Raw genomic sequence first — 57671 nt, 5'->3', positions numbered from 1 at the left:
TACAGGAAATCGATCTTTTTTAAAATTCAGGTCGAACTCGAAAATGTTTTTACTGTATTGATGAGCTTTTACAAAATCGTTAATTTTTTTATTAAAACCATCAAGGTGAGCATAAACAGAGGTGTAACCATTTGGATGATCGATGTAAATGGCTTTTCCATAGCCACCTGCAGAAATTTTAATTCTGCTTACAAAACCATCAGCAATGGCATATACTTTTTTGCCTGTTGTAAAAGTTCTAATATCAATGCCTGAATGGAAATGATTGTTTCTAAGTTCAGCAAAATTACCAGATAAGGTAATGGTAAAATCAACAGGTGATCTAAAGTAATTTTTAGGATGATTTTTTTGCTGAGCCGAAAGTGAAATTGGAGAAAGAAAGAATAAGATTGATAAAAAGGTGATTATGTTTGTTTTAATGTGCTTCATTTTCTTGTTGTGTTACTCTTGTATTGTTCGTCAAAACTACAAAAAAAGCTTTTTTTTCGGAAGCTAAAGCCAAAATACAAACCAATAAATTTGATAATCTTCTCAGCAATGTTAATTTTGTAAAAGAAATTTAGAATGATGGATCAAGAATCTAACGAAATAATAATAAGTTTAAGACAACGCATTGACGAACTTATTTCGTTGTACAAGAAATCTAAGGAAGAAAAAGAGACTTTAATTCATGAGAAAATGGAGCTTATGGAAAAAGTAGAAACTCTTTCGAGGGAAAAAAGTGAACTTGAACATCATTACGATACATTAAAGTTGGCCAAAACTTTATCTTCCAATAGTGAAGATTCTCATGAGGCCAAACTTAAGATAAACCGAATTGTGCGGGAGATTGATAAATGTATTGCTCTTTTGAACAGATAGAATTTGTTTATGGATAATAAACTTTCAATTAAAGTTAATGTTGCGGATAGAACCTATCCCTTGAATATTGATCGCAAACAAGAAGAGGTGATCAGAAAGGCCGCAAAAATGATTAACGAGAAAGTTATGCAATACAAACAAAGATATAAAGATAAAGATACTCAGGATTTTCTGGCGATGGCTTCTTTGCAATATGTAATTAAAGTGATTGAATTGGAAAATAAAACAGATGTGGCACCAGTGTATAATGAATTAAAGGCAATGGAGCGTGAGCTGAGTGAATTTTTAGAAAAAGAGTAAGAAAACGTTCTTTAAATAGTAAAAGTAATAACCCGCATTATTTCTTGAACTTGTAACTTGTTGATATTACGTGATTCTCTTTAGAGTTGTGAGTCGTTTAATACCATAAGTTTATTGGTTTGAGTGATGGTGCGGGTTATTTTTGTATAATAAACTAGTATTGACTTAATATTCTATAATATGATTGAAATAATAATAGGAATTCTGGCCTTTGTTGTAGGTGGGATACTTGCATATTTTATATTGCAAAAAGCTCTCAAATCGAAGAGCGAAAAAATAATACAGGAAGCTCAGACAGAGGCTGAAGTGATTAAGAAGGACAAAATTCTTCAGGCAAAGGAGAAGTTTTTCCAATTGAAGACTGAGCATGAGAAGCAAATTAACTCTAAAAACAACAAGCTTTTAGCTGCTGAAAATAAAATCAAACAAAAGGAAAATACATTAAACCAAAGAATTGATGATTTTCAGCGTAAGAAGAAAGAAACTGATGCCATTCGTGAGAATTTGAATCATCAGATTGATTTGGTTGAGAAAAAATCTGCAGAACTTGAAAAAGCTAAAAAACAGCAAATAGAGCAACTGGAAGAGATTTCAGGAATGTCTGCTGATGAAGCTAAAAACCAATTGATTGGTTCTTTGAAAGAGGAGGCAAAAACTGAAGCTATGTCTTATGTGAATGAGATTATGGAAGAAGCGAAAATGTCTGCCAATATGGAAGCTAAAAAAGTTGTTGTAAAAACGATCCAAAGGGTAGCTACAGAAACTGCAATTGAAAATTCAGTAACTATTTTCCATATTGAATCGGACGAAATCAAAGGTAGAATTATTGGTCGTGAAGGTCGTAATATTCGTGCTCTTGAAGCTGCTACAGGTATTGAGATTATTGTAGATGATACTCCTGAAGCAATCGTTCTTTCTGGTTTCGATCCTGTTCGTAGAGAAATTGCAAGGCTTGCATTGCACCAATTGGTTACCGATGGTCGTATTCACCCTGCAAGAATTGAGGAAGTTGTTAATAAAGTACGCAAACAAATCGAAGAAGAGATTATTGAGACTGGTAAGCGTACTGCAATTGACCTGGGAATTCACGGTTTACACCCGGAATTGATTCGTTTGGTTGGTAAAATGAAATATCGTTCATCTTACGGTCAGAACTTGTTGCAGCATGCCAGAGAAACTGCAAACTTGTGTGCGATAATGGCTACAGAACTTGGATTAAATGCTAAACGTGCCAAAAGAGCTGGTTTGCTTCACGATATAGGTAAGGTGCCAGATGATGAACCAGAATTGCCACACGCAATTTTAGGTATGAAGTTGGCTGAGAAGTATAAAGAAAAACCAGATGTGTGTAATGCGATCGGTGCTCACCATGATGAAATTGAGATGACATCAATGATTTCACCTATTATTCAGGCTTGTGATGCTATTTCAGGAGCTCGTCCAGGAGCTCGTCGTGAGATTGTTGAATCTTATATCAAGCGATTGAAAGATCTTGAAAACTTAGCTTTGTCGCACCCTGGAGTACTTAAAACGTATGCTATTCAAGCAGGTCGTGAGTTAAGAGTTATTGTTGGTAGTGATAAAGTTTCCGATAAAGAAGCTGAAACATTATCATTGGATATTGCACAAAAAATTCAGGATGAAATGACTTATCCTGGTCAGGTTAAGATTACGGTAATTCGTGAAACTCGTGCAATCAATTACGCTAAGTAATAAAGCAACTATATAGAAAAAGAAACCCGCTTCAATTTGGAGCGGGTTTTTTATTTATATAGACTTATACAATTCTTTAAAATTTGGTACGTGACTGGTTAATTTGAGTTTTTTGTACACACTGATATTGTGTTTTACCAGCCGTTTTATCAGACTTGAGTTATTGGTCGCTTTATAATACTTGGGACGATTTACAATTTTTTTAGATTCGATTACAAATTGCAATTCTGATCTACCAAAAACTTTACCTCTGTCAATTGGGTTGATGTAGAAAAGAATCTCGTCTTTATTAGAGGCGTTTTTATCGATATAGCATAGAAGTACGCTATCAGTTAGGTTTATTCCATAAACTGGTATTCCTAACTCCTGTGCGATACCTGCATAAATTATGGATATAATAATGTAATTGCCTTGTTTTTGTGACAATACCGTACCAATATCGCCATCCCAATTTGTTGGTTGATTTGGCGACAATGCCTGATAATTGTAAATATTGTAGAAAAAATGATTGAGAATTTTGATTTTCTCCAGTGCAGTGAGTTGATCATTCAATTCTAGCCACACATCCTTTTTAATTTTTTCGATTTCCTTCCTAATTGGATCGGTAATTAAGTTTGGATTGTAGCTTTTGTTGACCAGAATAGCACCTTCAATCAAATCCTGTGAATCAGTTTTGCCCCAGGAGATTAACTCGTTTTTTACATGAGTAAATTGAATTTTATTGATGACTTGTTCAAGTCTTTCCTGAAGTAATGTGCTTTTGGAATCTAACCAATAATCTTCGAGTTGAGGAATAGTAGAAACTGGCAAGTTAATCAACTCATTTTCGATTCTTTTATAGATTTCCGGAGTTGGATCATCCAGTAAAGATAATAGAGCGGTGAGTTTATTCTCGTTCATAACTTAAGGTTTTGGCCCGATTAAATATAAGAAAACCCGTAAGTAAAAACAATCTTACGGGTTATTTATTTGAAAATTAGGTCAAAACCAACTTAGCTCAGTCTGTCAAGAACAGTATTAATTAAGCGTTTTACGGTTGGTTTGTAATCTTTGCTGGCATTCTTGGTGATGCGATTGGCAATAATGGCACAAACCGCAGCAGCATTGTGTCCTAGCATTTTCGACAATCCAAAAATAGCCGAACTTTCCATTTCATAATTGGTGATTTTTTCACCTTTAAAATCGAACTTTTCAATCTTATCATTTAGATCAGGATCTAGAGTTTGTAAGCGTAAAACTCTACCTTGTGGTCCATAAAATCCGTTTGCGGAGATGGTAACACCTTGAATCATATCGTCCCCGTCAAGTTGGTCGATTAATTTTTCTGATGCAGGAACCACATATGGAGAAGCCAATTTAGCATCCCAATTGACAAACTCTTTAAAAGATTTTTCAAAATCAAGATCCGAAACCTCGTCACGATCAGCATAAAAATTTAGCATGCCGTCGAATCCAATTGATTTATTGGATAACAAGAATGAATCTACTGGTATGTTACCTTGAAGAGCTCCTGATGTTCCAATTCTTATCAAATTAAGACTTTTGTGTTCTGCTTTAGGTGTTCTGGTTTCTAAGTCAATATTAACCAAAGCATCTAACTCATTTACTACGATATCGATGTTATCGGTTCCAATACCAGTCGATAGTGCAGAGAATCTTTTTCCCTTATAAGTCCCGGTTGTAGTAACAAATTCACGATTAGAAATTGTGCATTCCACTTCGTCAAAGAAACTGGCAACCAATTCTACTCTTCCTGGGTCTCCAACTAAAATAACCGTATCGGCTAAATGTTCAGGACGAAGGTGTAAATGAAATACACTTCCGTCAGGATTAATAATTAGTTCTGATGATTTAATTTTTTCCATATTCAAAAAATTTGATAGCAAGGAGCCGAAACTATAGAAAATTTTTTAATCTACAAACTAACAAAATGTAATCTTTCGATTTCTTTGTTGTAATTAGCATGAACAGGTGCTTAAAATCGATTTTTATTATATTATTGTGCTATATTTAAATGAAAATAGAATCATAAATAAAAATTATAAATACAAAGATCATGAAGAAGCAACCCTATTTTTTAATTGTATTGGCATTTTTTGCTGTTATCCTAATTTTATCAGGATCAAGTATGTTTTTAACTTTACAACCTGGTGAGAGAGGTGTAATATTTAGAAAATTCTCTGGTGGATTGGATAAGGATAATGTTTACATGCCAGGATTCCAGGTTATTGCTCCATGGAATGAAATGCATGTTTACGATGTAAGAGAACAAAAAAGTGAAGAAACAATGGATGTTTTGGATAAAAATGGTTTGTCTGTAAACATTGATGTTTCGGTTCGTTTTAATCCAGTTTATAATAAAATTGGGTATTTGCACGAGATCTTTGGTAAAGATTACATTAGCCAGCTGGTAATTCCTGAGGTTCGTTCTTCGGTTCGACAGGTTGCAGGTAGATATACAGCCGAGGAGATTTATTCAACCAAAAGAAAAGAAGTTGAAGAAGCTATTATTACAGAAACCTCTCAGGTGTTGAAGAATAACAACATTCAAATGAGAGCTCTTTTGATTCGTTCGATCAATTTACCAGAAAAAATTAAGGTAGCGATTGAGAGCAAGCTGCAGCAAGAGCAGGAAGCTTTGGCTTACCAGTTTAAATTGGAAAAAGAAAAGAGTGAGGCGGAAAGAAAGAGAATTGCTGCTGAAGGGGAAGCTAGAGCAAATAAAATTATCAATAGCAGTTTAACTCCATCACTTTTGAAAATGAGAGGAATTGAAGCAACCATTAAGTTGTCGGAATCTCCAAATTCGAAGGTTATTGTTATTGGAAGTGGAAAAGATGGAATGCCGTTGATTTTAGGAAATAATTAATAGTTATAATTGAATAACGCTAAGCCGCTTGATATATCAAGCGGCTTTTTTGTGTTCATTATCGAACAAGGCAGTACCGAATTCGTTCAGTTACAGTAATTGATGTTTTGGGTAATTGTTCTGGTAGTCAGTAGATAAGTCTTATTGGCATGCTGTGTGTTTAAAAGAGGGCAGACAGCCAAATTAGAATACCAATAAAACCATTATTACCTAAAATCAACCATGTATAAATTATCCCTGTTTATAGTTCTATTATTAATTATGGCATTGCCTGGATACAGTGTAAATCTTGAAAAGAAGGAAATTCGAGCCGTTCGTGTTGCGAAGAAACCCGTTATCGATGGAAATCTCGATGATGCAATTTGGAAAGGTGTGCCTGTAGCTACTGATTTTATTCAGAATGAGCCTAATAATGGAAGTCCATCTAATTATAAAACCGAAGTAAAGTTTGTTTATACTGATGATGCCCTTATTGTAGGAGTGATGATGTATGATTCGGATTCCAAAAACATTTATAGTGAGCTAAGCAAAAGAGATGAGATGAAGAACACTGATTTCTTATTGCTGCTGATAGATCCGTTCAACAACGGTTTGGATGCATTCGAATTTGCAGTAACCCCTGCTGGTGTGCAATGGGATGCCAAAGTGGTGAATAATCGTGAAGATTCAAGTTGGGATGGGGTTTGGAATAGTGCCACCGAAATAAATGGTGTTGGATGGAGTGCCGAGCTGGAAATTCCCTATTCTGCATTGCGTTTTCCTAAAAAAGAAGTACAGCTTTGGGGTGTGAATATTATAAGAAATGTACAAAAGGTACGGGAGAAGGTAACCTGGAATTTTGTAGATAAGGAAGAAGATGGATGGATCAATCAAAGTGGTGTTTTAAAAGGAATTAAGGATGTGAATCCTCCGGTTCGTTTGTCATTTACACCTTATTTTTCAACGTATTTGGATAAATCTTCCGACAATTCTAAATGGGAGAATAACTATCGTGGAGGGATGGATTTGAAATATGGAATCAACGAAAGTTATACACTGGATATGATGCTGATTCCTGATTTTGGCCAGGTGCAATCGGATGATGAGGTTTTGAACCTTTCTCCTTATGAAACCAAATTTGACGAAAAAAGACAGTTTTTTACTGAAGCCAAGGAACTTTTTAATCGCGGAGATATTTTTTACTCTCGTAGAATTGGTGGCAGACCCATGAATAAATCAGCAGCCTGGGATGATGTGAGAGATCATGAGACTGTAAGTGAAAACCCGATTGAATCCAAGATCATTAATGCAACAAAAGTTTCAGGTAGAAATGCAAAAGGTTTGGGAATTGGTGTTTTGAATGCAATGACAAAAAATACTTATGCGACAATTACGGATACCATAAGCGGGAATAGCAGAAAGTTTAAAACTCAACCATTTTCCAATTATAATATGCTGGTTGTAGATAAAAGCTTAAAGAATGAGTCTTACGTGAGTTTATTTAATACCAATAGGTATGTACCCGAAATAAATTATATGGCTAATGTAGCCGGAACCGAGTTTGTGTTCAAAAATGCAAAAAGATCCCATAGGTTGAAGGCAAAGGGAATTATTTCCAAAAGAATGATTGATGATGATTCCGATCAGAATGGTCATTATCATGAAGTGTCGTTTGGAAAAATTAGTGGAAAATTTAATTGGAACTTTTATCATCGAATGATATCTGATGATTATAATCCCAATGATATGGGCTTCTTGTTTCGCAACAACCAAATCAATAATAACCTGAATTTTTTCTATGCCAATCATGAGCCTAAGGGGAACTTGTTGACACGATCTGCAAATATTCGTTTTCATCACGAAACCAGGTATGAACCTAAACGATTTGCTCGTTTTACCATATTTTACAATACTCGTCTAAAGTTTAAGGATCATACTGCAATAGGGGTTTATGGTAATTTCAGACCTCTTCATCAATATGATTATAATGAACCAAGAGTGGAAGGAATGAAGCTTAGAAAAGGCTCTTCTGCATTTATTGGCGCATGGGTGTCGTCGGATTATAGAAAGGCATTTGCTATTGATATTAGGGGGGATTTTGGCAAACGACTTTCCACCGACAATTTAAAAACCTTTTCGCTGGAAATTGAACCAAGATATCGCTTTAGCGATAGATTTACCATGAATTATAAGCTGGAGTGGAACAGACAGCTAAATGAACAGGGGTATGCAAGTAGTGAGGAAAACAATGACTTAACTACCGTATATATTGGTGAAAGAAATACTTCCTATTTGGAAAACAGGTTAAATGCCAATTTTATTTTCAATAAAAAAAGTTCCTTAAGTTTCAGAGCAAGACATTATTGGGCCAAGGCTGAGTATGAGAACTTTTATACACTTAAGGATAATGGTAGACTTGCCGAATCCAATTATAACGAAAATCACGATATCAACTTCAATAGTTTTAATATTGATATGGTTTACTCGTGGAGGTTTGCTCCGGGTAGTGAATTGGCAGTGGTTTGGAAAAATTCAATTTTTGATAGTGGCGATCAGGTAGCACATCGCTTTGTGAATAATTTAAAAGAGACATTTGATGCGACTCAGTTTAATAGTTTGTCGCTGAAAGTAATATATTATATCGACTACATGTCGTTAAAGAGAAAAGGTTAATGGTAAACCTACTTAAATTTTACGGGCCTTAACTTACCGTGAAAGCTTAAGAGTTTAGTTTTGAAGAGTTTTAGGGGAACTCTTTCAAAAGCAATTTTTAAGTGTGATTAGTTAGTAAAAACCTGAGTTTGGTTTAAAATATGTACACAGTTTCAACTATTTTTTTGCAGAAATTGTTACAGATTTTTGAAGTACTATCGGGATAATTCAAGAAAATATGGAGCGATTTATGTAAAAAATAGTGAAATCTAAAGAAAAGTTATCTTTACACAATTTTTGCATTAAAAATTCTTCATAATACAACCTGTATTATTTCATAATTTTCAATACAAATCTTGAATAAATCTGAACTTTCTGTGAAAATATTTTAAAACAAACACAGGTTTAAAGTAATGATGGTTAAAAGCAGCAAATGAAAGTTTGCTGCTTTTTAATTTAAAATTAAATTTGTACAAAAATTAATAACTATGATACAAAGAATACAATCTTTATACTTGTTGGGAAGCTTTATTTTAATTGGGATCATGTTCTTTTTCCCATTGGCTGAACTTATTGATACTGCAGGTCAAACTTATGAGTTTTTGTACAGGGGAATTCCTGCAATTGCAGAAGGTGCTCCTGCAATATTTATTGCATATCCAGTAGCAATTTTACTATCGGTTATTGCACTGGTTAGTTTAATTACCATTTTCTTGTTTAAAAAGCGAATGATTCAAATTCGCCTAACCATTTTTAATATGGTTTGTATGTTGGGTGCAATGGGATTAATTTATTACAGCATCAACAGTCAGGCAGGTGAATTGAATGCAATTGCCAATTATAGTATTATCAATGCATTTCCATTGGTAGCTTTAATCCTAAGTTACTTGGCATTAAGAAGCATTGGAAAAGATGAAGCAATGATTCGCTCAATGGATAGAATCAGATAATTCGAAACGATATAAACTGAAAATACCGGCTCGAAAGGCCGGTATTTTTTGTATATCATGTTTATAGATCATTATGCTGTTGGACTAGCATAATACTCCGGGGGAGATTAAAAGAATAATTAAAACATAGATCCATGGCATAGCCTCGGATTTTACAACTTGTAATTGTTGTAGAGACAGCATTAATGTTGTCTTTACAAGATATAGATAAAATAAAAATCTGTATTTTATACTTTCCCCTTAGGCCTTTCTGGCCTTTCCCTTTTTGCCTTTTATTTCTCTGGTTTTCTTTTTCATTACCGAGTGTCCGAATTGTCCAATCAGTTTACCCAGCTCGAAGTAATAACCATGCGAGTAGGCAATAGGACGAGCTTTGCTAAGCAAGAACTTTCCGGTTTTCTCGTTTATGTATTTTTCATCGGCCTGCACATTTACTACCTCGGCAATAAACATATCGTGTGAACCCAATTCTACAATGTTTTTCACTTTACACTCAATGCTCAATGGCGATTCTTCAATAATAGGTGCTGATATTTCTTTCGATGGAGCAGGAGTAAGATTCATTTCTTCAAACTTATTGAAATCCTTTCCCGATTTAACTCCACACCAATCGGTAGCATAGGCCAGGTTTTTGGTTGTTAAATTGATTACAAATTCTCCCGATTCTTTAATGATATCGTAAGAGTGTCTGTTCTTACGCACCGAAATGTAACACATTGCAGGATCGCTGCAAATGGTTCCTGTCCAGGCAATTGTTATGATATTGTAATCTTCAGGTTTCGATCCGCAACTAACCATTACAGCTGGTATGGGATAAACCATGGTTCCCGGTTTCCAATGTTGTTTTGCCATTATTATTTTGCTTGATTTATTTCAATGTACAAACTTACAAAATAGACTCGATAGTACAATTTATGGAAATGGAGATCTTATGAATTCAATGAGAGTTTGGGTCGGAATGCATCGAGACTAAATCAACAGATGGTAAGTTTTATTCAGAACACTGCGAGGATGATTCAGTGAAGGCGTTGGCCTTTTCGGTAGACTGAAAGAATCGTTCAATGCACACAGTGGATGCTTAAGTAAGCACTGAGTTTGGTTCAATAGGGCTTGTGATTGGTTCATTGCTATGAGAATTTCATTTATAAGGAGCTGATTTCCTTTCAGTGGACTGTGATTTTAATTCAATAGGCATTGAGGGCGTTTCAGTAGAGTGTGTGTCTGATTCAATAGGTGTTGAGGGGGATTAAACGCACTGTGAGATCCATTCAATGGCCTTTGATCATTATTCAATAGATGTTGAGAAGGTTTCGGTAGCCTTAAAATATGATTCAGTAGATGCTAATATCAATTCAATGCATTTTAGAGATTGAAGAACATACTGTGATGTTTAATAAACTACACATACTTCTTGCTACATGCTTTGATTGGTAAAGGCTAATGCTTACATTTGCTCAAAATTAAATAAGAGATTTTATCCATTAGGTAAAGGATTACAACATGAGTAAGGAAGTGGAAAAATTAATGGTGGAAGCTGCAGATTTGGCTAAAGCAGAAAAGATTGAAGCAGCAATAGAAAAATACAAATCTGTATTGGAGTTTGACGCTAAGAATATTGAGGCTCAGTTTCAAATTGGTGAATTGTACCATCAAATGGGGAACCTACCTGAAGCCTTAAGTGCATACCTACACACTACCGACTTGGATTCCGAACACCAAAAAGCCAATGTTAAAATCGAGATGATCAAATCGATCCTGGATTTCTTTAATCCTGATTTGTATAATCCTTGATTCCTGCTAATCAGTAAACGAAAAATTTAAAAGGGTTTAATAGTTGTTGTCTATAGCTTTAAGAATCTGTTATCCATCACAGGTTGATGTTATTTCTATGGATTCTCTAAGAAATTAATTTTCACGACCTATGATTTCCTTTGGTTTTGGAATGCCATTGTGAGATTCATTATGCTTTAGCAATACATCTATCTTTTTTTCCAAATTGTCAATTTTCATCTCTAGCTCGTCGTTATTATCGCTCACCATGGCATCTACAAAAATCGAGTTTACCAAAGACAGACCAAATATACCTCCTGTAAGAAGAATAAAAATAAAGTAGAAATAAGTGAAAAAGGCTGCCGTAGGAGAGTAGCCTTGGGTTATTTCTTCGGGTATTTCAAACCATCCTTCTACAGTAAAAATCTTAAATATAGAGTAAAGGGAAATCAGTGGGTTCTTAAAGTATTGTGGAGCGCTTGATTCAAATAGGTAAAAGGAAAACACGCCAATAATGAAAATGTAAATGGCAAATCCTATTAGTACAATAACAGAGGCCTTTAAGGCTCGCTTGATGTCTTTGAATAACTGTTCAACTCCTGGAATAAACTTTAAAAATCGGAATGATTTAAAAACCCTCATTAATCGAAATACAAGCAGGAAGCTAATGTCGGAATCATGTGCATGAAAAATAAAGGTAACAAATGCGGGTATTGAGAGAACCACCAATACAAAATCCAATTTGTTCCAATTGGAAGAAAAATAACCTCTTAATCCATATTCGTTAAGTTTTGTACCCAATTCAAACAAAAACAATCCTGTAATGATATTGTCCAGGGTATGGATAAAAAATGTATGAAACTCAGAAAGGGTAAAACCGCTTATAAATAGAAGGATAGCATTAAAAAGAATTAGGCTGAGAATTATTTTGTCGTTTAGGAACAGTTTTTTTATCATGGGATGCTTAATAGGTTTTCAATTGGGTTTATGGGCGAAAAGAGTAAAATTTAAGTAGTTTATTGGTGACAGATCAAATTTACAAAGCTTATGCTAATATTCAAACTTTTGTTAAATTAGAATTTGGATGAAGAACTGTTGCTTTGATAGAAATTGTGCTGCAATAAAATGGGGTACCTAATTTTAGACACCCTCATCGTATTCGTTACAAACGATTATTTGAATTAATGTAACAACTCTTGCTTTGCGATCTGCAGATTTTTTAATTCTGTAATATCATCGATTATGGCAACAATATAATTTTCATCTCGATATTTGAATAAACGAGTAGAGAACTGAAGATGTTTGTCTTCTTTGTTTCCTTCAAAGTCTACAAAAGATTTAATAAGATTTTCGTTGTGTATGGGTTTGTTTTCAACATACGATAGCAAAGCTGATATTCTTATTTCACAATTATTGCATTTAGAGGTGGAACCGCAAGGGCTATCTTCTTCTATTTGATATGTACAACCTAATACCTCGCCACATTTGCGATAAAGAAGCTCCTGATTTTTCTTGTTGGAAAAAATAGTAGTTAATGGATCGTTAAAAGCTCTAAGTCTAAGTTCATTGTCTAAAAGCATAACACATGAACTGATATTATTCAAAATGATATTTAAAAAATCACTTGAATTACTTAAAACGCTAAACCTTTCGTTGGTGTGTGTTAAATCATTATTCATATTTCATACGCTTTAAAATTCGATAACAAGTTAAGGGATATACAATTTACGGTATTTTATTGATCATGTCAATAAATTTATTGTATAGTTTTTGTCTGGGCTTGTAGGTTTGGAGTGTAAGTGATTATGTTTTTATTTATGCCTGTTTTATGGTTTAGGTGATTATTAAGGTAAAATATTGTTGTTTTATTAACTAATGAAAAAATGGATTCAATGAATGGTATTTGTCGATTATTAGCTCTTGAATGATTGATTTTTAACTCAAATCTATAATGTTTTTTTTTGTTTATACTCATTCTTAATATTCTATTGTTTCATAGGGAACTCGCATTCTATTGGCTGAAAAAGAAACAAAATTAGACTGTGTGCGTAAATCGGTACTGATAGTTTACACTTTTAGTGTGAATGCCCAAAGACTATACTATTTGAATCGATTATTGCTCTGTGACATGAGCGCATTAAGTTTATTTATGAAAAAAATACTAGTTGTAGACGACAAACCTTCGATGAGCCAACTAATGGTTCGCTTCTTACAAAATTCATTCGAGGTAACCACTAAAAATGATGGGTTACAGGCTATATCATGGTTGCAGTCTGGTAATATTCCTGATATTATTTTAACCGATCTTCAGATGCCCAATATGGATGGTATCGAATTAATCAAGCGTATTAAAGAGAGTGGGTATTTTAATGACATCCCAATTATTGTTCTTAGTAGTCAGGAGAGTAGCAATGTTCGTGTTGAGTGTTTAAAGCTGGGGGCAGAAGATTACATCATGAAGCCTTTTAATCCTGAAGAGTTAATGATAAGAATTGAACGCTTGATTAAATAACATTACCATGAATGCAGCAAATCGACAAATGAAACTGATGTACATTGGTTCCGACGAGTATGTTTTGTCCAGTTTTAAGGAATTGAATGGAAAGGTTAAGCTAATACATCATGCGAATCCATTGCAAGCATCCGAGTGGATTGAAAAAAACAAAACAGTAGATGGCGTGATCAGTGAATTTGAATTGCCAGGTAGAAATGGTTTGGATTTTCATACGGTGTTTGTTGAGAAGTATGATGAACAAAGATCCATACCTTACTTGTTGCTTGTAGCAGAGAAACAGCCTGAGATCATAAAGCGTGCAATCAAGCAAAAAATAAGCGATGTTTATGCGAAACCGGTTGATGCAGAAACAATTTTAAATCGTGTGAATTTTCTCAAGGTGCTACAGGTGCACATGAAGTTTAATAAGATTCAAGAGAATAAAGATGTAAAAGTTTACACAACACCATTCTTTAAAAGGTGTTTTGATATTGTTTTTGCAAGCTTGGCATTAATAGCACTTTCGCCATTGTTGCTTGTGTTTGTTGCTGCTATTCGTTTAGAATCTAAAGGAAAGGTTTATTACATATCTAAAAGAGTAGGTACTGGTTATCGAATATTTAATTTCCTAAAGCTACGTTCGATGTATCCTGATGCAGATAAGCGATTAAAGGAGTTGGAGCATTTAAATCAGTATCAATCTGAGGAGACTGAACCTGAACTGGCAGAAGTTATAGAAGAAAACAGTGCTGCTCAGGGATCAACCATTTTGTTTGGTGATGAAGAGGAGGTAGAAGAGAATACTCACATCCAGCGGCAAAAACAAAAACAAGACAAAGCTTTTGTGAAATTCGAAAATGACCCTAGAATTACCAAAGTGGGGCATATCATTAGAAAATTAAGTATTGATGAATTGCCACAGTTAATCAATGTGATTCGTGGTGACATGTCGATTGTAGGTAACCGACCTTTGCCTTTGTACGAAGCAGAAATGTTAACAACTGACGAATGGACGGATCGATTTAACGGTCCTGCAGGAATTACAGGTTTGTGGCAGGTTGAAGCTCGTGGTAAGACTTCAAAGATGTCACCTGAAGAGAGAAAAGGTTTGGATAATAAATATGTTGAAATTGCTAACAGTAAATATTCTTTCTGGAAGGATATGTGGATCATTCTAAGAACCATTCCTGCAGTATTTCAGAAAGAGAATGTCTAAAATTTATCTTAATGAGAGGATATATTACAAGAATATCATTTTCCCTTTTGATTATGAGTTTATCGATTATTAGTAATGCTCAGGTTTCTGAGGTAATTGATAAAGAATTGAACTTGCATAATTTAAAAACTAAGATTATTCCATTAGGTCAATTGCTTGATTCAGCAGTAATACATTCTCCATTACTCAAAATGATAGATGCTGATATTTTAATTCAGGATTTGAAAATAAAATCAGAAAAGAAAGATTGGCTGTCTTACTTTAGTGTTACAGGTTCTGCTAAATATGGGATGTTTGATAATCTCATAATTAATGAATCATTGGGAGATGAATCTACAGGAACTACCAATGCAAAACAACAGAGGTACAGTGTTGGATTATCTTTAAAAATACCTTTCAGCTCAATTTTTGATAATGTTGATCGTGAGGTTGCCATAAGTGAGAAGATGAAGCTGCAGTATCAGAAAGATAAAGTAGTCTCTGAACTTAGAAAATTGGTAGTTACACAATATGGGAATTTGCTGAGAGCGCATGCCAAATTGATTATTAAAACATCAGAGTTGGAAACAATGAAGATGCAGATGGCAGATGCTGAAATCAATTATAAAAATGGAAAAATTCCATTGGCTGATTATTCAAAACAGAAAAGTCAGTTGTTAAATCTACGTTTGGAATGCGAGGAAATAAGAATAGAATTTACTGTAGCCATTCACCTGTTGCAAGAAACCATTGGTATTAAATTGAATTTAAATTAGATATTTTGAACATTATATACTTCATACGACTGCTGTTAAAACATTACTTGATTCTAATTTTAGGTCCGGTAATGTTATTTGCTTTGATATTTCATTTAACAAAGGATGAGCCTAAGGTTTATACATCTCGTACCAAAATATATACAGGAATAGCAACAGGTGCAAATTTAACCTCGTTGGAAAGCTCAAAAGTAGACAGGCAATCTACAATAACAGCTTTCGATAACCTTATAAATGTCATCAATTCAAGGGGAACTGCAGAAGAAGTTGGTCTTCGCTTGTTTGTACATCACATGCTTCTTGATAAACCAACAAAGGAAATTATATCCAGAGAATCGTATAAGAAAATTAAACGAATTGTTCCTGACGAAGTGTCTCAATTGGTGGTTGAAGGAAATTATGAAGAAACCTACAAGAATTTTTTGAATTATAAGAATAAAGATTTTGAGAATTTTATTTACGAATTATCTTATTTGAATCATCCAGTGTATAGTTTTGAGAAAATTCTTTCGAAACTAAAGGTAAGACGCCTCTACTCAAGTGACATGATTGAGATAAGTTACAAATCCAATGATCCTGGAATTTGTAAACAAACATTACAGATTTTTAATGAAGTATTTGTCGAAAAATATTCTTCAATCAAACTTGTTCAATCGGATGCAATATTAAAATATTTCCAAAACCAATTGGATGATGCGCAGTTGAAGTTGGATAATGCTGAAGATCAACTGCTAAAATTTAATAAGCAGAATAATATTATCAACTACTACGAACAATCTGAGCACATTACCATTCAGAAAGAGCGATTTGCAGCCTATTATAATGAGTTAAAAATGGAGTTGAAGGCTTCAGAGGCTGTTTTGAAAGTGCTGGAAGACAAATTAACGGTACAACAAAAGAAAGAGTTGAATAATACTGAAATCATCAAGCTTCGTAATCAAATAGCTGAGCTGAATATCGAAATTTCTGTAAAGGATTATCAGGCTGAGTTTGATACCATATCGGATACCCACTATCAGGATGAAATTGCTGTAATGAGAGCAAAGTCGTTTGAGCTTCAGGAAAAATTAAGAAATTCAATCAATCAGGCATACTTTATAGATCATTCAGTTGATGGAATTAATTCCACATCAGTTCTGAATCAATGGTTGGTTAATGTGGTGGCTTATGAATCGACTCGTGCAAAAATGTTGGTGGGCGATGAAAAAAACAAGGAATTTGAAAGATTGGTGAAGGAATATGCTCCCAAAGGAGCAACAATGAAAAGACTGGAACGAAAAATTGATATTGCTGAGAAAGAGTACCTTTCCATTTTGCATAGTTTGAATGTTGCAAAATTGAAACAACAGAATTTGGAGTTGAACACCAACTTAAAGGTTTCTGAAGAACCAAACTTTCCATTAAAATCGGAACCGAGCAAACGAAAAATACTATTGTTGATAGGTATGATGATTGGATTTTTCATTCCTGCTTTTGTGATAATAGCGCTTGACTTTTTAAATCCTAATATTCGCAATGTTGCCAATGCACAGAAGTTAACCAAGCTTAGTGTAATTTCTACTTTTCCTAATATGCTTAAGAAAGCCCGTAGACGTGATTATGCAGAATTAAAGCGATTGTCAGTAAACAAACTTTTCCAGGGAATTTTTAATCTGGTAAACGGTATTGAAACTAAGGGGCCAATAAAAGCAATTATTTATAGTACTCAAGATGGTGAAGGGAAGACCTGTTTAGGTAATTTTTTATTGGAACACATGAAAACGAAAGGGTTCAAGTGTTTGTTGATAAATCATAAGGAAAATAACGAAGATTCTAACTTAGAGCAGCTTGTTTTTGATGCCGATGGTGAAACTTTAAAATGTACTTCGGTAAATAATCTTGTAGAAAATAAAAATGTGGAATTGTCTGCATACGATTTTGTATTGGTTGAAATTCCATCAATAAATTTAAATAACTATCCAGTAAAATTATTCTCGGACGCAGACCTTGCATTGCTTACCCTTAGAGCTAATCGCAGTTGGAGTAATGCTGATAAAAATGCATTGGCAAAACTAGAAAAGCAAACAGAACACTTAAAACAAGGAGTAATTCTGAATGGAGCGGACTTGGATGAGATGGAGAAAATGATAGGTGAAATTCCAGGAAAAAGAACTGTTATTAGAAGGTTCATAAAGAAAGTAATCTCTTTTCAGATTTATTCTAAAAAATTAAAATAATTAGGCTATGCAAATAAATCAGTTAAAAGCAGGAGCACTACTTTCCTATGGAATACTTGGTTTGAGTAACCTGGTTGCATTGTTCTACACTCCATACATGTTACGCATGATGGGGCAGAGTGAGTATGGTTTGTATGCAATTGTGGCTTCAATAATGGCTTATTTAACTGTGTTGGATTTTGGTTTGGGAAATACCATTGTAAGGTATACTGCCAAATTCAGAGCTGAAGGAAAACTTAAGGAGTTAAATTCCATGTATGGAATGTTTGTTTTGGTTTATTCAGCAATTGGTTTACTGGTTGTTGCATTAGGCATTGCATTGTATTTTAACATCGATTTTTTTTACGGAGATAGCTTAAGTTCGGAAGAGTTATACAAGGTTGAGGTAATGATTTTGCTGATGACCTTTAATTTGGGAATTACTTTTCCGTTAACCATTTTTAATTCAATTATTACTGCATACGAAAAATTTGTTTTTCAACGACTTTTACGAATAGGATACATTGTTTTTAATACATCAATAATGATATTGTTATTGATGATGGGCTATAGAGCAATTGGTATGGTTGCTTTGATGACAGTCTTAAATGTGATTATACAGGTTTCCAATTTCTGCTACTGTAGATATGGAATTAAAATTAAGGTGCGCTTTAAAGGCTTTCAAAAAGATTTGTTTAAAGAAATTGCCGGGTATTCATTTTTTATTTTCCTGGGTGTAATTGTAGATCGCTTGTATTGGAGCTCAGGGCAATTGATTTTGGGGGCCAAAGTAGGTACGGCAGCAGTTGCAGTTTTCGCCGTAGCCATTCAATTACAGCAAATGTATCGTAATTTCTCAACTGCTATTCCTGGAGTATTCTTGCCTAAGGTAACAGCTATGGCTACCAAGCAATCATCCGAAAAGGAAATATCCGATTTGTTCATTCGTACTGGTCGTATTCAATTTATAATATTGTCCTTAATTCTGTGTGGGTTTATTCTATTTGGTCAGCAGTTTGTGATTATTTGGGCCGGTGCCGATTATGCTCAAACCTATATTATTGCTTTGCTATTAATTGTTCCATTAACTGTTCCTTTAATCCAAAATATTGGAATTACCATTCTGTTGGCACGCAACAAAGTAAAATTTCGATCACTTTTTTATTTGGGATTAGCTTCTTTTAGTGTGGTGTTGCAATTGATTCTTGTTGATAAGTTTCAGGGAATTGGTAGTGCCGTTGCCATTGCTATAGGTATGATATTAGGTCAATGGATTGGCATGAACATCTATTACTATAAAAAGGAAAAAATCGATATTCCACGTTTTTGGAAAGAGATTGGTAGAATGGCTCTTGCTCCCTTTGTGCTTAGTTTGCTTGTCTTTATAACGTTAAGATGGATCGAGTTAGATTCATTACTAAAACTTGCGCTTGGAATAGTGTGTTTTGTAGCTGTTTATCTACCTGTTTTTTGGAAAATGTCGATGAATGAATACGAAAAGAATTTGATTTATAGTCCGGTACAAAAGGTGTTGGCAAAACTGAAAGGTAAAATGCCTGCTAAATTGGTTTAGACTGATAAAAATAAAGAATATAATTAATCAATAATAATATGAAGATAGGAATCGTAACATTACCATTTAATTCCAATTATGGAGGTATTTTGCAAGCCTACGCATTGCAATCTGTCTTGAAGAAAATGGGGCACAAGGTGCTTACGGTAAATAGAACCTCGAAAGGAGAATCCTGGATGTTTAAAACCCTATCATTTGGAAAAAGGTTTGTACAGAGATATTGTTTTGGGAAGAAGGTTGTTGTGAGAACCTGGCCAACCAAGAAGGAGGCAATCCTTATTGCGCAACATACCCGTAAATTTATTGATGAGCACATTGAACTAACCAATTGTTTAAATTCAGAGAAGGATTTTAAGACTTTGCAAGAACAGAAGTTTGATGCATGGGTAGTTGGAAGTGATCAGGTGTGGAGACCAAAGTATTCCCCGGACATAGCAAATCATTATTTAGGATTTTTACCCAAAAATGAAGGTTCCAAGAAAATCTCTTATGCTGCTTCATTTGGAGTTGATTCCTGGGAATATTCAAATAAAGAAACAGCAGCCTGTAAAAAATTAATTGAACAATTTGATGCTGTTGGGGTTCGTGAATTATCTGGTATTGATTTGTGCGAAAAGTACTTTAATATCAAAGCTGATCAATTTCTGGATCCAACCATGCTGGTTGAAAAAGAGGAATATATACAATTGGTTGAAAACGATAAGTTACCAGTACATAATAAAAAGCTTCTTACCTACATCCTCGATAGAAATCCAAGGGTTCTAAAAATGGTTGAAATGGTTGAAAAACAATTGGGACTTGAGGCTTTTTCTACCATGCCAAAGAATTTCTTTAGAAATGTTGGTAGAAAGAAACTGGATCAATGTATTTGTCCAAAAGTAACACATTGGATAAAAGGTTTTATGGATGCTGAATTTGTGATCACAGATTCGTTTCATGGTACTGTATTTTGTATCATTTTCAACAAACCATTCTTTGCCTTGGGGAACAAGAAAAGAGGAATGTCGCGCTTTACTACATTGCTTAAGATTTTTGGTTTGGAGGATCGATTGATTACGGAGATTGATGATTCAATAGAACTGAAACTACAGGAAAAAATAGATTTTGATAGAGTTAATAAAGTACTCGATGCAGAAAAGAAAAGATCGATTGACTATTTAAGATCTTCTTTGAATTCTTAATGAGATAATATTCTATGAGTAAATTAATGAAATATCACCCATTTATGGAGGAAAAAGGGGCTGGTTTATTGGCTAAGCCGATTCCTTTTTTCCTGATGATAATTTCATTGTTAGGAATGGGATATCTGGCAAGCGGAGGTATTGTAAACGGAATGGGTATTATTGCAATGCCACTGGTTTTAACTTATATCTATTTCATCTGCTTAAACCCCAAAATAGCACTTATTGGGATGTTTATTCTCAATTATTTCATTCTTGGATTTGCTCGTTACGTAAAAGGAATTCCTTATGGAATGGTAATTGATTTTCATTTGTTTCTTGCTTTACTTGTGCTCTTTTTTCAATCCTTTTTCAAGGATGTTCATTGGGAAAAAGCAAAGAACCCATTGTTTGCTTTAGCCATTATTTGGTTTGGCTGGATTGTTTTTCAGTTGTTTAATCCAATGGCAACAGCTCGTCCACTTTGGTTTCAATCCATGCGTGGAATAGGTCTTTATATGTTTTTAATTATTCCATTGGTTTTTATCCTGTTTGATAAAATTAAAGACTTGGATCGATTTTTTAAGATTTGGGCGGTATTGGCCATTTTTGCCTCCATTAAAGGAATAGTGCAAAAGCACGTTGGTCTTGATCCCTGGGAACAGGCTTGGTTAAATGGACCGGGAAGTGATACCCATCTTTTATTTGGCAAGCTGCGGGTATTCTCCTTTTTTACAGATGCTGGTCAGTTTGGAGGATCGCAAGGACATGCTGGAGTGATCTTCTCAATTTTGGCATTAAATGAAAAAAAATCTAAGAAAACCAGGTTGTTGTATGCTATAGCAGGAGGTTTGGCTTTGTTTGGAATGATGATTTCCGGAACCAGAGGAGCGATTGCAGTACCAATTATGGGATTCGGCCTTTATACTGTTTTGCGAAAAAATGTAAAAGTGATGATCGCAGGTGCTATCCTGGGAATTTCGGTTTTGGTGTTTTTTAAGTATACAACAATTGGGAATGGAAATTATACCATAAACCGCATGCGAACGGCTTTTAATCCGGAAGATAAATCATTGCAGGTGCGTTTGGAAAATCAACGTAAATTAAAAAATTACATGGCTTCTCGTCCTATTGGTACAGGGCTTGGTTCCACAACCGGAGCAGCAAAAAGATATGCTCCGGGTTCATTGGCTGCTCAAGTTCCGACTGATAGCTGGTACGTTATGATATGGGTGGAACAAGGAATTGTAGGTTTGTTTTTGCACCTGTTTATTCTCCTGTTTATTGTGTTGAAAAGCTCATATGTCATTTTCTTTAGGCTAAAAGACCCTTGGGTCAAGGCTCAGATGAGTGCTTTGGTTGCAGGAATTTGGGGAATTATGGTAGCCTCGTATGGAAATGCAGTACTGGGGCAATTGCCAACAGGACCAATTGTGTATGCGTCAATGGCCTTTTTATATATGGCTGAAAAATTTGATAAGGAAGTAGAGAAATCACCTGAAATTCAGCAGTTATGAAAGAATATCCAAAAGTTTCGATTATCACCGTAAATTATAATCAGGCACAAGTTACCTGTGAGTTTTTACAAAGCCTAAAGAAGGTGACTTATCCAAATTACGAAGTAATTGTTGTGGATAATGCTTCGCCTACAGAAGATCCTGCACCCATTGTGAACAATTATCCAGAGATCATTTTTATTAAATCAGAAAAAAACCTTGGTTTTGCGGGAGGTAATAATTTAGGAGTTAGAAAATCAACAGGAGAGTATTTGTTGTTTATTAATAATGATACCGAGGTGGAGCCAGACTTTTTAGAACCCATGATTGAAAAATTTCAGAATGATGAAAATATTGGGATGATGAGCCCTAAAATTCGATTTCATCATACGCCAGATACCATTCAATATGCCGGTTATACTCCTATGAATCCATTTACAATGCGCCAACATTTAATTGGTTTTAGAAAGGTTGATAATGGACAGTTTGATGATCCGGGATTTACCTACAGCATTCATGGAGCTGCAATGATGGTACCTAGAAAAGTGATTGAGGAAGTTGGCATGATGACAGAGGTGTTTTTTCTTTATTATGAAGAACATGATTGGTGTGCCAGGGTAAAAAAAGCAGGATATAAAGTTTACTATCAGCCAAAATCATTGGTGTTTCATAAGGAATCGATATCTACAGGAAAAGATAGTCCTTTAAAGATTTACTATATCTCCAGAAATAGAATTGTTTATGCACGAAGAAATTCAAAAGGGTGGATTTTACTTTTCAATTTAATCTATCTGACTTTAATTACTGTTCCCAAGAATACTTTAAAGTATCTCCTTGCCATTCGATTTGATTTGTTGAGGTCATTTTACAAAGCCATGTTTTGGAATATCTATCATTATAAAGGAATACATGATAATCCTGCACTATAATGTTTCTTAAACTACGAACTTAAAAATATTACTTATATGACTATACTTACTGATATTATACACATCCTTGAATATACTATTTTAATCTATTTTGGATTTGGGGCAATTTATATTCTAATTTTTGCACTTGCTTCAATGATAAAATACAAACCAATTGGGAAAAAAGATATCAGGCAAAGAAAAACAGCGGTTTTGATTCCCGGATATAAAGAAGATGCTGTTATTGTAGATGTGGCAAAACAGGCAATGATTCAGTCCTACAGTAAAGAACAATTCGATGTTGTTGTAATTGCCGATTCGTTTCAATCTGAAACTTTACAGAAGCTAAATGGCTTACCAATAAAAGTGATTGAGGTGAGTTTTGTAAAAAGTACAAAATCAAAGGCATTGAACAAGGCTATGGAAATATTGGGTGACAATTATGAAATAGCTTGTGTTTTAGATGCAGATAATATCATGGCGGAAGATGTTTTGGAAAGAATCAATGAGGCTTTCGAAAATGGATACAAAGTGGTGCAAGGCCATAGAGTTGCCAAAAATTTTAATACTTCCTTTGCCATATTAGATGCAGTTAGCGAAGAGCTAAATAATAATATTTTCCGCAAGGGACATCGTGTACTTGGCTTGTCATCAGCTTTAATCGGGTCGGGAATGGCTTTCGATTATGCTTTTTTTAAGAGTACTATGAAGCAGGTGAATGCTGTAGGAGGTTTTGATAAAGAGTTAGAGTTACGTTTGCTTAAGGACAAACAAAAGATAGAGTACTTGCCGGATGCCATCGTTTATGATGAAAAAATCCAGAAATCAGATGCTTTTGCCAATCAAAGAAAAAGATGGCTTTCCGCACAGTTCGTTTATTTCCGCAGATATGCTCTTTCAGGTTTGTTTCATTTGATTTTTAAAGGAAATATTGACTTTTTCGATAAAGTTTACCAAATGATTTCTCCTCCACGCATTCTACTTTTGGGCCTGGTAGGAATCATGACAATTGCGTATTGGATGATTGAATTGCTTGTTCCAAATGCGATTCAGCTTGCGGTAACTCCATTATACTGGACGATTGTTTGTGGAATTACCATTGTGGCATTCGCTTTTGGTATACCACGTAAATTCTACAATAAAGAAACTCTAATGGCGATACTTTCACTGCCTAAGGCTTTCCTTATCATGTTTGCTTCCCTTTTTAAGTTGAAAGGAGCAAATAAAAAGTTTATACATACCCAACATGGGCAACAAGCTTAATGATTAAAAACTGACTACTAACATAAGTTGCGTATGAAAATTGCGATAGAAGGACAAAGACTATTTCGAACCAAGAAGCACGGTATGGATATGGTGGCTTTGGAGTTGATTCGAAACCTGCAGAAAATAGATAAGAAAAATGAGTACATCGTATTTGTAAAACCCGATGAGGACAAATGTCTGCAGGATACAGAAAATTTTAAGATTGTAGAGTTAAAAGGAGGACCTTATCCGGTTTGGGAGCAATGGGCTTTACCGCGGGCTGTAGAAAAGTATGGTTGTGATGTATTGCATTGCACAAGTAACACAGCGCCTATGTTTGGCAAAACTCCTTTGGTAGTTATTTTGCATGATATTATTTACCTGGAGAGTGTAAGTATCCTAAAAAAAGCAGGATCCTGGTATCAAAAGTTTGGTAACATGTATCGTCGATGGGTTGTACCTCATGTTGTAAAAAGAAGCAAAAAAGTAGTTACGGTATCCAATTATGAGAAAGAAAGGATAGCGAAGTTCTTTGGTTTTGGTAAGGAAAAATTAACTGCGATATACAATGGAGTAGGAGAGCATTTTAAGAAAGTTACCGATGAGGCATATCTAAAATCCATAAAGGAGAAATACAATTTGCCTGATGATTTTTTCTTTTTCCTTGGAAATACGGATCCTAAGAAGAATACAAAGGGCGTTTTGGAGGCTTTTGCTGATTTTAATACACAATCATCAAAAACTTACAAGCTGGTAATGTTGGATTACGATAAGGCGGAATTAAAACGCTTGCTTGACGAAATTGGGCATCCGGAGCAATTTGAAAATATATTTTTAACAGGATATGTTCCCAATATTGAAATGCCGGCAATTATTAATCAATGCAAATTGTTTTTGTATCCATCCTTACGTGAAAGTTTTGGTATTCCAATTTTGGAAGGAATGGCTTGTGGAGTTCCTGTAATTACATCTAATACATCATCGATGCCTGAAGTGGCAGGAGATGCGGCTTGTATTGTTGATCCTCATAAACCTGAGGAGATAACACGAGCCATGCAACGAATTCTTATTGACGACGATTATCGCAATGAGCTTTGCAAAAAAGGCATGGAGCGAGCGAGTCATTTTTCTTGGAAGCGAATGGCTGAGGAGAATCTTAAACTGTATAAGGAATTAACCTTAAAAGAGGATATTTATGCTTAAAGGAGAAAACATTGTTTGTATTTCCAATACCACATGGTATGGCGAATATACTAAATCTACCGTGCAATTGATGAGTCTTTTAGCTAAGGATAACAATGTACTCTTTGTTGAATACCCTTTTACCTGGAAAGATATTATAAATACATGGCGTAAAAAGCAGAAGGCTCCAGTAATGAGAATGCTGGGTTTAAAACCCACATGTGAACAGATATCTACTAATGGCAACGGAAATGTATACCATTTGGTTTCGCCGCCGGTTCTGCCTGTTGACTTTATAAAGATTGATGGTATTTTCAAGATTTTTTTTGGCTTTAATACTTTCCTTTATCGCAAAAGGTTAAAAAGAAAATTGAAGCAATTGGGCTTAAAGGATCCAATTGTAGTAACTGCTTATAATCCTTTTTACGGATTATCTATGGTGGGTAAACTTGATGAGAAGCTTAATGTTTACTACTGTTATGATGGAATGGGTACTCGTCGTCATGGAAAAAGAATTTTCCCGATGGATCGCAAGTTTTCGACAGTTGTTGACGGAATCGTTGTTACATCTGATTATTTAAAAGAAGATAAAAAGGAATTTAACTCCAATAGTTATGTGGTTAAAAATGGAGTAGACTTTTCTCTTTTCAATCAATTTGCCAAAAAGGCAGTCAAGGATAAGGAGCGTAAAATTGTGGGATATATCGGAAGTATGGATCATCGATTTGATATTGACACGGTGGAATATGCAGTTCAAAATCTAAAGGATTTTGATTTCGAATTTACTGGTAATCTGAGAAATAAAGAGATAAAGGAAAGATTAGGAAAATATCAGAATGTGAAGTTTTTTCCTGCGGTTCAGCCGGGTGAAGTTCCAGCATTGCTAGCAAAATCGGATGTGGGAATTATTCCATATTTGATGAATGATATCAACAAAAATATTTACCCTCTGAAAATCAATGAATATCTGTCGGTAGGAGTGCCAGTTGTGATGAATGCATTTGCTCATTTACCAGAGTTTGATACGCAAGTCTCTGTTGCAAAAAATAAGGAAGAATTTGTGAAGAGTTTGTTATCGGAGGTTAATAATGATAGCGATGAACGAATTCAAAATCGCATACAGGTGGCCTCTCAAAACTCTTGGCAAGCAAAGGCTGTTGAATTTGCCGATGTTGTAGAAACTTTGATGAATAAGAAGCTATGATTGAAAAGATAAAAAGTAATCCCAGGCTCAAAGCATTTGTTCTTTGGAGCATTGCACCCAAACGAAATCCAAAGCCTCGCTTGTGGGTGAAATGGTTTGTAAATCCTTTTATTCATAAAAAAGGGAAGGGAGCTACTATCAGAAGGCGTAGCCGAATTGATGTATTTCCATGGAATCGATTTGAAATAGGAAAATTAACAACCATAGAAGATTTTTGTACGGTAAACAATGGTTCTGGACATGTGTTGTTGGGGGATCGGGTTAGAGTTGGAATAGGTTCAGTAATTATTGGACCAGTTACTATGGGAAGTGGATCAGGATTGGGACAGCATGTTTTTGTGGCAGGATTTAATCATGGATATAGCGATGGAGGTAAAAACTCTAGTCAACAGCCTTTAGATATTAAGCCAACAGTTATTGAAGAAGAAGCACATATAGGTGCAAATTCGGTTGTTGTTGCAGGGGTAACCATTGGTAAAAGAAGCCAGGTTGGAGCTGGCAGCGTGGTAACAAAAGATATCCCGCCATTTTGTGTTGCTGTGGGTAATCCCGCCAAGGTTGTGAAACGATTCAATCATGAGAAAGAAATTTGGGAAAGAGTTAGCGAAAATTAAAGACTTATGACTACTACTTTAAAAAAAGATACTTCGATTGAAACCTTAAGAGGTTTGGCCATCATTTTGGTGGTAATCGGTCATGTGATTGGTTCTGATTCTGATGGAGGTATGAAGGTGGCAGATGACTCATTTTTAAGACATTTCTATTTTACTTTTGAATATCTGCGAATGCCACTTTTTACTGTAATTTCAGGTTGGGTTTATGCTCTTCGGCCAGCAAATTCGGGTAATCTTTTAGGTTTTAACGTAAAGAAAATTAGACGTTTGTTTTTACCACTTATTTTTGTAGGTGGAACTTATTACATATTACAAGCAATTATACCAGGAACCAATTTTTCCTATGATCTTGCTGATATTTGGAGAATATTGATTTTTCCATATACATTCTATTGGTACTTGCAGGCTTTGTTTATCGTATTTTTGGTAATGTCGATGATAGACTCTTTTAAACTGGCAGACTCAGTCAAATCCTGGCTGGTTTTGTTACTGTTTAGCATTGCCGCCTTATACGTAAGAAATAGCTTTATTCCGGAAACATTGCCTAATTATTTTGGCTTTAAAGGAGGATTGTATTTAATGCCATTTTTTGTTTTAGGAGTTGGTATTCAAAGGTTCAAGAATATTTTTGAGAATAAATTATTTAATTGGCTATGTGCTATATTATTGATAGCAGGATTGGTATTTCAACAATTCGTATGGTACGGCATTATTGATTACGAATTAAAGGCAAGCAGTGGAATAGCATTGCTAATTGGCTTAATTGGAGTAATTGTTTGTTTGAGAATTCACTTTACATTTAAATGGCTGGTTTGGATAGGAAGTTATGCTTATACCATTTATTTGTTCCACTCATTTGGTACATCAGGTACAAGAATATTACTTCATAAAATAGGCATTTACCACACTGTTCCGGTCTTTTTATTTTCCCTTTTGGTTGGGATATTCTTACCTGTTATTGTTGAAGAAATTTGCGATAGATTTTCTTTGAGTCGCTTATTGTTTCTCGGGCGAAGTTTAAAAAATCCGAAATCAACACCATTAAAATTAAAAACCACTTCAAACTAAATACTATGAAAACAATAGAGATATTATTTTGGCTGGCCTTATTTATTATTTTTTATTCCTATTTGGGATATGGAATTTTATTGTTTCTGATTATTAAATTAAGAAGGCTGTTTGGCTTAAAGAAAAAATTCACAGGAAACGAAGATTATGAGCCTGAGGTTACTTTGTTTGTAGCAGCATATAACGAAAGGGATTATGTGGATGACAAAGTGAAGAATTCTTTTGGTTTGAATTATCCTAAAGAGAAAGTAAAGCACGTTTGGGTAACCGATGGGTCGGATGATGGAACGCCCGATTTACTTAGAAAATATGATGGAGTTGAGGTGTATCATGAAGATGCCAGAGGGGGTAAAATAGGAGCAATGAACCGTGGGATGCAGTTTGTGAAAACACCAATTGTTATTTTTTCTGATGGAAATACCAATCTGGGAGAAGATTCCATTCAGGAAATTGTAAACTTGTTTAAAGATCCTAAAGTAGGTTGTGTTTCTGGTGAGAAGCGTATTTACCAAAAAGGTGCAGATGCGGCAGCAGGTGCAGGAGAAGGTTTGTATTGGAAATATGAATCGACCCTGAAAAAATGGGATGCCGAGTGGTATTCTGTAGTTGGAGCAGCGGGTGAATTGTTTGCAATCAGAACCGAGCTTTGGCAAGAGGTTGAGAAAGATACTTTGTTGGATGATTTTATCATTTCATTGCGTGTTGCCATGTCGGGGTATACCATCCAGTATAATCCAAATGCTTATGCCATTGAAACAGCATCGGCAAATGTAAAGGAGGAATTAAAAAGAAAAGTTAGAATTTCAGCAGGTGGAATTCAATCAGTTGTTCGATTGGCTCCATTATTAAATCCGTTTAAATATGGAACTTTATCATTCCAATATATTTCGCATAGAGTTTTAAGATGGACATTGACACCCTTGCTGCTTTTGTTTATTCTTCCTATAAATTTTGCATTGGCTTACAATTCGGGAATGAATCCGGAAAATATTTATACACTGTTATTCTTTGGGCAAGTAACATTTTACTCAGCAGCCCTAATTGGTTGGTTTCTGGAAAACAGAAAAATAAAGGTCAAAGCACTATTCGTTCCATATTACTTCTTTATTATGAATTTGTCAGTATACCTTGGATTCAGAAGATATATGAAAGGCAATCAAACGGTAAAATGGGAACGAGCAAAAAGAGGTTAAATTTATATGTGTTGAAACTAACACAATTTCGATACAGGGCAGCTGAAAAGTTTGTCCTGTTTTTTTATTTCAATTTGTTGAATTAGAAAGGTATTTTAAGCTTGTTGAGTAAGAAATGCAATTGATTTAAAAAAAAATCAAAAAAAATAACTCTTGTTGTCACCCAATATTCAATTGTAACTGTTATAGGTATAATTCAAGAGAAAAATTGTTTATCCAGTTAGGCCACAGGCCTGTTTTTTCATAGATAAAAAGCCCCGGGATGTAGTTCGGGGCTTTTTGATATTTGTCAGATTTTAATTTTCGCTCACAGGCAATTGTAAAATTACCTTACTTCCCTCACCAGGTTTACTGTCAATTAGTAATTTCCCATTCATTTTTGTTGCAAAGCAATTGGCTACCTTTAACCCAAGGCCACTGCCAGCTTCACCATTTGTACCATATGTGGATAAATGTTCTTTTTCATCAAATAGTTTCGCAATGTCTTCTGTTGGAATACCAACTCCATTGTCGCTGACAGATATTTTGATATCGCCATTAACAGATTCGGCACTAATATTTATATTTCCACCTTCATGAGTAAATTTAATGGCATTCGACATTACATTCTTAATTATCATTTTAAGCATGTAAGAATCAGTATTAATCTTTAGGTTGTCTTGTACCTTTGGCTCAAAGCTAATGTTTTTGTGTGTCAGGTTTCCTTTAAACATGAAATAAGTACTTTCGAGTAAGCTATCCATTGAAATTTCCTCAGGATGATACTTTAAAATACCACTTTGGGATTTAGCCCAGCCCAATAGGTTTTCAAGTAGTTCTGAAACTTCATCGCTAGATTGAACAAGAGTTGACATGGTTTCCTTGTAATCATTGCTGTTATATTCAAATAACCCTTTTGATAATAAATCCAGAGTCATTTTAATATTGCCCAGAGGCCCTCTTAAATCATGGCCAATTACGGAAAACATACGATCTTTAAGTTCATTTAAATCACTTAGGTGATTTGTTGTGGTTTGCAATTCATCTCTGGTAAACTTAAGTTCCAGGTGAGTCTTAATTCGTATGATTAATTCTTCCTTATTAAAAGGTTTTGTTATGTAATCTACGCCACCCAATTCAAATCCTTTTACGATTTTCGATTTTTCTCCAACAGCGGTTAAAAATATAATTGGGAGGTTTTTATTTTTTTCTTTGGATTTTAGGATTTCACAGACTTCGAAACCATCCATTTCGGGCATCATTACATCCAGTAATATTAAGTCAGGATTGGTTCGTTCAACCAGGTTTAATGCATCTTTTCCATTGGTGGCGATAACAATTTTAAAGTTTAATTCACGCAAAGTTAGCGCAACAATTTTAAGGTTATTTGGGTTGTCATCAACAACCAAAATTGTCGGGGTTTTTCCCGGAATATTGAATTCCATAGGCTTATAAGTAAATTTTTAGTTTTCAGTAGTAATTAAGTGTTTCTTAAATTAAGACAACATCCTTTATTACGATGTTTTTTTGTATAAGGTTTAATTTAATCTAGCTTTTTTTCATTAAAAACAAGCATATATTATAACCATGTTTATGTTCTTACGTATCATTTTTATTACTACTAAAAAGTAGATTTTTTGGTAATACATTTAACTACTTAAATTTATTAACTGCATATGAAAGGATTAGTTTTTTGTGAGTTTTTGGAAATGGTAGAAAAACAGTTTGGATATGAAACTGTCGATCAAATAATAGAAAATACCAACTTGCCTAGTAATGGCATTTATACATCGGTTGGAACTTATTCTCATGAAGAAATGTTTGCTTTGGTAGGTCAGCTAAGTGCAAAAACCCAACTTCCTGTTTCAAAACTATTTTATGCTTATGGGGTTTATGTTTTTGGGATTTTTGGCAAGAAATATAAAGATTTAATAAAAGATCATAATAATGCATTTGATTTTTTGTGTAGAGTAGAGGATACGATTCATGTGCAGGTTTTGAAACTATACCCTGAAGCAGAGTTGCCTAAAATAGAAGTTAGAGGTAGATCTAAGGATTGCTTGGAATTGATTTATACATCTCAACGTAAAATGTCGGATTTTGCAGAAGGATTGATTCAGGGATGTTTGGATCATTTTAAAGAAAAAGCCAGTATAAATACTCAATTGTTGGCTGAAGATAGAAGTGAAGTATTATTTACTATTCAGAAAGAAGCATGAGCAAGGAAACTGATCTTTTGATAAGGAAAATTGAACGGGAGAAACAAGCCAGAAAACAAGCAGAGAAATTGTTGGAAGAGAAGTCTCTCGAGCTCTATAAATCAAATCAACAATTAAAGAAACTCAATAATAAGCTGGAGCATTTAGTTGAGGAGAGGACTCGGAAATTGCAAGAAACAGAGCAAGAGTACTACACTTTAGTTGAAAGTATAACTGATATCATTTGTAAGGTCAATTTAAGAGGAGAGGTAGTTTTTGTAAATCAGATTGCCAGTACCATAATGGGGCAATCAAAAGAAGAACTTATTGGACAGAATGTTTTAAGTTTTATTCCAAGTGAATATAGATCTAAAGTATTTAAATATTTTGCCAGGCAATTTTTTCAAAATAAGTGTATTAGTTACTATGATTTGCCAATTAGAACAAGGAAAAATAATGTTCTTTGGGTTAGAGTAAATGTGCAGTTTACCGAAGATAAGTGTCAGGAATGTGATTTAAAGAGATGCTTTCTTGCAGGTTTAACCGAAGAAGTTGTTTCAAGAAACAATTGTCATTTTAATGAAATAATTGTAGTCGCACATAACATAACTGAACGTCGAAATAATGAGTTGGAAATTGCCAGAAATCTGAGACAACAGGAAATTCTGACAGAAATATCAGTAAATTATAATTCTTTTGCCGATTTTGAATCGAATACGAAGGAAGCTGTCAGGATAATTGGTCAGCATACAGGTGTGAGTCGAGTGTATCTGTTTGAAGACAGTACTGATGGATTATTTACCAGCAATACTTACGAATGGTGTAATGATGGTATAGTACCTCAAATTAAGGATCTTCAGAATATTCCATATGAAATGATTCCTTCTTGGAAAAGAATATTAAATGAAGAAGGGATCGTATTTTCAGAAAAAATTGAAGAATTACCAGAGGATATTCGCGCTATTTTGGAGCCACAAGCAATAAAGTCAATAATTGTTTTGCCATTGATAGAAGCTGGAAATATATTTGGCTTTATCGGTTTTGACGAGTGTGATTCTAATCATAAATGGTCAAAATCAGAATTGGAATTGTTGAGAACGGTGAGTAGTACCATATCAACCGCTTTTCTTCGAAATAGAATCCAAACCGATTTGGTGTTAAGCGAAAGGGAAAACCGAGGAATTATTGATTCGATTCCAGATGAAATTTTAAGGCTGAATAGAGAAGGACAGGTAATATCTTTTAAGTCCAGATGTGAGGATAGTATTTTTGCCAAATTGGATAGATCTGATGTAAATTCAATAGTTGATGTCTTATCGGATGATTTGAGTAACTCGTTTATTTCTTCCATAGAAGAGTGTATCGTAAAAGGCGATTTTGAATTTAATTTTAGTAGCTTCCATCATCATGAAATGCAGTATTTTGAAGCTCGATTTGTGAAGCTTAAATCATCTGAAGTTCTTGTTATTGTAAGAAATGTGACTGAGCTAAAAGCAAAGGAAAAGCAATTGAATATTGCTAAAAATAAGGCAGAGCAGGCTTCAAAGGCAAAATCGGAATTCCTTGCCAATGTATCTCATGAAATTCGTACCCCAATGAATGCCATTTTGGGATTTAGTGAATGGCTACATACCAATGTAGAGAATCAACAACATAAGAATTATCTGCATACCATAATGACGAGTGGTAGAAATCTTTTGGCTCTTATCAATGATATTCTTGATTTATCGAAAATCGAATCGGGAAAGATGAATATTGAGTTGGAACCTATGCAGTGCAAGCTTGTAATAAACCAAATAAAGCAGGTGTTTAAGCAAAAGTTGGAAGCAAACAATTTGGCATTCAATATAAGTGTAGATCATTCCGTTCCACATTACATTTACATGGATGAGGTGAGATTTTATCAGATCCTATTTAACTTGGTAGGCAATGCCATCAAATTTACTTCAAAAGGATACATACATGTTTCTGCTTCTGCTGTAAAGACATCAGACCCAAATTCAATTAATCTAATTTTAAATGTAGAAGATACAGGAATTGGGATAAAAGAAGATCAACAAGAGAATGTATTTAAAGCTTTTACTCAACAAAGTGGTCAAAGTAACAGGTATTATGAGGGGACGGGTTTAGGCTTAACAATAGTAGGTGGTCTTTTAAAGAAATTAAATGGAAAAATTAGCTTAAAAAGTGAGGTAGGAAGAGGATCAAAATTTACCATTAAATTTAAGGATGTAAAAATTGCTGAGGTTTCTGCGGATGAAGATCAAAAAGCAAAAGAGCTTAACGATTTTGTTCTTGAACCATGTAAGATATTGATTGTGGATGATTTGAAATTCAATGTTTTGGTTATGAAGAGAATCATTGAATTTGATAATGTGACATTTTTGGAGGCAGAAAGTGGTGAACAAGCTATTGAGATCATGGAAATGGAACAACCTGATATTGTTTTTATGGATATCAGGATGCCAGGTATGAATGGTTATGATGCTACTGAAGTAATACGTAATAATCCAGACTGGAATCATATCCCTGTGGTAGCATTTACGGCTTCAATCATGAATGATGAGTTAGAACGTATTTACAAACTCTTTGATGAATATTTGCAAAAACCTGTATTCAGAAAAGATGTTTTTGCGGTATTGAAGAAATTTTTAAAAATTAAGTATCTTAATGTTGAAGATAATCAGGTGATTGAAGATGAGGTAAAACTATCAGGAGAATGCATTGCCATCTTGCCTGAAATAATTGATGGATTAGAGAATGGATTTCTTGATGATTGGAAGAAGATCAAAAACGATTTGATAATTTATGAAATTGAAGATTTTAGTAAAAAATTATCAGATTTTGCCTTTAAAAAATCGTGTGTTATACTCGATAATTATTGTAAAGAACTTGATTTGGCAATTCAATCATTCGATATAGAATTAATTGAAAAGCATATCGGGGAATTTGAAACTGTTATTGCTAAGCTGAAAGTATATTTGGAATAAGAAATAAAATAATAGATTTTGTCTGATGCGGATGGATTCGAAAGAGATTCTATCCGCATTTTTGTATCTTAGAATGGAAGATGTTAAAAATGGCTTAATTGTTGGCAGAATGACCTTATTATCTTTTGCAGATGTTTAAAAAGAACTACATTAGTAGTTTGAAAATCGGGGAAAAATTTAAATATTATGAAGCTGGATCGGTTAAAGCTTAGCATTGAAGAAGTTCCATTTAAGAAATCACTTAGTTTTGTTCCATTAATTAATAAGTTAAAGGAACAAAAAAAAATAAATGGTAGCCTTGATATCCAAGGTGAGTCTATTCTAAAACTAGTAGAGGAGAAGCCTGAGTTAGCAAGTGCAGATTTTGATGTAAATGATGTAGACAGATTTAAAGATGAAATCCACATTTTGATGGGGTATTTCTTTACTCCTGTTCAGTATCGTAAAGAAATTGGAGTGGCTGCTACACCTTTTGATGACCAGAACTTTTATTTTACCCCCAAATACCTGGAATTATACGGAAATGAAAATTTAGTGGTTGAAATGGTTGAGCAAAAAGAGCAGGATAAGTGTTTTAAGACATTTAGTATGCTGTTTTATGCTTATTCAATGATTCTGAAGAGATATTATAATTTTGAGTTAGGCATTGGATATCTTTTTATGTATAAAGTGACAGATAAGCTTAACGAATTGGTAAAGTATTATAAACTTGAAGTTGAGAAGTCATGCATTGATATAACCTATACTGGTAATTTGCCTGAGCTAAGTGAAGATCAGTTGCATAAGATGGTAAATAATCCTTTAAATATGGATTTTTGGCTGGAAACTTTACCGATTGATAAGTTCAAATTTTCTGGATTTTTGTCATTTAGATATGTTGATGTGAGTCAAATAGAGGTGATTTCCTCACTTAAATCTCAATTGTTGGAAAAATCTTCAATCATCAAAAGGAATAATTTTAATCAATTAGAACAAAATATCAGATCTCTTCTTGAATTGCCCAACCTAAAATTAGGGATAATTGCATTTGGAATGAACGAGGGGAATGTTGAAAATCCATCAGACTTTTGGCATGGATTTTTAAGTGCAGACCATTTTAGTTGCGAAGATTATAGGGGAACCATTTATGAAGAAGTTGGAATACAAGGTATGCCAGTTTTAATTAATGATCTTTCAAAAAGAGAAAATCCAAATCAAGTAGAGAAGGCCTTGCTTGATGAAGGGATTAGAAATATAGCTGTTGTACCACTTTATAATGAAGATGAATTGGTGGGGGTAATGGAATTAGGATCGAATAAAGCCTATGATATTACATTTTCAAACCTGCGTGTTATTAAAGATATTATTCCTGTCTTTTCTATCGCTATTCAAAGAACAAGTGAAGAACTTCAAAATAAAATAGAGGCTATAATTAAAGAAGAATGTACAGCTATTCACCCAAGTGTTGAGTGGCGTTTTGCTAGGGCAGCATCTAATTTATTGTTGAAAAAAGAAAGTGGTGAACCATCTCAGATGGAGGAAATTGTATTCCCAAATGTTTACCCTTTGTATGGCGCAATTGATGTACGACATTCATCGGTTATCAGAAATCAAACCATTCAGGATGATTTATTAGAGCAGTTGGATTTGGTTCGTAATGTAGTGTTAAGTGTTAACGAAGTTAAGGCAATGCCAATTTATGATCAGTTAATTTATAAAATTGATTATTTCAAGGATGGAATTAAGAAAGGACTATCTTCAGGAGATGAAATGAATGTGCTTAATTTTATTCGACACGATATAGAACCTCTTTTTCCGCATTTCGAGGAAAATGGGCAAATGGTGAAAATAGCTATCCAAAATTATAAGAACAATATAGATCCTGATTTAAACATTGTATATAAAAGAAGAAAGGATTTCGAGGATAGTTTGGGTATTATTAACGATTGTGTTACAACTTACCTTGAAAAGGAAGAGGAAAAAGCTCAAACAATGTTTCCTCACTATTTTGAAAAATATAGAACCGATGGGGTTGAGCACAATATTTATATTGGTGAAAGCATAGCTAATAATTTAAATTTTGATAGAATTTATCTTAAAAACTTGAGGTTGTGGCAACTTATCGTAAGTGCTGAACTGGCCAGAAAAGCTGAAAATTTAAAGAAGTCTCTGCCAATACCAATGGATACTACGGGATTGATCCTGGTTCATAGTCAACCTTTGGCAATTCGATTCCGTCAGGATGAGAAAAAGTTTGATGTAGATGGAGCCTACAATATTCGTTATGAAATCGTAAAGAAGAGAATTGATAAGGCCAAAATTAAAGGAAGCAATGAGCGATTAACTCAACCTGGAATGTTGGCTATAATCTTTAGTCAGGAAAAAGAAATGGCTGAATACCAGAGGTATTTGGAGTATTTAATATCTGCAGGCTATTTTGAAGACCAAATTGAGTATCATACCCTGGAAGATTTACAAGGGGTATATGGTTTAAGAGCGATTCGAGTTAAAGTGAAAGATGGGAAAGAGAAGGATGTATTGAAGCTTGCAGAAGATTTAAAAATTGAAAATTAAATTGACAAAAATATCAGAATGAAACATTCATTACTACTAATTCTTCTTATTTCTCTGAGTTTTATATCATCAGCTAAACTAAAATCTGATACTCTTAAAAATCAAAAAAGACCAAAAATAGGTTTGGTTCTAAGTGGTGGAGGTGCCAAAGGATTTGCTCATGTTGGAGTGCTTAAAATTATCGATGAATTAGAAATTCCCATTGATTATATTGCTGGAACAAGTATGGGAAGTATTATTGGCGGTTTCTATTCGATAGGATACTCGGCCAATCAGATTGAAGAGATGATTCTTAGCCAAAATTGGGATAAACTGTTGGCCGATGAAATATCCAGAAAATATGTTCCATTTCATGAGAAGCAAAATTATGAGCGTCATGTGTTATCTTTTCCTATAAAACCCAAAGGAATTCAATTGCCAAGTGGAATTGTTAATGGGCAAAATGTGATCAATTTGTTCGAAAGATTATCTATAGATTACCATGATGTAAGTAATTTTAAAAATCTGCCCATACCATTTGTGTGTGTAGCTACTGATATTGAAACTGGCGAAGCTGTAATTCTTGATAAAGGTTATCTTCCTGAAGCCATGAGAGCCAGTATGGCTATACCAACAGTATTTTCACCGATTGAAATTGATGGACGATTACTGGTTGATGGAGGAATGGTAAATAACTTTCCTGTAAAGGAAGTTATCGATATGGGAGCAGATATTGTAATTGGCGTTGATGTGCAATCGGGACCGAAATCAAAGGAGGAATTAAATTCCTTTCTTGACATTATCAATCAAACTGTTTCTTTAATGGCTTTGAACGAATTCAAGAAGAATATTGATTTTGTGGATGTGTACATCAAGCCTGATTTAAATAAATACTCTGTAGGGAGTTTTAATGATGCTGATTCTTTAATTCGCAAAGGGGAAGAAATTGGAAGAAAGTATATTTCTGAGCTGAAAGAATTAAAAGAGAAATATCAACTCAAAAAGAAGAAAATAAAAAAATACAAACCTCCTGTTGATAGCACAACCTATTACGTTAAAAATATAGAGTTTGAAGGTTTAAACGAGGTAAGCAAATCTTTGCTTTCTGGTAAATTGAATTTGGATACCCCGGGAGAAGTTTCATTAAACCAGCTACAGAAAGGAATAAACCGAAGTTTTGGAAGTAGATACTTCGATAATGTAGATTTTAAATTGCTTGGAAATAAAACCAAATCGCTTCAGGTTAGGGTAAAAGAGAGAACTACCAAGAGGTTTAATGTAGGGTTAAGATATGATTCTGATAACAAAGCGGGAGTCCTTTTAAATACTACTTTTAGAAATAAACTAAGAAGCGGTTCACATTTGTCTTTTGATTTAAAATTGGCAGAAAGTCCAAGATTTGTTACAACTTATGCAATCGACAATGGCTTAAAACCAGGTATTACAATACAAGCCGAGTATAACGATTGGCAGGTTGATGGTTTTGAGGATGGCAAAAAAGTTGGAAACTATGATTTAGATTACTACAAGTTAGATGTGAATACTCATTCCATTTTAAGGGAATCGTACTCGGTGGGACTTGGAGCTAAAGCAGAATATTACAACCTAAAATCAAATTATAGCTTACCCGATGTTGAACTGGAGGGTACTGATGATTACTTTTTCTCGTATTATGCCTTTTTAAGGATTGACTCACACGAAAAGGCTTATTATCCAAAAAAAGGAATTAGTTTGTATGGAGAATATAAACTGGTGACAAATAATGGAGCCAGACTTGATGGAATGGAAAGACCGGCTTCCATTGCCTATTTAAAATTCCAAAAAGCCATTAGCATAAGTCCTTTATTTACGATTTATCCAAAAGCTTATGGCAGGGTTGTATGGGGGAAAAGTATTCCTGGTTTCTTTAAAACCTATACGGGGGGAATCGATCAGACGGATTATTTTGACATTCAAATGCCATTTGTGGGTTTGGAAAGAATGGAGATGAATTCAAACAATTCATTTATTTTTAGAACTGATTTCCAGTATGAATTGTTTCGAAATAATTATTTAATATTTAAGGCAAACTTTGGAAGGTTAAGTGACGATATTAATCGATCGTTTGAGAAAGGAGAATGGATTAGAGGAGTTGCTTTAACTTATTCTTACAATAGTTTAATTGGTCCAATGGAATTTTCATTGATGTATTCCAACAAAAAGGATAAGGTGTTGAATTATGTAAGTCTTGGCTATTGGTTTTAATCCAGGAAGATTTCTAATTAATTATTGTTGCGTTTCGATTCAAAGTGTCGATCATTTTTTGTTCATACACTAAATAAAAATGAATCCTATGAGTTTGAGGAAACTAATCATATTTCTATCATTTTTGATTATTGGAAATTGTGTTTCTGCGCAGTTGTATTCGGACTCAACTAAATATGATTGGAATCCTAGTGTTGTAGGAAGTGGTCCTGTTCGGGGCTATGAGGCATCTTATACTGGAATTACAGGTTTTGGAGTGGGTTCTAAATCAGAAATTTATGGTGATGGTAAGGCAAAAATTAGTTACAATCGAATATTTAAAACCAAATTGCGTTTTCCTATTTCAATAAAAAAGAATCTGAAAATAGCTGGAAGTATTGAGTATAGCGATGAAGAAATTCATTTTCAAGATAGCAAAAATATAAGCTATCCTTTTTACAGACAGTTACATGATAAAAACATGAAGAGTTTGGGTGGAAGTTTTTATTTGATGACCCAATGGAAAAGGAATCGGTTTTTTATGCTTCGTTTTAATGCGAAATTGAAGGGAGATTACTGGAAAGATCATATTGAAGATGTAAGTAAATACACTTTTTTAAAAATGGAAATTTCTCCGGTTATTGGCTGGAAAGTAAATAAATATAAATCCTGGGGACTTGGAGTGGCATTCTCGTATACTTTTGGAGACCCCTTGGTTTTTCCTACCTTTGTTTACAATCACACTTTTGCCGATCGGTGGGGAATAAAGGCTTTTCTTCCTGCAAGAGTGAAGTTGCATTATCAAGCATCGGAACTTTGTTTTATCAATGCAAAAGCCTACCTAAAAGGAGGAAGTTACAGTATTCATTTCGATGAGCAGATGCAAGGTGAAGGTTTATCTAATCCAGAGAATCCTGCATTAAGTGATTTTAAAACCTTGGAATTTCGTAGATCGGATGTTAATTTTTCACTTGAGATTGAAAAGGGAATAACGGATTGGCTTTGGCTATCACTGGAAAGTGGATATAGAAGCAATATTAACTTTGATGTAACCAATAAAAAACACGCTCTTAGTTTATCAGGGGGTAAATTAACCAGTGAAAACAATATCATTGATTCCTATGCCAAGGGAGGGATGTTTTACAATCTTACCTTGTTTGTTGTTCCATCAAAATCATTGCTAAGAAAAGTTGGGTTTAAATAAAGAAGGCAATACCCCGAAGAATATTGCCTTTGTATCCAAACTAATAATTTACACTACAATTCGTTAGAGAAAACAGAATCTGCTATATCTCTAAGATTGTATCTTGAAGCCATTGCTTCGCCATAAGCTCCTGCTGTACGGAGCGCAATAAAATCGTTTCGTTTTGTAGAGGGTAAACTAACTGCCTTACCAAAACAATCGGATGATTCGCAGATAGGACCAACTACATCATAAATATCTTCTTCGCCATTGGAACTGATGTTTTCAATTTTATGATATGCCTGATACAGTGCCGGGCGTAATAGCTCAGTCATTCCCGCATCGAGTATGGCAAATTTTGTATTTACACCGTTTTTCACATACAAAACTTTGGAAATTAAACTACCACATTGCGCAACTACTGATCTGCCCAATTCGAAATGCAATTCCTGGTTGGGAGTAAGGTTTAAAAACTCATTAAAGATTCCGAAAAAAGTAACAAAATCAGGAATTGGATTTTCATCAGGATCTTTGTAATCTACACCAAAACCGCCTCCAACATTAATATGATTAACCAATATCTGACGTTCTTTAAACCATTCTTGAATCTCATTAATTCTAAGACAAAGACCTTTAAAAACACTTAAATCAGTAATCTGAGATCCGATATGAAAATGCAAACCAATCAATTCAATATTTTTTGATTGTTCAAGTGTTTCCAGAACCGATTCGAATTCCCAACGGTTAATTCCAAACTTATTTTCCTCAATTCCTGTGGTAATGTAATGATGTGTATTGGCGTTAACATTAGGATTGATTCGTATGGCAATCCTTGCAGTTTTATTTGTTTGCTCTGCCAATTCATTGATTAATTCGATTTCCGGAATCGATTCACAATTGAAACAGAATATGCCGGCTTCAAGAGCCGTTAGAATTTCCCGATCTGATTTTCCTACACCCGCATAAACAATCTTGTCAGCTGTATATCCGGTTTCCAGCGATCTTGTAATTTCATTTCCACTCACACAATCAGCACCAAATCCGTAGGTTTGAATTAGCTTCATGATTTTAGGATTGGCATTTGCCTTAACCGCATAATGAATATGATATCCATACCTTGAAGCTTCCGTTTTGATAAGATTCAAGGTGTCTTCTAATAACTCCATATTGTAATAATAAAATGGAGTGGGAATATTTTTGAATTGATCTATTCTTGTACTGTTGAACATGATTCAATTAAATTTTGAATGTAAAAATCTAAAATAAATTTCTGCTTAAAGCTTGTAATGCCGACACTTTATCTTCTTGATTTACAAGAACAGATATGTTGTGCTTGCTACCTCCGTATGAAATCATTCTGAGAGGAATGTTTTCCAATGCTTCCAGTACTTTTTTAGCACTTCCTGTCGACTCTGAAATAAAATCACCAACAATACAAATGATCGACTGGTTTTCATCAATTTCAACATTTCCGAATTTTACCAATTCCGATTCAATTTCTTTTAGTCTGCTATCATCATCAATGGTTAAAGAAATTGCCACCTCCGATGTTGTAATCATATCGATAGGTGTTTTATAGATTTCAAATATTTCAAACACTTTTCTTAAAAAACCATAGGCCAAAAGCATTCGACCAGATTTGATTTTCACAGCGGTAATTCCATCTTTTGCAGCAATGGCTTTAATTCCTATACCGGTTTCATCGTCGGTAATTAAGGTACCTTCTTCCTCAGGATTCAGCGTATTTTTTAACCTTACCGGAACACTCTTTAACTTACATGGCATAATACTGGATGGATGCATAATTTTTGCACCGAAATATGCCAGCTCGGCCGCTTCATCAAAAGACAATTGCTTTAAGGCAGATGTGTTCTCAACATATCTTGGATCGTTATTGTGGAAACCATCAATGTCAGTCCATATTTGAACTTCATCAACCTGCAAAACAGAACCGATCAATGAGGCTGTGTAATCGCTTCCGCCTCTTTTTAAATTGTCTACTTCTCCATAGGCATTTCTACAAATAAATCCTTGAGTAATAAATAATTTGTGCTCTGATTCTTCAGCAAGAATTCGTTCCAGGTTCTCCTGTATATAGAAATAATCAGGTTCACCATCTTTATCGATTCTCATAAAGTTTAAAGCTGGTAAAAATGCAGAATCAACACCAATTTCCGATAAATAATAATGGAACATGGCAGTAGAAATTAACTCACCTTGAGCCAATATGGCCTTTTCCTGCAATGCAGTAAAACTTCTGTTTACAAAGTTTTTGATGTAATTAAAATGCGAAGTAATTAACTCGTTTCCTTTGCTTCTGAAATCTTCTGTGCTAAATAATTCTTCGATTCGTTTTCGATACTCTTGCTCCAGCTTACTAATTTGATCACTCGCTTTTTCCATCTCCTTTCGATAAAGGAGTTCAGTGATTTCAACCAGGGCATTTGTGGTTCCTGCCATAGCTGATAAAACGATGATAACTGGTTCGTCGCACTGAACCAATTGAGCCAAATTCTGAATTCTTTCAGGAGATCCGACTGAAGTACCGCCAAACTTTAAAACTTTCATTGGTTAATAGTTTAATTTGTTATCCCAATTGAATGGGAGTTTAATTGTTTCGCTTTTATTGATATTTTCGAATTGAACTGATGAGTTTAAAAAAAGCCTGCAGAATTTCTGCAGGCTTCTATATTTTTAAGCTTTACATTATTCTACAACATTACACAAACAACAACTGTTTATTGCGTTTATTCTGCTTCTTGTATTTAAATGTAAATCTCATCTGTACCGTCAATTTTTATTTCGGTTGTAAAGGTGTATAAAATTTTTATAAAAACAATAAAAATTTATCTAATTGTTAAAATATTAACTGAAATTTTATTTTTGAACGAAACAGGCATGGATGTTTTTAAAACAAAATCCCATTCCACCCCCAGAAACCTCTGGGTACATCCATAAACTCAATATAAACACGATCTTTAGGAATTTTAAGCTGATCCTCAACCAAGCTTGCAAATTTGCTTGATAAATCTTTGGTTTTTGTATCGGGTAAACCAATACTTTTTAACTGGAGAAATACAACAGGTTCGTCTGAACCTCCTAATGTCATCTCGATTTTGGGCTTGAAAGCTGTCATTACATACTTTTCCGGTTTACCCAGCTCAAATGAGATTAATGCGGAGCTTTCTTTTAAAAAACTTTGTTGTTTCTTGCTAGAGAAACTTTGGTTGGTCTGAACTTTTAAATATGGCATAAGTAAAAGTTTTAAAGTTACTGATAGAACGAAAAAAGATGCAAATTGCACCTTATTTAATTTTTATGCACTGCATAAGTTATTACTAAATCAGAAAAATACAAAATAGATTTCTCTGTTGTTTTACTACTTTCCCAATGCTTTTTTGGCATTCTCAACCGTTTTTTTTGCGTTGCCTACAAATATTTCTCCATCAATCAAAAGTACCGGACGTTTTAAAAATGTGTACTCTGATAAGATATAATCTCTGTATTCATCCTCACTCAAAACCTTTTCTTTTAGGCCTAGTTCTTTATACTTCATGGCTCGTCTGCTAAATAAACTTTCATACGATCCACTTAGATTTTTCATTTCTTCCAATTGGGCCTCAGTTATTTTTTGCGTTTTAATATCCTGCAAATCAAAATCTGAATCAATATCCAATTCTTTTATAATTCTCTGGCAAGTTGAGCAGCTGCTTAAATGATAAATTTTCTTCATATTAATGAGTTTTACATGTATTGTTATTAATAATGATTTCTATGATTTCTTCTGCCTGTTTCAGGTTTTTGCTTTGTGTATTTATGGCAAAATATTTATTGTAGTAGGTGGTTTCTATACCTTGCCAAACTTCAATAATTTCTTTTTTATCCAATAATTCCTGGCATAAACTCGAAGGCAATATACAAATCCCCTTGTTCAACTGAATCGATTGTAGCATCCCACTTAAATTGGGAATCACATAGCGAGGTTTAAAATAAGGCTTTTTCTTAAAATTTTGCATCCAAAACGATTTAATGGTTTCCATTGTATAAGTGTAGGAATACCAGTTTTGCTGGCTTAGCCACTTCTCAGCTTCATCTAATTTTTTCTCGTAAACAAATCGGTTAAAAGGGATGGTATCCAGATGCTTGCTGCTTACCAATAGTAATGCCTCCTGGCAAAAGTGTTTGTATTCTATATTCTGGTAATTGTGGTGCAGTGTGGTAATGGTCAAATCCAATTTTTTGGCAAATAGTTTGGCTTGAAGGTCTTCATATTCTCCAAAGGTAAACTCAACATTCATTTCCAGATCATCTAGAATATTGGCAAAAGCATGGTTAAACATTTCGATCGACATGCCTACCCTGGCGGTAGGACGATTGATTAAGCTTTTTCGCTTGAAATTCTCTTCCGTTTTTTCCAACTGCAATATGGCTTCTTCAACTTGGTTGTAAAGTTGTATTCCATGCGGAGTAGGTAACATTTTCCTGGGTTTTCGCTCGAACAGCTTAACTCCCATATAAGTTTCAAGTGCAGTGAGTTGTTGACTTACACCTGGTTGGGTGATGAGCAGAATTTCTGCCGCTCCGGTTAGTGTTCCTTGCTCATATATCGCTTTAAATGTCCTGTACCATTCCAGATTTACCATACATCTATAAATTTATTTATACAAATGTATAAAAAGAATAAGTTTATTAATACAAAAATGAGGCATACCTTTGTTGTGAAAATAATTTTAAAGTATGGCCAAAGTTTTATTTGCATTAACAAGTCATTTTAAAGATGAAAAAGGATGGGAGTCGGGATGTTACGTTCTGGAGGTAGCCCTTCCATATTTTCACTTGATAAAAAATGGAATTGAAATTGATTTTGTATCACCCAAAGGAGGAGAAGTTCCTGTTAAACAATTGGATTTGGATGATGCGAAAGTAAAATCCTTTTTTAAAGACAAAGATGCCAGGCATAAATTCCTGAACTCCTATCATCCCAAAGATATTTCTGCAAAAAACTACGATGCCATTTATTTTCCAGGAGGTCATGGAGCTGTATTCGACATCCCTTTTGATGAAGATATCGCAAAAGTAGCTTCAGAAATTTATGAGAATGATGGGGTGGTTTGTGCTGTTTGTCATGGTGGGGCAGGCTTATTAAATGTAAAACTAAGTGATGGAAGTTATTTGGTAAATGGCAAACAGCTTACAGCATTCAGTAACCAGGAAGAATTAGCAATAGGAACAGATCAAAAAGTGCCTTACTTGTTGGAAACGGCATTAATCGAAAAAGGTGCAATATACTCTTGTAAGGCGAATTGGCAGGAATATGTAGTAGTGGATGGAAGGTTAATTACCGGACAAAATCCAGCTTCTGATTTATTAATGGCTAAAGAGCTTGTAAAAGCATTGAAAAAGAAATAGTAATAATTAAACTTAATAAGATGGAAAATTTTGATTTTTTTAATCCAGTAAAAATTCTGTTTGGAAAAGGTAAGATTGCAGAACTAGGAAATCATATTCCTAAAGGTGCAAAAATTCTAATGACCTATGGTGGTGGTAGCATCAAGAAAAATGGTGTTTACGATCAGGTTATGGAAGCTTTGAAAGATTATAACATCACAGAATTTGGTGGGATTGAGCCAAACCCACATTTCGAAACCTTAATGAAAGCAGTTGAGATTGTAAGAAATGAAGGTATTGATTTTCTTTTGCCTGTAGGTGGAGGTTCGGTTCTTGATGGAACAAAATTTATTGCAGCAGCTACTTACTACGAGGGAGAAGATGAGTGGGATATTTTGGCAAAAAGAGCTGAAATTACAAAAGCAGTAGATTTAGGAGCAGTTTTAACTTTAGCTGCTACAGGATCGGAAATGAATAGTGGTGGTGTGATTACCAAGGCTGCAACAAAAGAGAAATTGGCTTTTGGAAATCCATTGTTATTCCCAAAATTCTCAGTTCTTGATCCGGAAACAACCTACTCATTGCCAATGCGCCAGATTACCAATGGTATTGTTGATGCTTATGTACATGTAATGGAGCAGTACTTGACATACCCAGTGAACTCTCCTGTTCAGGATCGATTTGCTGAAGGATTATTGTTGACATTAATTGAGGAAGGGCCAAAAGCAATGGCTAGCGAAACTCCTGACTATGAAAACAGAGCCAATTTAATGTGGGCAGCTACAATGGCTTTAAATGGATTGATTGGAATGGGTGTTAAGAGTGACTGGGCAACTCATATGATTGGTCATGAATTGACTGCTTTCCATGGTATTGATCATGGCGTAACCTTGGCAATTGTACTTCCTGGACTGTTGACCAAATTGAAAGAGCAACGTGGTGAGAAATTATTGCAGTATGCTGAACGAATCTGGAACATCACGGAAGGGACTGATGAAGAAAGAAAAACTTTGGCAATTCAGAAAACGGAAGAATTTTTCCAAAGTGTAGGCATTGCAACTCGTTTAGGAGATCACAATGTAGGACAAGACAGCATTGATATCATTTCTAAAAGATTTATTGAGCGTGGCTATGTTGGAATGTTGCCTGATGTTGCAGCGGCAGATGTTGCAGAAATATTAGAGTCTAGATTGTAAGCAATCAAGATAATTTACAGAAAAGGTCCTTCTCATTGCGAGAAGGACCTTTTTTAGTTTGTAGGTGTGATATTCAATTTGTTATGAGTGAAGAGATGTGTGGCTTTAGACTTGGCTCGGTGTTAATAAATTGTAAATTTTTAGGAATCTGTTTGCACTTTTAATTTAATGACGTATGTTTGCGACATTAGAAATAAGCAATGGAGAACTATGAAGAAATTAGAATTATTTGACGAAAAGCAGCAGGAAATTGCCTCATTGGCAAAAGCACTGTCTCATCCTGCGAGAATTGCCATATTACAGTTTTTAGCTTCGACTCCAACTTGTATTTCCGGTGATATCTCTGATTATTTACCTCTAAGCAGAACAACGGTTTCTCAGCATTTAAAGGAATTGAAGTCTATTGGGTTAATCCAGGGAGACGTGGAAGGTTTGAAAATTAAGTATTGCTTGAATAAAGAAGGAATCGAAAAATTAAACCAAGTTTTTGGCAATTTATTCGAAGAAATAACTCCTGATGATAATAAAATTTGTTAATAAATTCTCAGCTATTTAGCTGATTTAAATAAAATAAGAAATGAAAGTATTGGTGTTGTGTACAGGAAACTCATGTAGAAGTCAGATGGGTGAAGCAATTTTGAGAGATATTAATCCGGAACTGGAAGTTGTATCTGCAGGAACAAAGATTGCAGATCAAGTGCATCCTTTAGCGATTAAAGCGATGGCTGAAATTGGAATAGATATCAGTTCTCACCGTCCGAAAATGGTAGATGAATTCCTGGATGAGGGTGTTGATTTTTTGATTTCGGTATGTGGTGGTGCTAAAGATGCATGTCCGGCATTCCTGGGACCAGTAGGAACCCGTCTTCATATTGGTTTTGATGATCCGGCTTATGCAGAAGGAACTGAAGAAGAAATTTTTGATGTATTCCGTCGTGTTCGTGATGAGATCAGAAGAGATTTTGCAAAATTCAATGAAGAATACATTTTAAAGAAAGCATAAGGTAAAGGGGAATGAATAATTGGTAATTAATAATTATTCAATTCCGAATACTTTAAACTTTATACTTAAATATTATGGGATCTTTAAATAAAAAATTGTCCTTTTTGGATAGATACCTAACCTTGTGGATTTTTGCTGCAATGGCAATAGGTGTGGGAGCAGGTTATTTTTTTCCTGCCATGGCTGGATTTTGGAATAAACTATCGGTGGGAACAACAAACGTTCCGATTGCCATAGGATTGGTGATCATGATGTATCCTCCATTGGCAAAGGTGAAATATGAAGAGTTAAAAGATGTGTTTAAAAACCGTAAGATCTTAATCTTATCCCTGGTGCAGAACTGGTTGTTGGGGCCAACTTTAATGTTCGCTTTGGCAATTGTTTTCTTACAGGATTATCCTGAATACATGACTGGTTTGATTTTGATTGGTTTGGCAAGGTGTATTGCCATGGTAATTGTATGGAACGATTTGGCCAAAGGAGATCCTGAATATGCTGCAGGATTGGTAGCTTTTAACAGCATATTCCAGGTACTGTTCTTCTCGGTATATGCTTATGTGTTTATTACGGTATTGCCTGAGTATTTTGGTCTTGAAGGTTCGGTAGTGGATGTAACAATGGGCGATATTGCCGAGAGTGTATTAATATATCTTGGAATTCCATTCTTTGCAGGAATGCTTACTCGTTACTTCGGAATCAAAGCAAAAGGAAAAGATTGGTATCAGAAGAAATTCATTCCAAAAATTAGTCCGCTTACCTTGTTTGCATTGTTATTTACCATTTTTGTGATGTTTTCCCTGAAAGGAGAATACATTGTGCAGTTGCCATTCGATGTGGTGCGTATTGCCATTCCTTTGGTGATCTACTTTGTGGTAATGTTCCTGATCTCATTCTTTATGGGACACAAATTCAAGGCAGGATATTCGAAAACAGCAAGCTTGTCCTTTACTGCAGCAAGTAACAATTTCGAATTGGCCATTGCTGTAGCCATTGCGGTATTTGGAATCAATTCGGGCGTAGCTTTTGCAGCGGTAATCGGACCATTGGTAGAAGTACCTGTTTTAATTGCATTGGTAAATGTAGCTATACGATTTAAGGATAAATATTTTGGTGGCAAGGTAGATGTCGTTAGATGTGCCAATGATTCTGAAAATAAGTGAGATAAAATGTAATTCGAACTGAAATTCGAAAAATAAAAGCCATGATTCATTTCATTTTGAGTCATGGCTTGTTTTTTATAAGTCTGGAAAGTAGAAAAGTAGAAAAGTGAAAAAGTAGAAAAGTGAAAAGGTAGAAAGGTTGTCCATTTTAAGTTCCTCATTCACTCACTTGCGATGAGCTTGAATTTTGTTTTTGATTTTCCAAAACCTCTTCAAATGGCAATGTAAAAATGAATTTTGAACCTTTATTCAATTCTGATTCCACTCTAATTTCACCACCCATCAATTCCACTATTGATTTAGAGATGGCAAGACCCAATCCACTTCCTTCTTCGGTTTTTGTTGATTTATTTTCCGCATGTCTGAATCGCTCAAAAATGATATGGTGCATGCTTTCATCTATGCCGACTCCGGTATCTGAAACTGAAAAAGTCAGAAGATTATTCTCCATTTTACAGGCAAGTTCAATTTCACCATATTGGGTGAATTTGATTGCATTAATTAGCAAGTTGGAAATAACCTGTTCAAGTTTGGTTTGGTCGGTATTTATCAGAGGGAATTCATTTAAAGAATCAACAGTATATCGAAGTTTTAAATTCTTTTTCTGAGCAATAGGCAAGAAGAAGTGATACATGTTTTCTATTACCTCATTGAGCTTGGTACTACTTTTTATAATCTCAATCTGATTCGTTTCTATTCTGGAGATATCAACCAAATTATTGATCAGTTCTAACATTCGTTGACTGCTCGATTTAATCATGTTGATATATTTTTTCTGTTTTTCAGCGCTGATGTTTTTAAACTCTAGAAGCTCTGTAAATCCTACAATACCATTCATGGGTGTTCTAATCTCATGACTTAAATTGGCCAGAAAACTGGTTTTTAAACGATCGCTTTCTTCTGCCTTGTCTTTGGCGATTCCCAATTCTTGGTTTGCAAGTGTGAGCTTTTTACTTGTTGCTCTTATTTTTTTAAGCAAATGAGATAGGCCAAGAATAATCGACATGAGCACTGAAATAATGATTGCAGTAGTCCAGATCAGGCTTTTGTATTGCTCGTAAATAGAAACATCTTTATTGATAATGACACGATTGGAAGGAAGATCATCTTCTGAAATATCATACTTTTTCAGCATGGTATGATCGAACTTGTAAATCATTGGACTTCCTGAAATTTCCATCTTCGAAATGTCTTCTCCAGCCAAAATTTGCATAATCATTTTTGAAGCTTTTTCTCCCTGGTAAAAAGGGCTGGTAATTTTTCCTCCAATCACTCCTGATTCAACTACATCCCAAATGCAATAAACAGGAAGTTTGGTTGATTGTTTCACCAAATTGATACTTTCCTTATGGGTTAAAACATTTCCCGATGGAGTTTGTATGTAAATCCCCCAAATCACTGCACAATTCTTCGGCAATTGACTCAAACGGATCTGCAAACTATCTTTTGAAAGATTCGATAAGTATTCAATTTGTAAAGAGTCTTTCAGGATTTGTTCGGCTCGATTGACCCTGTTTAGAAATGCCTGACCCGAAATGCTGGCATCATTAATCACAGCAATGGATGAAAGATTGGGATGCAGTTTTCGAATAAGATTGATCGTACCTAATACATCATAGGTTTCGAATGTCCCTGTGATGTTTTTATGATTCTCGATTCGTTCTGGTTGGAAATCATTAATTCCACAAAAAACAAGTGGAACACCTGGGAAGAGATCCTCCTTGTAGTGAAGCAAAAAATTTAAAGCATGATCATCTGAGGATAAAATGGCATCAAACTGCAGCTTGGCATACTTTTGTTTGTATATCTGATAGAGCAGAGAGAAATAATCTTCGTCAACAAGCCGTTTGGTATCCATGTAATTCACAAACAATTCAACATTTTCTTGTTCAAAGACCGAATTGATTCCTTCCATTATTCTATCGGTCCAATTGAAACCTTCATGATAGGAATGCAGAATGAGAATTTTTTTGTTTTCAGCTTGTGGATCATTAGATGGCGAAGAATATACCGTATTTGTAGAGAAGAAATAAATGATGAACAAACAAAGTTTCAAAGGGGCAAATAACTGTAAGTTTTTAGTCATGTTATAAATATCCAATATTATCGCTCAGCGCAAAATCAATACATCACTTAGGTTAAAAAAAATGGGGATTAGATTAGGTCTACGCAAAAAGCAGCATAAAGGTTTAAGTGTGGAGAACAATATTAATTATACAATTAAATAAGATGTGTGGATCTAAACGTTTCCAATTGGACAATTTGATACTACAATTGGTATAAGTTTTATGGGCACAGAAAAGCTTCATCTGTTTTATCGTCATCATTAATGCTTATATTTGGGTAAACAAAAGCAAAGCGAATGATAAAACCCGGATTGAAAATCGGTATTGTTTTAACTCTAATATTGGTGCTGCCATCTTTGTTCTTTTCTGCTTACGAAATCAGTAATTTAAGTAAGAACGAGGCGGTTATCGATTCTATTTATACAGGACAACTGGAGTCGGTTTTATTTTCCCTGAATCAATATTCGGATGATGTGTTGAGTGGTTGGGCAAATCGTTTGGAGCGTGAAACGGAAGACATCAACACTTTATTATTAAAAAATTACTCGATAGATGCTGTGGGAATCAGAGATGATGATTTTGAATTGTTCACAAAAGAGAAAATTCCGGAAGATAGTTTGGCCAATTTAAACTCAACTCTTGAACTTGACTTTGCGGCCAACCTGAATAAGATTGAGCTTTTACAACGATATGTGAAAAGTGGTTATCGAAAAATTGAAGCTTTGCCCAATTCATTGGCAGGCAAAAGTTTGTTTGCATTTGCCTTGCAAAAGGATAGCTTATCTGCGAAAACAGTATTGCTACTGCTTGATACCGATAAATTTATTAGCGAAAATATGGGGCCAAAGATTCAGTCGGTGGCCCAGGAACGTTTCTACATTTCTGTGTTTAAGAACGAAACAGAAGAAGTGTATGCCAACCAGATTCAGTCCGATGAGGACAAAAATATCACCCAGAAGAAGGACATTTGGTTGTTTCCCGATTACCAGTTGGGCATTCAGATGCGAGGAAATACCATTGAAGATTTGGTAAGGGAAAGAACGCGTACCAATATTGTTCTTTTGATTGCGATGGATCTTATTTTGCTCTTGGCAGCCTGGTTTGTCTACAAGAATATCAGGAAACAGATTAGATTGAATCAAATGAAAACAGAATTCATTTCCAATGTTTCTCATGAGATCAGAACGCCATTGGCTTTAATTAATATGTATTCGGAAACTCTTGAGATGGGACGCATTCCCACCGAAGAAAAGAAGATGGAGTATTATAAGGTAATCAATACAGAAGCCAACCGTTTGTCGAGAATGGTGAATAAGATTCTGAATTTTAGTAGAATTGAGCGTGGGAAAAGAGAATATCACTTTACCAATACGAATTTGAATGCCGAAATCGAGAACATCCTGGCAAATTACCAGGACCATTTCGATCAGAATGGGTTTGAGATTGAATTGCAATTGGCAGATCAGGTTCCTGATATCAAGCTGGACAAAGAAGCCGTTGCCGAAGCCATCATCAATTTAATCGACAATGGAATGAAATACAGTGCTGATATCAAAAAGATAGAGCTGATTACCAGCATGGATGCAGATTTTGTTCGTGTGGATGTGAAGGATTACGGCATTGGAATTGAGAAGAAAGATCAGCCAATGGTATTCGATAAGTTTTACAGGGTAACAACAGGCAATTTGGCACACAAGGCAAAAGGATCTGGTATTGGCTTAAGCATTGTAAAACACATTATGGAAGCGCATCATGGCAAAGTTGAACTGGCAAGTGAATTTGGAAAAGGATCCTGCTTTAGCTTGTTGTTTCCGGTAAAATAAAAATTGTATCATTTCAAATCATATAGAAAATGTATCCCATTTTAATAGTAGAAGACGAGCCCAGCATGTTAATGGGTTTAAAAGACAATTTAGAATTTGAATCGTACGAGGTGGATACGGCCGAAGATGGAGAAATTGGCTTGAACAAGATTATGGAGAACCAATACAGTTTGGTATTGCTGGATGTAATGCTTCCTAAAATTTCGGGATTCGACATTTGTAAAAAAGCAAGAGCCAAAGGCATTCAAACCCCAATTATCCTGCTTACAGCAAAGGGAGAGGAGATTGATAAGGTTTTGGGTTTGGAGCTTGGTGCCGATGATTACATTACCAAACCATTTGGCTTGAGAGAGTTGTTGGCCAGGATTCGTGCGGTTTTGCGCCGAACTCAGAATGTATCGGCTAACAATGAGGTGGAAAAAATAGAACTTGGACGATTAAGCGTGGATTTTAAATCCTTCGAAGGCTTTGTTGAGGGAGAAGAGGTGAAAATGTCGCATAAGGAAGTGGAAATTCTTCACTACCTGTGGAATCACAAGAACAAAACCGTTAGCAGAGATGATTTGTTGGATGAGGTTTGGGGAACCGAATATCAACCCACCTCAAGAACCATCGACAATTTTATATTGAAGCTGAGACAAAAAATAGAAGACGATCCAAATCATGCCAAGATCATATTAACGGTGCATGGAGTAGGATATCGCTTAGTTAGCAATTAGCAATGTACAATTAATAATGTACAATTAACAATGATCAGTTATCAGTTGTCGGTTGTGCTTGAATACTAGGTTTTTCTGGTGTTATTCATTGTTCACTATTCACTGTTTACTGATCACTGTTCACTGTTGATGACAATTTATGACAATTGCTGATTTTGCCGTGACACTTATGATTTAAAGTAGCCCTAATTTTACATTAGAAATTTAAGATTAGAAAAGAACGGAAGGCGCGCGATTCCGATTTTCTAAAAATTTCTAAGCGAAATGTAAAAACTATAAAAATTAGGGTCATGAAAAGTTTAAAAATTACAATGATTGTTTTAGCATGTTTGTTAACTGTTAATTTAGGAATGGCAATTACGCCTGAAAACAAAAAAATAGAAAAAGAGAAAAGCGCAGTTTTAAAGAAGATTAAAAAAGTTGCCAGCCATGTTAGTTTTACCGACTATGTAAGAAGTGGAGAATCGGAATTGATTGTATTGCGATGCACTGTAAATGAAAACAACGAAGTGGTGGTTAGCAAGGTGATCGGTTTTGATGAAGAACTAAAGGATGCAATCCGTAAGAGCTTTGAAAACAAGAAGATTAAAACAAGTGCAGCATTAAGTGGAGAAGAATTGGCATTGCGTTTGAAGTTTGCAATCAGTGAGAAATAATAACAGAATTCAGGTTAATAGAAATAAAAGTGAATAGCAATATAAAAATATTGGGTTTGAATAAGATTTTTCTACTTGTCATTATCATAGCATTCTCGGCGGGTAATGTACATGCTAAGGATTTAAAATCCTTGGTAAATCTGAAAGGATACTGGAAATTTACAATCGGGGATGATCCGGACTGGGCCAGCCCCGATTACAACGATTCAAAATGGACAAAGGTATTTGTCCCTCAATCGTGGGAGCAGAATGGATTTCAGAATTACAATGGATATGCATGGTATCGCAGAACTTTTACCATTACACCTCCCAAATCGGCTCAGTATGTTTATTTAAACATGGGATATATTGATGATGCCGACCAGGTGTATGTAAATGGAAAACTGGTAGGTGCATCGGGGAAGATGGGGCCTAAATCAGAAACGGCCTTTGGCATTCCAAGAATGTATCCTATCCCTAAGAGTATTTTAAATAAAGAAGGTGCCAACCTGATTGCCGTTCGGGTTTACGACGATTACAACGATGGTGGCATAACGGGAGGAGAGATTAATATTTCTTTCGATTCCGATCAGTTTAAAATGAATGTGGACCTTTCGGGATATTGGGATTTCGAAACCAGTATCGAGGCGGATGAAAGCAATCGAAAAGTGATTACCTACCGCGAAGGAAAGATTTTTGTTCCGGGCTTTTGGGAAGCCAGGGGATACAATCAGCTCGACGGAAGAGCGGTTTATACCAAAAGCTTTACCTATCCAGCCAATTTAAGTACCAGGGATCAGGTGTTGTTTGCCGGGCGAATTGATGACGTGGATGAGGTATATCTGAATGGTGAAAAAATAGGATCGTCCAACCAGTTGCGAAGAAAACACAGAAGATTTTCATACGGCTCTGATCATCTTATACTCAGAGCATACGATATTCCCGATAATTTATTGAATAAAGGAGGGGAGAATACCATTGAAATTATGGTGAAAGATCATACAGGACCAGGAGGGATTTATGATGGACCTATTGGAATTACAGATCGTGAAACGGCGAGTCCAATCATTGATAAATCCTTAAAGGACAATAAAAGTTCATTCCAAAAGTTTTTGGATTACTGGTTCGACTAATTATTAAATTATCTAAATAATGATTCATACTTCAAACATATCATCCCTACTAAGCAAGTTAAGCCTGATTCTGTTCCTTTTAATGGGTTCTGCAAGCATCAGTTTTGCACAGGATTTAAAAAAGGTAATGGATTTAAGCCATCGCTGGAAATTTTCCATTGGCGATAAGCAGGAGTGGGCCAATCCTGATTTTAACGATTCAGACTGGGAGTGGATTGATGTTCCATCGGCTTGGGAGAACCAAGGTTTCCATGGATACGATGGCTTTGCCTGGTATCGAACTACTTTTAATGCCAGACAATTGCCCAATAAACATGCCCTGTATTTGCAGTTGGGCAATATTGATGATGTGGATGAGGTGTTTGTGAATGGGAAACGAATCGGGAAATCGGGGAATTTTCCTCCTCGTTATTCTACTGCCTACAATTCGAACAGAAGATATAATATTCCTGCCGATTTAATTCGTGAAACCAATACCATTGCGGTGCGTGTGTACGACGATGGAGGAGAAGGTGGAATTGTTCATGGAAATATTGCCATAATGATGGATGTTGATGCAGTTCCCCTGGATGTTGACCTGAGCGGAAGCTGGAAATTTAAAACGGGGCAGTATGCACACGAAAGTATCGACCAAATGGAAAATTGGGATGAGATTATTGTTCCGGGTAACTGGGAAGATCAGGGTTATAAAAACTACGATGGCTATGCCTGTTATGCCCTGGAATTTAAAATGAAAGAAGAATTTGCAAAAGACAGAATGGTACTGATCCTGGGCAAGATTGATGACATAGACCAGGTGTTTGTAAATGGCGTTTTGGTAGGACAGTCGGGTGAATTCAAACCGCAAACCGTTCACGAACGCTCCAATTCGTGGCAACAACTAAGAGGCTATTATTTGCCAACAAAGCTATTAAGCAGCAGCGAAAAAAATATCATTGTGGTGCGTGTTTACGATGGCATGCAAGGTGGAGGAATCTACTCGGGCTCCATAGGTCTGATTTCTCAGGATCACTACATCCAATATTGGAACAAGAGAAGGAATAAATAATGTTGGTGATGTATGTGTCTTGCTGTGCAATTTAAATCTTTAGGTTTCAATGTGAGTTTTTCAATTGTGTTCACGAGCTCCGCTTCGCTACGGTTCCCCTAGAATGGGGAGCGCTCCTAAATCAACTCTATAATACACATCGAGTGAGTGTTATCAATTCTTTGATCATACTTACCATTCAAGTCATTTCGGTATGAGCAACGCAGGTGGGGCACCCATAGGCGAAACATGATGATTAAAAAGAAATTCTATGGAGTGAGGTACGAACGCAACTATTATTTCTTTTCATCATAGAGCCGTGATGGGTCACCGAGTGCTTACACCTAGTCCCGATCACTATCGGGATTGGTTCTTTTATAGCAATGATAAAAGAACAGCCCGTCTGGCTTGAAGACAAAAGAAACCATCTAATTTCGTCGCAGCAAACAATCCACACAAAACAACAAACCCAGTTGCGACGATTATTTGTAGAACCCATTACCCCAGGGCGGCAGTCGTTTTCACTCCTTTCCCCTGGGCTGGAATGATCTATGCCTTTCAGGCAAATTTTGAAACAAACGAAGAAATAAATAATGTTGGTATAAATATGTCTGGCATCTCGAAGATGCTTGACATGTAAGGGAAGGCATGCGACGACACAGAAGAACTCGGGGACGATACAAAAAGTTGTGTTAATGACACAGAGCAAAGCGGGGACGACATAAAAAAGTGCGGGGACAATATAGAGAGCCCGGTTTATGACACAGAACGGTTCGGGGATGACACAAAGAGGTCTGTTTTTGACACAGCGCAAGGCGGGGACGACACAAAAAAGTGCGGGGACGATACAGAGAGGCCGGTTTATGACACAGAATGGTTCGGGGATGACACAAAGAGGTCTGTTTTTGACACAGAGCAAGTCGGTGACGACATAAAAAAGTGCGGGGACGATACAGAGAGCCCGGTTTATGACACAAAACGGTTCGGGGATGACACAGAAAGGTCTGTTTTTGACACAG

49 protein-coding genes (1 of these 49 running past the window's edge) are annotated in these 57671 nt (G+C 35.1%); 36 read left to right on the top strand and 13 right to left on the bottom strand.

The annotated features are described in order from the left end of the window. Positions 1 to 429, bottom strand: partial view of a M23 family metallopeptidase gene (locus NQ163_RS10210; RefSeq protein ID WP_268190237.1) — the start only. 1299 nt of this gene lie to the left of the window's left edge; only the first 429 of its 1728 coding nucleotides appear in the window; the start codon lies at positions 427 to 429; its stop codon lies beyond the left edge, outside the window. Between the two features lie 135 nt (positions 430 to 564). Here NQ163_RS10210 and NQ163_RS10205 point away from each other — a divergent pair, with 135 nt between their 5' ends. The 3 genes from NQ163_RS10205 (at position 565) to rny (ending at position 2874) form a co-directional block, all read left to right on the top strand. Further along, entirely contained in the window at positions 565 to 861 is a 297-nt protein-coding gene (locus NQ163_RS10205) for a hypothetical protein (protein ID WP_120240022.1), read from the top strand. A gap of 9 nt (positions 862 to 870) precedes the next feature. Then, complete coding sequence (locus NQ163_RS10200) at positions 871 to 1161, top strand: cell division protein ZapA (protein ID WP_110361748.1); 291 nt, start codon at positions 871 to 873, stop codon at positions 1159 to 1161. 180 nt (positions 1162 to 1341) lie between these two features. Beyond that, positions 1342 to 2874: a ribonuclease Y gene (gene rny / locus NQ163_RS10195; protein ID WP_268190236.1), complete on the top strand. Its 1533-nt coding sequence runs from the start codon at positions 1342 to 1344 to the stop codon at positions 2872 to 2874. Between the two features lie 54 nt (positions 2875 to 2928). On the opposite strand, the gene NQ163_RS10190 is transcribed toward rny, so the two are convergent. Both NQ163_RS10190 and NQ163_RS10185 read right to left on the bottom strand, forming a co-directional pair. After that, entirely contained in the window at positions 2929 to 3774 is an 846-nt protein-coding gene (locus NQ163_RS10190; protein ID WP_268190235.1) for a transglutaminase family protein, read from the bottom strand. Positions 3775 to 3866: 92 nt separating this feature from the next. Then, positions 3867 to 4739 (bottom strand): nucleoside phosphorylase, encoded by an 873-nt coding sequence (locus NQ163_RS10185; protein WP_268190234.1) that lies wholly within the window; start codon positions 4737 to 4739, stop codon positions 3867 to 3869. Between the two features lie 191 nt (positions 4740 to 4930). On the opposite strand from NQ163_RS10185, the gene NQ163_RS10180 reads away from it, so the two are divergent. From NQ163_RS10180 to NQ163_RS10170, 3 genes are all read left to right on the top strand, one after another. Further along, positions 4931 to 5743 carry a prohibitin family protein gene (locus NQ163_RS10180; protein WP_268190233.1) on the top strand — a complete coding sequence of 271 codons (813 nt, stop codon included), beginning with the start codon at positions 4931 to 4933 and terminating at the stop codon, positions 5741 to 5743. Between the two features lie 222 nt (positions 5744 to 5965). Continuing rightward, the gene (locus NQ163_RS10175; RefSeq protein WP_268190232.1) at positions 5966 to 8395 is read left to right on the top strand and encodes a DUF5916 domain-containing protein; all 2430 of its coding nucleotides are present in this window, start codon (positions 5966 to 5968) and stop codon (positions 8393 to 8395) included. 467 nt (positions 8396 to 8862) lie between these two features. Further along, on the top strand, positions 8863 to 9324 hold the full coding sequence (locus NQ163_RS10170; protein ID WP_120240016.1) for a DUF4293 domain-containing protein: 462 nt from the start codon (positions 8863 to 8865) through the stop codon (positions 9322 to 9324). Positions 9325 to 9564: 240 nt separating this feature from the next. Here the strand turns inward: NQ163_RS10170 and NQ163_RS10165 are convergent, their stop codons facing one another. After that, complete coding sequence (locus NQ163_RS10165) at positions 9565 to 10176, bottom strand: flavin reductase family protein (RefSeq protein WP_268190231.1); 612 nt, start codon at positions 10174 to 10176, stop codon at positions 9565 to 9567. Positions 10177 to 10824: 648 nt separating this feature from the next. Here NQ163_RS10165 and NQ163_RS10160 point away from each other — a divergent pair. Beyond that, positions 10825 to 11115, top strand: a complete 291-nt coding sequence (locus tag NQ163_RS10160; RefSeq protein ID WP_268190230.1) for a tetratricopeptide repeat protein — start codon at positions 10825 to 10827, stop codon at positions 11113 to 11115. A 114-nt stretch (positions 11116 to 11229) separates the two neighbouring features. On the opposite strand, the gene NQ163_RS10155 is transcribed toward NQ163_RS10160, so the two are convergent. Together NQ163_RS10155 and NQ163_RS10150 are read right to left on the bottom strand one after the other, a co-directional pair. Continuing rightward, on the bottom strand, positions 11230 to 12051 hold the full coding sequence (locus tag NQ163_RS10155; protein WP_268190229.1) for an ion transporter: 822 nt from the start codon (positions 12049 to 12051) through the stop codon (positions 11230 to 11232). 224 nt (positions 12052 to 12275) lie between these two features. Continuing rightward, the gene (locus tag NQ163_RS10150; RefSeq protein WP_268190228.1) at positions 12276 to 12773 is read right to left on the bottom strand and encodes a hypothetical protein; all 498 of its coding nucleotides are present in this window, start codon (positions 12771 to 12773) and stop codon (positions 12276 to 12278) included. 470 nt (positions 12774 to 13243) lie between these two features. Here NQ163_RS10150 and NQ163_RS10145 point away from each other — a divergent pair, with 470 nt between their 5' ends. From NQ163_RS10145 to NQ163_RS10075, 14 genes are read left to right on the top strand one after another with little or no spacing between them, the layout of a single operon-like run. Beyond that, positions 13244 to 13606: a response regulator gene (locus tag NQ163_RS10145; RefSeq protein WP_268190227.1), complete on the top strand. Its 363-nt coding sequence runs from the start codon at positions 13244 to 13246 to the stop codon at positions 13604 to 13606. Between the two features lie 7 nt (positions 13607 to 13613). Then, positions 13614 to 14804: a sugar transferase gene (locus NQ163_RS10135; RefSeq protein WP_326493323.1), complete on the top strand. Its 1191-nt coding sequence runs from the start codon at positions 13614 to 13616 to the stop codon at positions 14802 to 14804. Between the two features lie 11 nt (positions 14805 to 14815). After that, entirely contained in the window at positions 14816 to 15559 is a 744-nt protein-coding gene (locus NQ163_RS10130; protein WP_268190226.1) for a TolC family protein, read from the top strand. Between the two features lie 5 nt (positions 15560 to 15564). Further along, complete coding sequence (locus NQ163_RS10125) at positions 15565 to 17775, top strand: GumC family protein (protein WP_268190225.1); 2211 nt, start codon at positions 15565 to 15567, stop codon at positions 17773 to 17775. Positions 17776 to 17782: 7 nt separating this feature from the next. Further along, positions 17783 to 19327: a lipopolysaccharide biosynthesis protein gene (locus NQ163_RS10120; protein WP_268190224.1), complete on the top strand. Its 1545-nt coding sequence runs from the start codon at positions 17783 to 17785 to the stop codon at positions 19325 to 19327. Positions 19328 to 19365: 38 nt separating this feature from the next. Beyond that, positions 19366 to 20508, top strand: coding sequence for a polysaccharide pyruvyl transferase family protein (locus NQ163_RS10115; protein WP_268190223.1), 1143 nt, complete (start codon positions 19366 to 19368; stop codon positions 20506 to 20508). A gap of 14 nt (positions 20509 to 20522) precedes the next feature. After that, the gene (locus NQ163_RS10110; protein ID WP_268190222.1) at positions 20523 to 22004 is read left to right on the top strand and encodes an O-antigen ligase family protein; all 1482 of its coding nucleotides are present in this window, start codon (positions 20523 to 20525) and stop codon (positions 22002 to 22004) included. Next, positions 22001 to 22912: a glycosyltransferase family 2 protein gene (locus NQ163_RS10105; RefSeq protein ID WP_268190221.1), complete on the top strand. Its 912-nt coding sequence runs from the start codon at positions 22001 to 22003 to the stop codon at positions 22910 to 22912. The genes NQ163_RS10110 and NQ163_RS10105 overlap by 4 nt, the downstream gene beginning before the upstream one ends. Positions 22913 to 22948: 36 nt before the next feature. Next, positions 22949 to 24154: a glycosyltransferase gene (locus NQ163_RS10100; RefSeq protein WP_268190220.1), complete on the top strand. Its 1206-nt coding sequence runs from the start codon at positions 22949 to 22951 to the stop codon at positions 24152 to 24154. A 33-nt stretch (positions 24155 to 24187) separates the two neighbouring features. Continuing rightward, on the top strand, positions 24188 to 25339 hold the full coding sequence (locus NQ163_RS10095; protein WP_268190219.1) for a glycosyltransferase family 4 protein: 1152 nt from the start codon (positions 24188 to 24190) through the stop codon (positions 25337 to 25339). Then, positions 25332 to 26522 carry a glycosyltransferase gene (locus NQ163_RS10090; RefSeq protein ID WP_268190218.1) on the top strand — a complete coding sequence of 397 codons (1191 nt, stop codon included), beginning with the start codon at positions 25332 to 25334 and terminating at the stop codon, positions 26520 to 26522. Before NQ163_RS10095 ends, NQ163_RS10090 begins: the two co-directional genes overlap by 8 nt. Beyond that, positions 26519 to 27136 carry an acyltransferase gene (locus tag NQ163_RS10085; RefSeq protein WP_268190217.1) on the top strand — a complete coding sequence of 206 codons (618 nt, stop codon included), beginning with the start codon at positions 26519 to 26521 and terminating at the stop codon, positions 27134 to 27136. The genes NQ163_RS10090 and NQ163_RS10085 overlap by 4 nt, the downstream gene beginning before the upstream one ends. A gap of 6 nt (positions 27137 to 27142) precedes the next feature. Continuing rightward, complete coding sequence (locus tag NQ163_RS10080; RefSeq protein WP_268190216.1) at positions 27143 to 28204, top strand: acyltransferase family protein; 1062 nt, start codon at positions 27143 to 27145, stop codon at positions 28202 to 28204. A gap of 5 nt (positions 28205 to 28209) precedes the next feature. Beyond that, the gene (locus tag NQ163_RS10075) at positions 28210 to 29397 is read left to right on the top strand and encodes a glycosyltransferase family 2 protein (protein WP_268190215.1); all 1188 of its coding nucleotides are present in this window, start codon (positions 28210 to 28212) and stop codon (positions 29395 to 29397) included. A gap of 296 nt (positions 29398 to 29693) precedes the next feature. Here the strand turns inward: NQ163_RS10075 and NQ163_RS10070 are convergent, their stop codons facing one another. Then, a complete protein-coding gene (locus NQ163_RS10070; RefSeq protein WP_268190214.1) occupies positions 29694 to 30821 on the bottom strand; it encodes a hybrid sensor histidine kinase/response regulator in 1128 nt (375 codons plus the stop codon). Positions 30822 to 31052: 231 nt separating this feature from the next. Between NQ163_RS10070 and NQ163_RS10065 the strand changes: the two genes are divergently transcribed. The 5 genes from NQ163_RS10065 to NQ163_RS10045 all read left to right on the top strand — a co-directional run bounded on the left by NQ163_RS10065 (position 31053) and on the right by NQ163_RS10045 (position 40523). Further along, positions 31053 to 31595, top strand: coding sequence for a heme NO-binding domain-containing protein (locus NQ163_RS10065; RefSeq protein ID WP_268190213.1), 543 nt, complete (start codon positions 31053 to 31055; stop codon positions 31593 to 31595). Then, positions 31592 to 34564, top strand: a complete 2973-nt coding sequence (locus NQ163_RS10060) for an ATP-binding protein (RefSeq protein ID WP_268190212.1) — start codon at positions 31592 to 31594, stop codon at positions 34562 to 34564. The genes NQ163_RS10065 and NQ163_RS10060 overlap by 4 nt, the downstream gene beginning before the upstream one ends. Before the next feature lie 186 nt (positions 34565 to 34750). Continuing rightward, positions 34751 to 37117, top strand: a complete 2367-nt coding sequence (locus NQ163_RS10055) for a GAF domain-containing protein (protein WP_268190211.1) — start codon at positions 34751 to 34753, stop codon at positions 37115 to 37117. A gap of 18 nt (positions 37118 to 37135) precedes the next feature. Further along, positions 37136 to 39340, top strand: a complete 2205-nt coding sequence (locus NQ163_RS10050; RefSeq protein ID WP_268190210.1) for a patatin-like phospholipase family protein — start codon at positions 37136 to 37138, stop codon at positions 39338 to 39340. Between the two features lie 88 nt (positions 39341 to 39428). After that, positions 39429 to 40523: a DUF6268 family outer membrane beta-barrel protein gene (locus NQ163_RS10045; protein WP_268190209.1), complete on the top strand. Its 1095-nt coding sequence runs from the start codon at positions 39429 to 39431 to the stop codon at positions 40521 to 40523. Between the two features lie 53 nt (positions 40524 to 40576). Here the strand turns inward: NQ163_RS10045 and lysA are convergent, their stop codons facing one another. The 5 genes from lysA to NQ163_RS10020 all read right to left on the bottom strand — a co-directional run bounded on the left by lysA (position 40577) and on the right by NQ163_RS10020 (position 45145). After that, positions 40577 to 41731: a diaminopimelate decarboxylase gene (gene lysA, locus NQ163_RS10040; RefSeq protein WP_268190208.1), complete on the bottom strand. Its 1155-nt coding sequence runs from the start codon at positions 41729 to 41731 to the stop codon at positions 40577 to 40579. A gap of 28 nt (positions 41732 to 41759) precedes the next feature. Further along, positions 41760 to 43070, bottom strand: a complete 1311-nt coding sequence (locus tag NQ163_RS10035; protein WP_268190207.1) for an aspartate kinase — start codon at positions 43068 to 43070, stop codon at positions 41760 to 41762. A gap of 340 nt (positions 43071 to 43410) precedes the next feature. Beyond that, positions 43411 to 43755 carry a phenylpyruvate tautomerase MIF-related protein gene (locus tag NQ163_RS10030; RefSeq protein ID WP_268190206.1) on the bottom strand — a complete coding sequence of 115 codons (345 nt, stop codon included), beginning with the start codon at positions 43753 to 43755 and terminating at the stop codon, positions 43411 to 43413. Between the two features lie 126 nt (positions 43756 to 43881). Continuing rightward, positions 43882 to 44235 (bottom strand): arsenate reductase family protein, encoded by a 354-nt coding sequence (locus tag NQ163_RS10025; protein WP_268190205.1) that lies wholly within the window; start codon positions 44233 to 44235, stop codon positions 43882 to 43884. Position 44236: 1 nt separating this feature from the next. Continuing rightward, a complete protein-coding gene (locus NQ163_RS10020; RefSeq protein WP_268190204.1) occupies positions 44237 to 45145 on the bottom strand; it encodes a LysR family transcriptional regulator in 909 nt (302 codons plus the stop codon). Positions 45146 to 45239: 94 nt separating this feature from the next. Here NQ163_RS10020 and NQ163_RS10015 point away from each other — a divergent pair, with 94 nt between their 5' ends. The 5 genes from NQ163_RS10015 to arsB all read left to right on the top strand — a co-directional run bounded on the left by NQ163_RS10015 (position 45240) and on the right by arsB (position 49249). Further along, positions 45240 to 45911 carry a type 1 glutamine amidotransferase domain-containing protein gene (locus tag NQ163_RS10015; protein ID WP_268190203.1) on the top strand — a complete coding sequence of 224 codons (672 nt, stop codon included), beginning with the start codon at positions 45240 to 45242 and terminating at the stop codon, positions 45909 to 45911. A gap of 20 nt (positions 45912 to 45931) precedes the next feature. Continuing rightward, the gene (locus NQ163_RS10010) at positions 45932 to 47086 is read left to right on the top strand and encodes an iron-containing alcohol dehydrogenase (protein WP_268190202.1); all 1155 of its coding nucleotides are present in this window, start codon (positions 45932 to 45934) and stop codon (positions 47084 to 47086) included. 210 nt (positions 47087 to 47296) lie between these two features. After that, entirely contained in the window at positions 47297 to 47623 is a 327-nt protein-coding gene (locus NQ163_RS10005; protein ID WP_268190201.1) for an ArsR/SmtB family transcription factor, read from the top strand. Between the two features lie 40 nt (positions 47624 to 47663). After that, entirely contained in the window at positions 47664 to 48089 is a 426-nt protein-coding gene (locus NQ163_RS10000; RefSeq protein WP_268190200.1) for an arsenate reductase ArsC, read from the top strand. 104 nt (positions 48090 to 48193) lie between these two features. Beyond that, positions 48194 to 49249, top strand: a complete 1056-nt coding sequence (arsB, locus tag NQ163_RS09995; RefSeq protein ID WP_326493322.1) for an ACR3 family arsenite efflux transporter — start codon at positions 48194 to 48196, stop codon at positions 49247 to 49249. 157 nt (positions 49250 to 49406) lie between these two features. On the opposite strand, the gene NQ163_RS09990 is transcribed toward arsB, so the two are convergent. After that, a complete protein-coding gene (locus NQ163_RS09990) occupies positions 49407 to 51335 on the bottom strand; it encodes a sensor histidine kinase (RefSeq protein WP_268190198.1) in 1929 nt (642 codons plus the stop codon). A 276-nt stretch (positions 51336 to 51611) separates the two neighbouring features. On the opposite strand from NQ163_RS09990, the gene NQ163_RS09985 reads away from it, so the two are divergent. The 5 genes from NQ163_RS09985 to NQ163_RS09965 all read left to right on the top strand — a co-directional run bounded on the left by NQ163_RS09985 (position 51612) and on the right by NQ163_RS09965 (position 56673). Next, positions 51612 to 53138 carry a sensor histidine kinase gene (locus NQ163_RS09985; protein WP_268190197.1) on the top strand — a complete coding sequence of 509 codons (1527 nt, stop codon included), beginning with the start codon at positions 51612 to 51614 and terminating at the stop codon, positions 53136 to 53138. Between the two features lie 29 nt (positions 53139 to 53167). Beyond that, positions 53168 to 53857, top strand: a complete 690-nt coding sequence (locus NQ163_RS09980; protein ID WP_268190196.1) for a response regulator transcription factor — start codon at positions 53168 to 53170, stop codon at positions 53855 to 53857. Between the two features lie 290 nt (positions 53858 to 54147). Continuing rightward, positions 54148 to 54513, top strand: a complete 366-nt coding sequence (locus NQ163_RS09975) for a hypothetical protein (RefSeq protein ID WP_268190195.1) — start codon at positions 54148 to 54150, stop codon at positions 54511 to 54513. A 56-nt stretch (positions 54514 to 54569) separates the two neighbouring features. After that, positions 54570 to 55625, top strand: a complete 1056-nt coding sequence (locus tag NQ163_RS09970; protein WP_268190194.1) for a beta galactosidase jelly roll domain-containing protein — start codon at positions 54570 to 54572, stop codon at positions 55623 to 55625. A gap of 19 nt (positions 55626 to 55644) precedes the next feature. After that, positions 55645 to 56673: a beta galactosidase jelly roll domain-containing protein gene (locus tag NQ163_RS09965; RefSeq protein ID WP_268190193.1), complete on the top strand. Its 1029-nt coding sequence runs from the start codon at positions 55645 to 55647 to the stop codon at positions 56671 to 56673. Positions 56674 to 57671 lie beyond the last annotated feature (998 nt).

Origin of the sequence: Marinifilum sp. D737, from assembly GCF_026672275.1 — a bacterium.
GTDB lineage: Bacteria > Bacteroidota > Bacteroidia > Bacteroidales > Marinifilaceae > Marinifilum.
Note: the sequence above shows the minus strand (reverse complement) of the source record. Positions and strands in the feature narration are given on the sequence as shown.

Coding starts and splice junctions, on each gene's coding strand:
- NQ163_RS10185 (WP_268190234.1), bottom strand. CDS start 4,739: ATGGAAAAAATTAAATCATCAGAACTAATTATTAATCCTGACGGAAGT.
- NQ163_RS10025 (WP_268190205.1), bottom strand. CDS start 44,235: ATGAAGAAAATTTATCATTTAAGCAGCTGCTCAACTTGCCAGAGAATT.
- rny (WP_268190236.1), top strand. CDS start 1,342: ATGATTGAAATAATAATAGGAATTCTGGCCTTTGTTGTAGGTGGGATA.
- NQ163_RS10060 (WP_268190212.1), top strand. CDS start 31,592: ATGAGCAAGGAAACTGATCTTTTGATAAGGAAAATTGAACGGGAGAAA.
- NQ163_RS10000 (WP_268190200.1), top strand. CDS start 47,664: ATGAAAGTATTGGTGTTGTGTACAGGAAACTCATGTAGAAGTCAGATG.
- NQ163_RS10020 (WP_268190204.1), bottom strand. CDS start 45,145: ATGGTAAATCTGGAATGGTACAGGACATTTAAAGCGATATATGAGCAA.
- NQ163_RS10065 (WP_268190213.1), top strand. CDS start 31,053: ATGAAAGGATTAGTTTTTTGTGAGTTTTTGGAAATGGTAGAAAAACAG.
- NQ163_RS10070 (WP_268190214.1), bottom strand. CDS start 30,821: ATGGAATTCAATATTCCGGGAAAAACCCCGACAATTTTGGTTGTTGAT.
- NQ163_RS10145 (WP_268190227.1), top strand. CDS start 13,244: ATGAAAAAAATACTAGTTGTAGACGACAAACCTTCGATGAGCCAACTA.
- NQ163_RS10090 (WP_268190218.1), top strand. CDS start 25,332: ATGCTTAAAGGAGAAAACATTGTTTGTATTTCCAATACCACATGGTAT.
- NQ163_RS10085 (WP_268190217.1), top strand. CDS start 26,519: ATGATTGAAAAGATAAAAAGTAATCCCAGGCTCAAAGCATTTGTTCTT.
- NQ163_RS10035 (WP_268190207.1), bottom strand. CDS start 43,070: ATGAAAGTTTTAAAGTTTGGCGGTACTTCAGTCGGATCTCCTGAAAGA.
- NQ163_RS10045 (WP_268190209.1), top strand. CDS start 39,429: ATGAGTTTGAGGAAACTAATCATATTTCTATCATTTTTGATTATTGGA.
- NQ163_RS10100 (WP_268190220.1), top strand. CDS start 22,949: ATGACTATACTTACTGATATTATACACATCCTTGAATATACTATTTTA.
- NQ163_RS10115 (WP_268190223.1), top strand. CDS start 19,366: ATGAAGATAGGAATCGTAACATTACCATTTAATTCCAATTATGGAGGT.
- NQ163_RS10050 (WP_268190210.1), top strand. CDS start 37,136: ATGAAACATTCATTACTACTAATTCTTCTTATTTCTCTGAGTTTTATA.
- NQ163_RS10130 (WP_268190226.1), top strand. CDS start 14,816: ATGAGAGGATATATTACAAGAATATCATTTTCCCTTTTGATTATGAGT.
- NQ163_RS10005 (WP_268190201.1), top strand. CDS start 47,297: ATGAAGAAATTAGAATTATTTGACGAAAAGCAGCAGGAAATTGCCTCA.
- NQ163_RS10120 (WP_268190224.1), top strand. CDS start 17,783: ATGCAAATAAATCAGTTAAAAGCAGGAGCACTACTTTCCTATGGAATA.
- NQ163_RS10110 (WP_268190222.1), top strand. CDS start 20,523: ATGAGTAAATTAATGAAATATCACCCATTTATGGAGGAAAAAGGGGCT.
- NQ163_RS10190 (WP_268190235.1), bottom strand. CDS start 3,774: ATGAACGAGAATAAACTCACCGCTCTATTATCTTTACTGGATGATCCA.
- lysA (WP_268190208.1), bottom strand. CDS start 41,731: ATGTTCAACAGTACAAGAATAGATCAATTCAAAAATATTCCCACTCCA.
- NQ163_RS10055 (WP_268190211.1), top strand. CDS start 34,751: ATGAAGCTGGATCGGTTAAAGCTTAGCATTGAAGAAGTTCCATTTAAG.
- NQ163_RS10105 (WP_268190221.1), top strand. CDS start 22,001: ATGAAAGAATATCCAAAAGTTTCGATTATCACCGTAAATTATAATCAG.
- NQ163_RS09980 (WP_268190196.1), top strand. CDS start 53,168: ATGTATCCCATTTTAATAGTAGAAGACGAGCCCAGCATGTTAATGGGT.
- NQ163_RS10165 (WP_268190231.1), bottom strand. CDS start 10,176: ATGGCAAAACAACATTGGAAACCGGGAACCATGGTTTATCCCATACCA.
- NQ163_RS10155 (WP_268190229.1), bottom strand. CDS start 12,051: ATGATAAAAAAACTGTTCCTAAACGACAAAATAATTCTCAGCCTAATT.
- NQ163_RS09985 (WP_268190197.1), top strand. CDS start 51,612: ATGATAAAACCCGGATTGAAAATCGGTATTGTTTTAACTCTAATATTG.
- NQ163_RS10205 (WP_120240022.1), top strand. CDS start 565: ATGATGGATCAAGAATCTAACGAAATAATAATAAGTTTAAGACAACGC.
- NQ163_RS10170 (WP_120240016.1), top strand. CDS start 8,863: ATGATACAAAGAATACAATCTTTATACTTGTTGGGAAGCTTTATTTTA.
- NQ163_RS10135 (WP_326493323.1), top strand. CDS start 13,614: ATGAATGCAGCAAATCGACAAATGAAACTGATGTACATTGGTTCCGAC.
- NQ163_RS10175 (WP_268190232.1), top strand. CDS start 5,966: ATGTATAAATTATCCCTGTTTATAGTTCTATTATTAATTATGGCATTG.
- NQ163_RS09990 (WP_268190198.1), bottom strand. CDS start 51,335: ATGACTAAAAACTTACAGTTATTTGCCCCTTTGAAACTTTGTTTGTTC.
- NQ163_RS10095 (WP_268190219.1), top strand. CDS start 24,188: ATGAAAATTGCGATAGAAGGACAAAGACTATTTCGAACCAAGAAGCAC.
- NQ163_RS10150 (WP_268190228.1), bottom strand. CDS start 12,773: ATGAATAATGATTTAACACACACCAACGAAAGGTTTAGCGTTTTAAGT.
- NQ163_RS10160 (WP_268190230.1), top strand. CDS start 10,825: ATGAGTAAGGAAGTGGAAAAATTAATGGTGGAAGCTGCAGATTTGGCT.
- NQ163_RS10075 (WP_268190215.1), top strand. CDS start 28,210: ATGAAAACAATAGAGATATTATTTTGGCTGGCCTTATTTATTATTTTT.
- NQ163_RS10200 (WP_110361748.1), top strand. CDS start 871: ATGGATAATAAACTTTCAATTAAAGTTAATGTTGCGGATAGAACCTAT.
- NQ163_RS10180 (WP_268190233.1), top strand. CDS start 4,931: ATGAAGAAGCAACCCTATTTTTTAATTGTATTGGCATTTTTTGCTGTT.
- NQ163_RS10015 (WP_268190203.1), top strand. CDS start 45,240: ATGGCCAAAGTTTTATTTGCATTAACAAGTCATTTTAAAGATGAAAAA.
- NQ163_RS10010 (WP_268190202.1), top strand. CDS start 45,932: ATGGAAAATTTTGATTTTTTTAATCCAGTAAAAATTCTGTTTGGAAAA.
- NQ163_RS09975 (WP_268190195.1), top strand. CDS start 54,148: ATGAAAAGTTTAAAAATTACAATGATTGTTTTAGCATGTTTGTTAACT.
- NQ163_RS10080 (WP_268190216.1), top strand. CDS start 27,143: ATGACTACTACTTTAAAAAAAGATACTTCGATTGAAACCTTAAGAGGT.
- NQ163_RS10030 (WP_268190206.1), bottom strand. CDS start 43,755: ATGCCATATTTAAAAGTTCAGACCAACCAAAGTTTCTCTAGCAAGAAA.
- NQ163_RS09965 (WP_268190193.1), top strand. CDS start 55,645: ATGATTCATACTTCAAACATATCATCCCTACTAAGCAAGTTAAGCCTG.